General features: G+C 47.5%; 50 protein-coding genes (2 of these 50 running past the window's edge). 42 read left to right on the top strand and 8 right to left on the bottom strand.

Annotation, left to right across the window (positions count from 1 at the left end):
• The 4 genes from MHI48_RS20780 to MHI48_RS20765 form a co-directional block, all read left to right on the top strand.
• On the top strand, positions 1–768 hold the 3' portion of the coding sequence (locus MHI48_RS20780; RefSeq protein WP_405141643.1) for a hypothetical protein. The gene continues 123 nt to the left of window position 1, outside the view; only the last 768 of its 891 coding nucleotides appear in the window; its start codon lies off the left edge, out of view; its stop codon occupies positions 766–768.
• Positions 769–879: 111 nt separating this feature from the next.
• Complete coding sequence (locus MHI48_RS20775; protein ID WP_076328038.1) at positions 880–1995, top strand: aminopeptidase; 1116 nt, start codon at positions 880–882, stop codon at positions 1993–1995.
• A 96-nt stretch (positions 1996–2091) separates the two neighbouring features.
• A complete protein-coding gene (locus tag MHI48_RS20770; protein WP_036614658.1) occupies positions 2092–2337 on the top strand; it encodes an HPr family phosphocarrier protein in 246 nt (81 codons plus the stop codon).
• A gap of 225 nt (positions 2338–2562) precedes the next feature.
• Entirely contained in the window at positions 2563–2856 is a 294-nt protein-coding gene (locus MHI48_RS20765) for a YlaN family protein (protein ID WP_036614657.1), read from the top strand.
• A gap of 186 nt (positions 2857–3042) precedes the next feature.
• Here the strand turns inward: MHI48_RS20765 and cax are convergent, their stop codons facing one another.
• A complete protein-coding gene (gene cax, locus MHI48_RS20760) occupies positions 3043–4113 on the bottom strand; it encodes a calcium/proton exchanger (RefSeq protein WP_036674882.1) in 1071 nt (356 codons plus the stop codon).
• A gap of 184 nt (positions 4114–4297) precedes the next feature.
• Here cax and MHI48_RS20755 point away from each other — a divergent pair, with 184 nt between their 5' ends.
• Positions 4298–4660 (top strand): Asp23/Gls24 family envelope stress response protein, encoded by a 363-nt coding sequence (locus MHI48_RS20755; RefSeq protein ID WP_017687428.1) that lies wholly within the window; start codon positions 4298–4300, stop codon positions 4658–4660.
• Positions 4661–4788: 128 nt separating this feature from the next.
• Here the strand turns inward: MHI48_RS20755 and ftsW are convergent, their stop codons facing one another.
• Both ftsW and MHI48_RS20745 read right to left on the bottom strand, forming a co-directional pair.
• Positions 4789–6078: a putative lipid II flippase FtsW gene (gene ftsW / locus MHI48_RS20750; RefSeq protein WP_076328037.1), complete on the bottom strand. Its 1290-nt coding sequence runs from the start codon at positions 6076–6078 to the stop codon at positions 4789–4791.
• A gap of 13 nt (positions 6079–6091) precedes the next feature.
• On the bottom strand, positions 6092–6439 hold the full coding sequence (locus tag MHI48_RS20745) for a YugN family protein (RefSeq protein ID WP_017687430.1): 348 nt from the start codon (positions 6437–6439) through the stop codon (positions 6092–6094).
• A 210-nt stretch (positions 6440–6649) separates the two neighbouring features.
• Between MHI48_RS20745 and MHI48_RS20740 the strand changes: the two genes are divergently transcribed.
• The 8 genes from MHI48_RS20740 (at position 6650) to MHI48_RS20705 (ending at position 14938) form a co-directional block, all read left to right on the top strand.
• Positions 6650–7819 carry a M20 family metallopeptidase gene (locus tag MHI48_RS20740; protein ID WP_076328036.1) on the top strand — a complete coding sequence of 390 codons (1170 nt, stop codon included), beginning with the start codon at positions 6650–6652 and terminating at the stop codon, positions 7817–7819.
• Positions 7820–8009: 190 nt separating this feature from the next.
• Positions 8010–9704, top strand: coding sequence for a DNA repair helicase XPB (locus MHI48_RS20735; RefSeq protein WP_083677401.1), 1695 nt, complete (start codon positions 8010–8012; stop codon positions 9702–9704).
• A gap of 36 nt (positions 9705–9740) precedes the next feature.
• Entirely contained in the window at positions 9741–11459 is a 1719-nt protein-coding gene (locus tag MHI48_RS20730) for a helicase-associated domain-containing protein (RefSeq protein ID WP_076328035.1), read from the top strand.
• Between the two features lie 152 nt (positions 11460–11611).
• Positions 11612–12049 (top strand): YlbF family regulator, encoded by a 438-nt coding sequence (locus tag MHI48_RS20725; protein ID WP_036614642.1) that lies wholly within the window; start codon positions 11612–11614, stop codon positions 12047–12049.
• Positions 12050–12079: 30 nt separating this feature from the next.
• Complete coding sequence (locus MHI48_RS20720) at positions 12080–12343, top strand: YlbG family protein (protein WP_026080981.1); 264 nt, start codon at positions 12080–12082, stop codon at positions 12341–12343.
• 165 nt (positions 12344–12508) lie between these two features.
• Positions 12509–12946: a hypothetical protein gene (locus MHI48_RS20715; RefSeq protein WP_017687436.1), complete on the top strand. Its 438-nt coding sequence runs from the start codon at positions 12509–12511 to the stop codon at positions 12944–12946.
• Between the two features lie 131 nt (positions 12947–13077).
• On the top strand, positions 13078–14001 hold the full coding sequence (locus tag MHI48_RS20710) for a selenium metabolism-associated LysR family transcriptional regulator (protein WP_036614641.1): 924 nt from the start codon (positions 13078–13080) through the stop codon (positions 13999–14001).
• Positions 14002–14068: 67 nt separating this feature from the next.
• A complete protein-coding gene (locus tag MHI48_RS20705; RefSeq protein ID WP_076328034.1) occupies positions 14069–14938 on the top strand; it encodes a PHP domain-containing protein in 870 nt (289 codons plus the stop codon).
• A 140-nt stretch (positions 14939–15078) separates the two neighbouring features.
• Here MHI48_RS20705 and MHI48_RS20700 read toward each other — a convergent pair whose 3' ends face one another.
• Both MHI48_RS20700 and MHI48_RS20695 read right to left on the bottom strand, forming a co-directional pair.
• A complete protein-coding gene (locus MHI48_RS20700; RefSeq protein WP_076328033.1) occupies positions 15079–15525 on the bottom strand; it encodes a GNAT family N-acetyltransferase in 447 nt (148 codons plus the stop codon).
• Positions 15526–15844: 319 nt separating this feature from the next.
• Positions 15845–17617 (bottom strand): NFACT family protein, encoded by a 1773-nt coding sequence (locus tag MHI48_RS20695; protein ID WP_405141638.1) that lies wholly within the window; start codon positions 17615–17617, stop codon positions 15845–15847.
• A gap of 356 nt (positions 17618–17973) precedes the next feature.
• Between MHI48_RS20695 and MHI48_RS20690 the strand changes: the two genes are divergently transcribed.
• The 19 genes from MHI48_RS20690 to spoVM all read left to right on the top strand — a co-directional run bounded on the left by MHI48_RS20690 (position 17974) and on the right by spoVM (position 39692).
• Positions 17974–20832 (top strand): calcium-translocating P-type ATPase, SERCA-type, encoded by a 2859-nt coding sequence (locus tag MHI48_RS20690; protein ID WP_076328031.1) that lies wholly within the window; start codon positions 17974–17976, stop codon positions 20830–20832.
• 182 nt (positions 20833–21014) lie between these two features.
• Entirely contained in the window at positions 21015–21848 is an 834-nt protein-coding gene (gene dapF / locus MHI48_RS20685; RefSeq protein WP_076251213.1) for a diaminopimelate epimerase, read from the top strand.
• Between the two features lie 214 nt (positions 21849–22062).
• Positions 22063–23952 carry a bifunctional homocysteine S-methyltransferase/methylenetetrahydrofolate reductase gene (locus MHI48_RS20680; protein WP_076328030.1) on the top strand — a complete coding sequence of 630 codons (1890 nt, stop codon included), beginning with the start codon at positions 22063–22065 and terminating at the stop codon, positions 23950–23952.
• 19 nt (positions 23953–23971) lie between these two features.
• Positions 23972–24871, top strand: a complete 900-nt coding sequence (locus MHI48_RS20675; protein ID WP_036614623.1) for a YicC/YloC family endoribonuclease — start codon at positions 23972–23974, stop codon at positions 24869–24871.
• 51 nt (positions 24872–24922) lie between these two features.
• A complete protein-coding gene (gene remA, locus MHI48_RS20670; protein WP_006209218.1) occupies positions 24923–25183 on the top strand; it encodes an extracellular matrix/biofilm regulator RemA in 261 nt (86 codons plus the stop codon).
• A 13-nt stretch (positions 25184–25196) separates the two neighbouring features.
• The gene (gene gmk, locus MHI48_RS20665; RefSeq protein ID WP_017687445.1) at positions 25197–25769 is read left to right on the top strand and encodes a guanylate kinase; all 573 of its coding nucleotides are present in this window, start codon (positions 25197–25199) and stop codon (positions 25767–25769) included.
• A 157-nt stretch (positions 25770–25926) separates the two neighbouring features.
• Complete coding sequence (gene rpoZ / locus MHI48_RS20660; RefSeq protein ID WP_036614619.1) at positions 25927–26139, top strand: DNA-directed RNA polymerase subunit omega; 213 nt, start codon at positions 25927–25929, stop codon at positions 26137–26139.
• A gap of 300 nt (positions 26140–26439) precedes the next feature.
• Entirely contained in the window at positions 26440–27675 is a 1236-nt protein-coding gene (coaBC, locus tag MHI48_RS20655) for a bifunctional phosphopantothenoylcysteine decarboxylase/phosphopantothenate--cysteine ligase CoaBC (RefSeq protein ID WP_405141634.1), read from the top strand.
• A 3-nt stretch (positions 27676–27678) separates the two neighbouring features.
• On the top strand, positions 27679–30228 hold the full coding sequence (priA, locus tag MHI48_RS20650) for a primosomal protein N' (RefSeq protein ID WP_036614614.1): 2550 nt from the start codon (positions 27679–27681) through the stop codon (positions 30226–30228).
• A 116-nt stretch (positions 30229–30344) separates the two neighbouring features.
• The gene (gene def, locus MHI48_RS20645; protein ID WP_017687449.1) at positions 30345–30833 is read left to right on the top strand and encodes a peptide deformylase; all 489 of its coding nucleotides are present in this window, start codon (positions 30345–30347) and stop codon (positions 30831–30833) included.
• Positions 30834–30845: 12 nt separating this feature from the next.
• Positions 30846–31799, top strand: a complete 954-nt coding sequence (fmt, locus tag MHI48_RS20640; protein ID WP_405141632.1) for a methionyl-tRNA formyltransferase — start codon at positions 30846–30848, stop codon at positions 31797–31799.
• Entirely contained in the window at positions 31796–33274 is a 1479-nt protein-coding gene (rsmB, locus tag MHI48_RS20635; RefSeq protein ID WP_405141630.1) for a 16S rRNA (cytosine(967)-C(5))-methyltransferase RsmB, read from the top strand. Before fmt ends, rsmB begins: the two co-directional genes overlap by 4 nt.
• Before the next feature lie 252 nt (positions 33275–33526).
• On the top strand, positions 33527–34567 hold the full coding sequence (rlmN, locus tag MHI48_RS20630) for a 23S rRNA (adenine(2503)-C(2))-methyltransferase RlmN (protein ID WP_017687452.1): 1041 nt from the start codon (positions 33527–33529) through the stop codon (positions 34565–34567).
• A 7-nt stretch (positions 34568–34574) separates the two neighbouring features.
• Complete coding sequence (locus tag MHI48_RS20625) at positions 34575–35351, top strand: Stp1/IreP family PP2C-type Ser/Thr phosphatase (protein WP_017687453.1); 777 nt, start codon at positions 34575–34577, stop codon at positions 35349–35351.
• Positions 35348–37558 (top strand): Stk1 family PASTA domain-containing Ser/Thr kinase, encoded by a 2211-nt coding sequence (gene pknB / locus MHI48_RS20620; protein ID WP_036674900.1) that lies wholly within the window; start codon positions 35348–35350, stop codon positions 37556–37558. Before MHI48_RS20625 ends, pknB begins: the two co-directional genes overlap by 4 nt.
• Positions 37559–37619: 61 nt before the next feature.
• Positions 37620–38528: a ribosome small subunit-dependent GTPase A gene (gene rsgA, locus MHI48_RS20615; protein ID WP_017687455.1), complete on the top strand. Its 909-nt coding sequence runs from the start codon at positions 37620–37622 to the stop codon at positions 38526–38528.
• A gap of 1 nt (position 38529) precedes the next feature.
• Positions 38530–39189 carry a ribulose-phosphate 3-epimerase gene (gene rpe / locus MHI48_RS20610; RefSeq protein ID WP_017687456.1) on the top strand — a complete coding sequence of 220 codons (660 nt, stop codon included), beginning with the start codon at positions 38530–38532 and terminating at the stop codon, positions 39187–39189.
• Between the two features lie 3 nt (positions 39190–39192).
• Complete coding sequence (locus MHI48_RS20605) at positions 39193–39444, top strand: hypothetical protein (RefSeq protein ID WP_036674901.1); 252 nt, start codon at positions 39193–39195, stop codon at positions 39442–39444.
• Between the two features lie 167 nt (positions 39445–39611).
• A complete protein-coding gene (spoVM, locus tag MHI48_RS20600; protein WP_017687458.1) occupies positions 39612–39692 on the top strand; it encodes a stage V sporulation protein SpoVM in 81 nt (26 codons plus the stop codon).
• A 194-nt stretch (positions 39693–39886) separates the two neighbouring features.
• On the opposite strand, the gene rpmB is transcribed toward spoVM, so the two are convergent.
• Complete coding sequence (gene rpmB, locus MHI48_RS20595; protein ID WP_017687459.1) at positions 39887–40075, bottom strand: 50S ribosomal protein L28; 189 nt, start codon at positions 40073–40075, stop codon at positions 39887–39889.
• Positions 40076–40477: 402 nt separating this feature from the next.
• On the opposite strand from rpmB, the gene MHI48_RS20590 reads away from it, so the two are divergent.
• The 6 genes from MHI48_RS20590 to MHI48_RS20565 all read left to right on the top strand — a co-directional run bounded on the left by MHI48_RS20590 (position 40478) and on the right by MHI48_RS20565 (position 50945).
• Positions 40478–40651 (top strand): hypothetical protein, encoded by a 174-nt coding sequence (locus MHI48_RS20590; protein WP_155985128.1) that lies wholly within the window; start codon positions 40478–40480, stop codon positions 40649–40651.
• Positions 40652–40713: 62 nt separating this feature from the next.
• Complete coding sequence (locus tag MHI48_RS20585; RefSeq protein ID WP_036674903.1) at positions 40714–42522, top strand: DAK2 domain-containing protein; 1809 nt, start codon at positions 40714–40716, stop codon at positions 42520–42522.
• 28 nt (positions 42523–42550) lie between these two features.
• The gene (locus MHI48_RS20580) at positions 42551–43414 is read left to right on the top strand and encodes a DegV family protein (RefSeq protein WP_405141626.1); all 864 of its coding nucleotides are present in this window, start codon (positions 42551–42553) and stop codon (positions 43412–43414) included.
• 10 nt (positions 43415–43424) lie between these two features.
• Positions 43425–45470 (top strand): ATP-dependent DNA helicase RecG, encoded by a 2046-nt coding sequence (recG, locus tag MHI48_RS20575; RefSeq protein ID WP_405141624.1) that lies wholly within the window; start codon positions 43425–43427, stop codon positions 45468–45470.
• 115 nt (positions 45471–45585) lie between these two features.
• On the top strand, positions 45586–45873 hold the full coding sequence (locus MHI48_RS20570) for a stage VI sporulation protein F (protein ID WP_405141622.1): 288 nt from the start codon (positions 45586–45588) through the stop codon (positions 45871–45873).
• A gap of 614 nt (positions 45874–46487) precedes the next feature.
• Positions 46488–50945 carry a glycoside hydrolase family 3 C-terminal domain-containing protein gene (locus MHI48_RS20565; protein ID WP_405141620.1) on the top strand — a complete coding sequence of 1486 codons (4458 nt, stop codon included), beginning with the start codon at positions 46488–46490 and terminating at the stop codon, positions 50943–50945.
• A 33-nt stretch (positions 50946–50978) separates the two neighbouring features.
• Here MHI48_RS20565 and MHI48_RS20560 read toward each other — a convergent pair whose 3' ends face one another.
• Together MHI48_RS20560 and MHI48_RS20555 are read right to left on the bottom strand one after the other, a co-directional pair.
• Positions 50979–52559: a response regulator gene (locus MHI48_RS20560; RefSeq protein WP_405141618.1), complete on the bottom strand. Its 1581-nt coding sequence runs from the start codon at positions 52557–52559 to the stop codon at positions 50979–50981.
• A gap of 7 nt (positions 52560–52566) precedes the next feature.
• Complete coding sequence (locus tag MHI48_RS20555; protein ID WP_340028888.1) at positions 52567–54375, bottom strand: sensor histidine kinase; 1809 nt, start codon at positions 54373–54375, stop codon at positions 52567–52569.
• Positions 54376–54506: 131 nt separating this feature from the next.
• Here MHI48_RS20555 and MHI48_RS20550 point away from each other — a divergent pair, with 131 nt between their 5' ends.
• The 4 genes from MHI48_RS20550 to MHI48_RS20535 form a co-directional block, all read left to right on the top strand.
• Positions 54507–55838, top strand: coding sequence for an extracellular solute-binding protein (locus MHI48_RS20550; RefSeq protein ID WP_340028889.1), 1332 nt, complete (start codon positions 54507–54509; stop codon positions 55836–55838).
• Between the two features lie 84 nt (positions 55839–55922).
• Positions 55923–56801, top strand: a complete 879-nt coding sequence (locus tag MHI48_RS20545; protein WP_036614579.1) for a carbohydrate ABC transporter permease — start codon at positions 55923–55925, stop codon at positions 56799–56801.
• Positions 56798–57634, top strand: coding sequence for a carbohydrate ABC transporter permease (locus MHI48_RS20540; RefSeq protein ID WP_017687468.1), 837 nt, complete (start codon positions 56798–56800; stop codon positions 57632–57634). Before MHI48_RS20545 ends, MHI48_RS20540 begins: the two co-directional genes overlap by 4 nt.
• 13 nt (positions 57635–57647) lie before the next feature.
• A protein-coding gene (locus MHI48_RS20535; RefSeq protein WP_405141614.1) for a sugar hydrolase crosses the window boundary here: on the top strand, positions 57648–57671 show its 5' portion. 1530 nt of this gene lie beyond the right edge of the window; only the first 24 of its 1554 coding nucleotides appear in the window; its start codon is at positions 57648–57650; its stop codon lies beyond the right edge, outside the window.

Here is a 57671-nt window from a genome sequence, read left to right as displayed (position 1 = left end):
CAAACGCCTGAGGAGGTTTTTTCCTTGGCTTTATCGGGGATAGCGGGAAAAGAAACGTTGAGTTTTGAAGGAGAGGCAGGACTTCGAAGGGAGAACAGTGGGCTGTTCGAGAATCAGTTCAAGTTTGAAGGCAAGCTGGAGAATCATGATCGTCTGACCCTTCAGACCCGATTACCTGGAGAAGTAACTGCTGTGGGGACAGGCATTCAAACAACTGCCGTAAAAAATAATGGACAGCCCAGTGGGTTTAGCGCCTCTTTCGAGCGGAAACAAGGGCAATGGATGGCATTGTCAGCGCAGCATGAGCCGCTGCGTGGGTCTCTTTCTCGTTTTAACCCAATTGCCCAATTGGAGAAGATCGATGGGATGCACAAAACCATTCAATCGGAGTATGGCGCTGGTCGTCGAACCAGAACATTACGGATTGAACTTGCACCGGAAGACGCCAAATCATGGGCTGTAGCCCAGCTAAACGACGAGATGAACGCCATTCGGGCAGAATATATGCATAAGGCAGCTACGGTGAAAGGGGCGCGTAAGGAGAAGCTTGAGAAGGATCTGGAGAAAGTTTGGAAACAGGGCGAAACAACGATGCAACAGATGATGAAACAAGCGAGCGTGCAGACGGTATATCATCTCACGGTAGATCGGAAGAGCAGTCTGCCTCTTCGCTTATCCTCTGAAAGTCAGATGAGTTACACGGACAACAACCGTAAAAGTAACAAAGAAGCCCTTGTCACCGATGTGAACTTCAAGTCATATCAATAAACGAAGTGAGGGACTGCCTGCTGACGGGATGACTGTTCGCGTGCTACAATAGTATCGTAATTTACCGTTGTTCAATTCAAGTATGGCAGATGACAGGAGGATTTTACCAAGATGAAAGACCCAAGAATTCAAAAGCTTGCAGCAAACCTGGTGGGCTATTCAGTAGATGTACAGCCTGGTGAAAATGTATTGGTTGAGATGATTGGATCGGAACGTGATCTGATTAACGCCATTATTGAAGAGGTAGGCAAAAAAGGTGGTAACGTCTTTGTACAGTTGACTGATAAAACCGTACAGCGTGCGATGCTGAAAAATGCCACAGAAGAAATGATGAAAACATGGGCAGAGATTGATCTGAACCGTATGAAACAGATGGATTGTTATATCGGTATTCGTGCGGGAGAAAATGTGAATGATCTGTCCGATGTGCCGGAAGAAAAAATGAAAATGTACAATTCATTGTACTCCCACCCGGTACATAGTGAACAACGTGTCAAACATACGAAATGGGTTGTACTGCGTTACCCTAACGCAAGTATGGCGCAACTCGCCAATACAAGTACAGAAGCGTTCGAAGATTTCTACTTCGACGTATGTAACCTGGATTACGCCAAAATGGACAAAGCGCAGGACTCGCTTGCTAACCTGATGAAGCGGACGGACAAAGTTCGTATCACCGGACCAGGAACAGAGCTGAGCTTCTCCATTAAAGATATCGGTGCAGAGAAATGTTCTGGCCAAAAAAATATCCCGGATGGCGAAGTGTACAGCGCCCCTGTGCGTAATTCCGTGAACGGAACGATTAGTTATAACTCGCCAACCTTGTACAATGGAGTGACTTTTGAAAATATCAAGTTCACGTTCAAGGATGGCAAAATTGTTGAAGCGACAAGTAACGATACAGAGCGTTTGAATGAAATCCTGAATTCGGATGAGGGTGCTCGTCATATTGGTGAATTCGCGATTGGATTTAACCCGCATATTCTTCATCCGATGAAAGATATCCTGTTCGATGAAAAAATCGCAGGCAGCTTGCACTTTACGCCAGGTCAGGCGTATGAAGAAACCGACAATGGCAACCGCTCGTCCATCCACTGGGATCTCGTATTGATCCAGCGTCCGGATTATGGCGGCGGGGAGATTTATTTTGACGATGTGCTGATTCGTAAAGACGGTATCTTTGTCATTCCTGAGCTGGAATGCCTGAATCCGGACCGTTTGAAGTAGGAACAGGATTTTGCTGTTGCTAGGAAAGCGGATTCACGGTATCATGTAGTGGTAATTAATAGATGATACCAATAGTAAAAAGACGGAGGGATTCCTATGTCGAGTAATAACGCGGCTGTAGTAGAAATTGCTCAAACAGCAGGCAAGTTTACTTCTTCAATCGTGCTTCATTCGGAGAACAAGTATATCGATGTGAAAAGTATTCTCGGATTGTTTACAACGCTGATCAGCACGCACAGCTATGAACTGCATGTTCATGGTCCAGATGCAGTTGAAGCGAAAGCAGCCATGTCAGAAGTATTTGCCAAGCATGGACTGAATGTAAGCATCGCATCTGAGTAATAGCTCTCAAGAAGCACCTTTGCCTTTTTTGGCAGGGGTGTTTTTTGGCATGGAATGCGCTGAATGCACATTTGGAGGTGACTGGAACAGGAGGATTAAGCTTCAACAAAAGGCTTAACTTTGCGGGCTTATTTTGGTCAGGTTCTTGTATTAGCTCTTCATTTCGTCTAATATTAGAGGTAGAACGTCTTTACGCGATTTTTGGGACATAGGGGGGAAAAATGCATGACTTCATCTGATCTGCAGGACCAGCTGAGTTTGAAAGCGATCAGTCTTCTTCAAGAAGATGCAGATAAAATACAGAAGCTTATTGAAGTACAGATGGAGAATCTGGCTACCCGCTACTGCCCTCTCTATGAGGAAGTATTGGATACACAGATGTATGGGTTCTCCAAAGAAGTTGATTTTGCTGTTCGTGCAGGGCTCCTTCCAGAAGGTGCAGGTAAGCAGCTGGTTAGCGCGCTTGAGCGGAATTTGGCAATTTTATATGAAGCCTTGAACAAGAAGAATGAGCAATAGCCTGCAAATGCGCGGGTCAGAATAGAAGGCATGCAGGCGTTTATGCATGCTTTTTTTGTGCGTCTGAACGGGGTGGGGATGCAAGCCAGCCGGAAGGCGTATACAAACAAAGAGACAGCACCGAATGTAAATTCGGGCTGCCTCTTGTGGCTTGTATATTTTAATCATGGCTACGTGAGGGCCTAGTTACACCAGGAAGAAGGATACACCGAGTATGATATATACCACGAGCAGGAGTAAACCTTCGTACCAATTCGTTGAACCATCTTGGGTAATGGACTTTGCAATAAATACGGATACGCCGATGGCGACCAGTTCAATCGTTGTAAATACGATATCCATGGTTCTGCCTGTGAAGTAGCTGACAAAAATCAGTACAGGAGCAACGAAGAGTGCGATCTGCAAGCTGCTGCCAACCGCAATTTCAACGGCGGCTCCAATTTTATTTTTCATGGCAAGCATGATGGCTGCACTGTGTTCGGCCGCATTACCGATGATGGCCACAAGGAATGCACCGACAAACAGTTCGCTAAGTCCAAATTCCGAAGTGAAGACTTCAAGCGTGCCCACCAGCCATTCACTGACGAAAGCAACCATGACTGTTGCGAGCACCAGGTAGAGAATAGATTTTTTCTTGGACCATGCTGGAGCATGCTCATGAGGTAGCTCTTCATCGCGATCCTCAGTGACGTCTGCGAGGTAGTTCTTATGTGTCACCATGGAGAATAGCAACCACGCAATATACGCGAGGATGAGCAATCCGGCCACGATGAGACTAAGTGTATTGGTGTCTTTCTGTGTAATGGAATGTGTATTGAGAAAGACTGCCGGAATAAACAGGGCAATAATGGCAACAATCATCAGGGAACCATTCAGACCTGCAAGTGAAACATTATAATTCTGAATTTTGAACTTGAGTCCTCCGGCAAAAATACTTAACCCGAGCACTAATAGCAGATTTCCGATGATAGAACCTGTCAGACTAGCTTTGACCATGTCGAAGAGTCCCTCTTTGACGAGGAAAATGGCGATGATCAATTCGGCAGCATTGCCGAAGGTGGCATTCAAGAATCCACCCAGTCGCTGTCCGGCGTAGTGGGCTACATTTTCGGTGGCTTTGCCTAAAAAACCGGCCACAAAAATAACCGAAATGGCTGATATCACGAACTGTAGAATCGAATCCCATTTCAAGTAGTGGGCGATGGCACTGAGTGCAAAGAACGCAATCAGCAAAATGGATGAAATCCGGTTTCTCACAACAAACACCTCGGTTATAAATTATTTTGTTTTTGAATTACACTGTAAATCGCTTATGAGATTATTTTCATATTTCAATATAACCAAATGGTGGTAGGTTGTAAACGCATCTTTTTGAGTTTAATTTGCTTTTTGGGGTGGAAAGGATTTAAAATACGAGTAACGAAGTGAAGGAGGATGTGGCATGGCAGAACAACTTCAACTGGAGAGCGGAAACATCCGGATTGCCGATGACGTGGTTGCAAAAATTGCCGGAATGGCTGCAATGGAAACACCCGGAATTGCCGCAATGTCTGGAGGATTGTCAGAGGGCTGGGCGAAGCGACTCAGCGGTAAAAACGTACAGAAAGGCGTGAGCGTTGAGGTCGGCCAGCTGGAAGCAGCCATTGACCTGCGCATCATCGTCCTGTACGAAACTCCGATTCATGAAGTTTCCCGTATGCTTCAGCAGAATGTAAGAGAAGCGGTAGAGACCATGACCGGATTACGCGTGGTTGAAGTCAATGTAAAGGTAGAAGGCGTATCTTTCAAAGGCGACGATCTGTAGAAATCGCAATCCGCAATGGAGGACAGAACGATATTGACCTGTTCTTCATCTTGATAGACAGAATTGTACCGAGTACACAGAAAAAGGCTGCGCATCCATTAGGTGCACAGCCTTTTTTGTGTTGTTTTTTATCGAATCCGACGGATGGACTCCCGTGAACGAAGAGCAGGAGAGGTACGAGTCTGTGTCTGTACAGTTACGGACTTCGTTTTCTCTTCCTTGATCACGTCCAGATTGTTGGTGCGTGAGATACTGAGCAGAATGCCCATGGCAACCATCATCACAAAGAGTGAGGTACCCCCATAACTGATAAACGGAAGCGTGACCCCCGTCACCGGAATGGTCTGAGTTACACCACCGATGTTGATAAATGCCTGAATCGCGATTAGTCCCATGATACCTATGCCGACCAATGTTCCGAATGGATCGGGACAGCGGAGAGAGACAATAATTCCTCGCCAGATGAAGTACAGGTAAACCAGCAGGAATAATGCACTTCCGATGAATCCGAGTTCTTCCCCAATTACGGAGAAAATAAAGTCATTATACGCGTTTGGCAAATAATGCAACTTCATCGTACCTTGTCCAATCCCGGAACCTGTTATGCCGCCATCACCAATGGCAACAAGAGAACGGTAGAGGTTAAGACTTCCGCCATTAATATCGGACATTGGATCAAGGAAAGCCTGAATACGTCCGATCTTGTAGTTCTGCTCCGCAGTGACTGCTGTTGTAGCAGTCGTTGTGTCGGAAGGAGACATGGAAGAAAACAGGGAATTCGCTCCGAACGCCAGTGCCCCACCGAGTACAACCAGGAGAATCGAACCCAGGATATGTTTCATACTGGCTCCACCGGCATAGATCAAGAGACCACAGGTGGACACCAGAATGAAGGTGGTACCGAAGTCTGGTTGCAGCATAATCAGCCCTGCGATGAATCCAACGATGAACAAGACGGGAACGTACCCTGTCTTGAAAACCCTGAATTTCTCACCTTTTTTGGTAATAAGAGCAGAGAGATAGAGAATGATAGCAATTTTCGCGAACTCTGCAGGCTGAAGACTGAAACCAAAAATGTGAATCCAGCTTCGTGCACCGTTCAATACTGCACCTGAGATCAAAACAATCACCAGCATGACCGTAGTGAGCAGGAAAAAGGGTGCATAGAGCTTTTTGTACTTGTTGAAGCGGATATTCATGGCAAAAAACATGCCAAATAGACCGATAATCGCCCACATAAGTTGTTTTTTCGTGAAGTAAAGGGCATCATTGTTAAATTTATCGCTTGCGATTGCAATGCTGGAACTGGAGCTGAATACCATCACCAGTCCAAAGCCCACCAACAATAAAGTGAGGATTAGCAGTTGAAAATCCGGCGTGCCTCTCTTCGTTTTCGTTTGGGCCGTTTGTTGATTCATCGTTTGGCCCAGCCTATGCTTCCAGCAGTTCTTTAAGCTGCTGTAATTTTTGGGCTGCCAGCTTCACGACTGGTTGCGGAACGGAAGAGTCATAATCCAGGCCGTGAGGGAAAGTGGCTTTGCCAAGGTATACTGCTTCAACAGCAAGAACGGTATCCGGTTTTTCCAATTTGCCTTCCACAGCGCGGGTATTAATGCGTACAAAGTATTCTGAGTTGGTTTGTTCATCTTCAATTTTGTAGTCATATGTAGCACGGTAATATTCCCATTGCCACCGGACAAATCCGACTTTCTCGGCGCTCTCATCCAGGTATGCCAAGTCGCTCTTCAAGCCATCCAAGCCTGTATTCTCAAAAATCATAAGCGTTTGATCCTCCTCATAAGCTTCCGAGTATAATTTCTCGAGTATTTCTCTAGTTCATGATAGTATGTTTCCCCTTCCCGTGCAAGCTTTCCAAAGGCGTTTCGTATCGGTTTTCTTCCAATTCTGCTACAATATACAGCAATAGGTTTGAAGAGGAAGGTTCGGGCTTGATATAAGTCCCGTTTAAGATTGAAAGGGTGGAGAGACATGACTAATAATATATGGTGGGAAGATCTGCAGATCCACATGGTGGAATGGCGGCGTCACCTTCATCGCAATCCAGAGGTTTCCTTTCATGAGGAGAAGACATCCTCTTTTGTAGCGGATATGTTGGAGAGTTTTGGCGTGGACGTGAGGCGTCATGTTGGTGGTCACGGGGTCATCGGTACCATTCGTGGGGACAAGCCGGGTCCTGTCGTCATGCTGCGAGCTGATATGGACGCACTGCCGATTCAGGATGAGAAGAATATCGAGTATGCGTCACAACAAGCAGGAGCGATGCATGCATGCGGCCACGATGGTCATATCTCGATCTTGCTCGGTACGGCATTGTATTTCAGCCGTCACAAGCAGGAGATCCAAGGCGAGATTCGCTTTTTGTTCCAGCCAGCAGAAGAACTGCTTCCGGGTGGTGCAGTTCAGGTCATTGCGGATGGTGCGCTTGAAGGCGTGGATGTCATATATGGCATTCATCTGTGGACCCCGCTGCCTGTAGGTATTGTTGCCAGTAAAGCAGGACCGATGATGGCGGCGGCGGACGATTTTTACATTGAGATCAAAGGCAAAGGTGGACATGGCGGGATGCCACAATCCACGATAGATAGTCTTATCGCCGGTTCTGCGCTTGTGATGCAGCTTCAGACCGTTGTCAGTCGTTCGGTTGATCCATTGCAACCCGCAGTGCTGACCATTGGTACAATGCAGGCGGGCTCGGCTCAGAACGTAATTGCAGAGCAATGCAAAATGAGCGGTACGGTAAGAACATTTGATGAAGAGACCCGAAACGGGATGAAAGAGCGTGTGCTTACCATGGTAGCCCAGACAGGGGCAGCTTATGGCGCAGAGACGCAAGTGAAATATATTATGGGATATCCGCCTGTGGTGAACGATGAACAGGAGACAGAACGTTTCTTCAGAGAAGCTACAGAATTATTTGGGGCAGAACGAGTGCAAGCTTCCCCGATGCTGATGCCAGCGGAAGATTTTGCGTATTATCTGCAGAAGGTTCCAGGGTGCTTTATGTTTGTTGGAGCAGGCAACCCGGATAAAAATGCGATCTATCCGCATCATCATCCGATGTTTGATTTTGATGAAGACGCAATGCAGACGGCCGTTAGATTGTTCATAGCTATGGCTAAGGGTTACACAGCCGAATGACTTTAGATGCAGTTGGGCATCCTGTTCATACCGAGGTATGGGCAGGATGTTTTTTTGTGGATTTTATAGATGTTGTCCAAAAGTCCACTTTTCGGTACTGAAAACTAGACTTTTGGAACGTGCACTTAAAGTGGTTCATTTTCGGAAGCTGCCGGAACTGGACTTTTTTGTGATAGGAGGAAGGCACCAAATGGAAGGAACAGAACATATGGTAAGCACAGATGCTTGTATAGTTCAGCGAGATTTTACAGTTTTGCTGGAAGTTGGCCACCCCGGATTCGAAAGAGCAAGAGAGCAGCTTGGGATGTATTCAGAACTAGTTAAGACACCGGCAGCGTTCCATACTTACCGAATCACTCCGTTATCGCTCTGGAATGCGGCTGCGCTGGGATGGAATGCAGATCAGGTCATCGCAAGTTTGGAGCTGGTATCCCGCTGGAACGTGCCTGCTGCACTTATACAGGATGTTCGGAGAATCATGGATCAGTATGGCAAATTAAAACTGCATTCCGAAGCAGATCACACTAGAATGCGTCTTTACAGTGAGGATGAGCGGTTGCTGGATGAATTAAGTGGATTGAAATCGATAGCTGCCTTTCGCATGGAACGTAAGGACGCTCATGAACTTCTGCTCCCAGGAGAACAGCGAGGGTTATTAAAAAGGGAATTAACACGATTGGGTTACCCCGTACTTGATTACGTAGGATATCGGGAGGGAACCAAGCTTTCATTTGATTGGCGGTCTAATGATCCGGGGGACCACTCTGAGCGGTTTGCGCTGCGTTCTTACCAGAGAGAGGCTGTGGATGCATTCGAAGGCAGTGAGGGCATGGGAGGAAGCGGTTTACTCGTACTTCCTTGCGGGGCAGGAAAAACGGTCATTGGCATGGCCGTGCTGGAGCGGCTTCAATGTGAATGCCTTATTTTGACGTCCAATACAACGTCTGTGCGACAGTGGATTCAGGAAATTCAAGACAAAACCACGATTACCAGCGAACAGATCGGTGAGTATTCCGGTCAGAAAAAACAGGTGAAGCCTGTGACTGTAGCTACATATCAGATTCTTACACACCGGAAATCAAAGGATGCTGATTTTACCCACATCAAACTGCTCAGTGAGCGGCAATGGGGGCTGATCATATATGATGAAGTACATTTGCTGCCAGCACCAGTGTTTCGTGCAACTGCGGATATTCAAGCTACGCGAAGGCTGGGATTGACGGCCACCTTGGTTCGAGAGGATGGCTGTGAACAGGATGTGTTTTCGTTGATTGGTCCAAAGCTCTATGATATGCCGTGGAAACAACTGGAGCAGCAAGGGTGGATTGCTGATGTACAATGTCAGGAGATACGTATCCCGTTTTCCCCGGAACTAAGATCAAATTATCTGCAAGCCGAGGTTAAACATCAATTTCGATTGGCTGCCGAGAATCCGGCGAAGGTACATGTAGTTAAGCGTTTGCTGGAACGTCATCGGGATTTGCCTGCGCTAGTGATTGGACAATATCTGGATCAACTTGAGTTGATTGCCCGGGAAATTGAAGCACCTTTGATCTCGGGTACCATGTCACAACAAGAGCGAATCAAGTGGTTTGCCGCTTTTCGACGTGGAGATATTAAAACAATTGTGGTATCCAAGGTTGCCAATTTTGCTGTGGATTTGCCTGATGCTGCTGTTGCGCTTGAGATATCGGGGAGCTTCGGGTCAAGGCAGGAAGAGGCACAGCGTTTGGGGAGAATTCTGAGACCAAAAGCTGGAGAAAACAAAGCATATTTCTATGCGTTGGTATCAGAGGATAGTAAGGAACAGGAGTTTGCATTAAACCGTCAGATGTTCTTGGTGGAGCAGGGATATGAATATGCCATTGTGCACGAGAACGAATAGTCCATTTATACTCGCGAAAAGAGGAGGGATTGGGATATGTCTTCATTTGAACCAATAGATGAGCCTGTGGTACTGAACCTTAATTCATGGTCAAAGCTTGCTTTGGTGGAACAAAAAGTGCTTGGTGCAATTTTTCACAAACATGCCGGTCAGCCTTTTTCCTCCCTCCTGCCGCGAGAACAGTGGGCCATCGAAGGACTAAGTGTCGCAGAAGCCAATTCTTCATTCGCCAGCCTTAGGCAGCAAAAATGGATTGAATCTGTATATAAGAGTTGGGGGGAGCGATTATTCTATATTCCTGCTTCGCTGATGGAGACATTGACGATTGCTTACGCACAAAGAGTGGGCATAACCGTTGAACAGATGGCACAGCATGCTCAAGTACTACAGGAGGGAAAGCCGGATATTGCTGCAGAGCTGCTTCATCTGATCGCGTGGATCGAAAGAGAAGGACTTCCTTTGACAGGGAAGGGCACTATACATAAGAAAAGTGTTCAAAAATTAAGTGCGATCACGGTATTATCTTCGACAGACTTTGAAGGTCTGGGTATCCGATATGAACATTCGGATTTGTATCCGACCCACGTAGCGATCCTTCTCGATCTACTGCTCAGTCTGAATCTGGCTCAGAAGTCAGATGGACGAATTCAGATTGTAGATCATCGATTACAAACATGGTTGAAGCTCTCGTGGAGACAGATGCATCGGGAAATATATCAAGCGTGTATGGAAAGATACGGAGAAGCTGAACCCGCGTTGCAGCATTTCCGTTATCAATTGGCATTGTTTGCTCCAGAAAAAAACATATGGTGCCATATAGAGAATTCGGAATTGAAACCACGGATCAGGGGCTGGCTATACGCACTGGCTGGCTGGGGTTATGGTGAAGTAGGAGAAGATCAGTCGGGAGCGCTGGCATTCCGTTGGCTGATCGAACCGCATAGCCTGTTATATCGAGAACAAGAGATGGTAAGTGAGGCGGAGCCGTGTGGATTTTACATGCAGCCTGATTTCGAAGTGTTGGTACCGCCGGAAGCAGGGCCTGATGTAATCTGGATGCTGGAGCAATACGCAGAACGGGTGACGCGTGATCGAATGTCCATCTACCGTTTGACAAGAGAACGATTCATTTCGGCCATAGCCAGAGGGTATGCATTACATGAAGTGATAGAGCTTCTGGATCAATATGCGCTGACAGGCATACCAGAGAATGTACGTATTGCGTTAGCAGATTGGGGCAAGGAGACGGATGTTGCACCATTGACTGTAGATAGAAGTATGGAGGTAATGGAGGAAAGTACAGGCTCCGCAGATGATCCGAAGTTATTAGAAAAAGATGTGTTGAGCGGTGTATATTCTTCTTTCTACACACCCGATAATCAAGGTCTGGTTGATGTCCCTGCATCTCTGCATGGGTTGGAGCGTGATCATTCTGTCATTGAGAAGAAGTTCTCTCTGTTGGGATTTGAGGAGATACCGGAGACCTGGTACAAGGAGTGGCGTCGATATCATAGTTCAACCGCCCGACAGATTGCTGCCAAAGCCATTGAGTGGCAGACCAAGCTGGGGATACAACAGGAAAATCGTACGCAATACCTCATTCCACATCAGGTAGAGGGTCATGAACAATGGACTTTAAGCGGTTGGTGCATGTTGGATTCAAGTGAAAATACATCAGAGACGGAATGGCGTACATTCTCCCCGTCAGAGTGGGATACAATGCGTCTTATCCTGCCAGATGATGTCATAACCTGACTATTTCACGTGAATATCAGGTTGAAAGGCGAATTTTCGAGTTCCCCCTATTTCTAATTGCAGGAAAAACTCTTCTTAACTATTCATGGATATGCTATGATGAGGTAGTCTACGTTAAGTAGAACTTTATATATAGATAGGATGAATATTTCATGAGCGTAGCGGAAATGAACACGGTCGATATGGCCCAAGTGTTAACGGGCGCATATGAACTGGGCGACATGATTAACCAATCTGCCGAAGTATCGGATTATTTATATTGGAAGCAGCAAGTCGAGACTACCCCTGAGATTCAGATGGGGATTCGGAAGCTGAATGCCAAGAAGGAATTGTTTGAAGAAACACAGCGTTTCGGTCATTTTCACCCGGATTATCATGCAGCAAAAGACCAGGTGAAGGCTCTGGAACAGGAGTTGGAAAATTTCGAGGCGGTAATCCGCTTCAAACAGGCAGAGAAGTCCCTGGATGATATGTTATTCCAGATGTCAGAGACCATTGCATTTGCAGTGTCAACGACCATTAAGGTACCGAGCAATGATCCGAATCCGAAGGGCGGCTGCGGTAGTGGCGGCAAGTGTGGTTGCAGTTAAGTAATCATTATAGAAGGGCGGGGAACGATGATGTTTGCGGAAAGGACAGGATTCATTATTTGGGTCAGTGATTTGAAAGCTGCCCGTAATCTCGAAAAATATGGCACCGTGCATTATATCTCCCGCCGTATGCATTATGTAGTCATGTATGTTAATGCAGAACGGGCAGATGATACGATGAAAAATGTGAAGCGACTTTCCTATGTGCGCAAGATCGAACGCTCGTATCGTAATGAGATCAAAACCGAGTATGCCAGCAAAACGATGGACAAAACGAGCTTTTACGGAATATAGACGAGAAACTGGAGGGACCCTTTGGGGTCGCTCTTTTCTTGAATTATACACAAATTGGCTATTGTGAAAAAAAGTTAAACTTACGCCTTGAGGTTGCGGGACTAATGTTGTAATATATTTGGTAATAAATAGATAGAAAGTCCTATCTGGTGGAGAGTGATTCCCATGCGTGATAAGGTGATGCAACGTTGGAGCACCTACGAGCCGTTTTTCGTGGCTCTTGGAGACAAGAAAGTGGCCGACATCGTCATTACCCATCATGCCAAGATGCGGTATGCAGACCGTATTGAGCCTGCACGTAGTGATGATGACCATATTGCGGCGTGGTTATGGGAGTGTCTGAAGCAGGACCGTATAACACCATACTACCGTAATGAACAGGACGTCTACCTGATTGATGAGGATCTGGTGGTGGTCGCCGAATTTTCCGAACTTGAAGGAGAATATGATATTGCGGGCAACCCGCTGCACAAAATGATTGTAGTTACGTTTCTGGGACGTATGTCGGAGACCATTGAATTAAGGGACCTGAAGTCATATTATTCATGGTTAAGACATTCAAGAAGAATGACGCTGGTCAAAAATAGCCGCAAGCATAAGTAGGTTGAGTAGATTCAATATGTTGAAATCATAGATTCAAAGATTATCGCATGCAGACAAGCTGCATGCTTTTTTTGTTGCCAAGCGGGAAATCGGCTACAATGTAGAGAGTGTAATCGAAGAGGGGCGAAGATATGAATTTTCACCAATTGCATATTTTTTATACGGTAGCAGAGAAGGGGAGTTTCTCGGCGGCTGCACAAGCATTACATATGACTCAACCGGCAGTAACGATGCAGATTCAATCATTGGAGGACTATTTTGGCACCAAGTTATTGCATCGTTCCACCAAAAAAATAGAATTATCCGAGGCTGGCCGAACTTTATTACCTCATGCAAAACGGAGTGTAGAGTTGGTCAGACAGACGGACGAAGCGATGTCGGCGTTTACTCAGATGTTACAGGGCAGACTCCAGCTGGGAGCCAGCTTAACGATCGGGGAATATGTGCTTCCACGCATGCTCGGACCATTTGCACTTCAATATCCGGATATTTCAATTGTCATGAAAGTGATGAATACAACGCAAATTATGGATGATATATTGAAGCACCAGCTTAATTTTGGTCTGATTGAAGCGCCAGTGCACCACCCGGACATGATTGTGGAGCCTGTCATGCAGGACGAGCTGAAACTGATTGTACCTGCCGGACATGATTTGGCTAAGCGTAGCAAAGTGAATATTGAGGATGTAATGAATTATCCTTTTGTGCTGCGTGAGAAGGGCTCGGGTACTCGTCAGGTGATGGAAGACCAATTGCAAAAGAAAAAGATTGATCCACAGGATATGAATGTAGTGATGGAACTTGGCAGTACAGGAGCGGTAAAATCGGCCGTGGAGGCAGGGGTAGGTATTACGATGTTATCTCCTTCTTCGGTGCAGCATGAACTGGCTCTGGGACTTGTTCATATTGTGGATATCCGCGGACTCGAATTCAAAAGGCAGTTCTATGCCATCCATCTAAAATCGTCCTTGTTGCCCCTGTCAGCAGTCGCTTTCCTGAATTATCTGCGTCAGCAGGAGCAGCCTAAGTCGGTACATAAGACGGGGAAGGCATAATCGTTGGCAACATCAATGGTAGATAAGATTGAATCATAATCAATTTTAAACAAAGGAGCTGTTGATCATGGATCAGCGCCAAGGACGCTGTGATCTTCATACGCATAGTCAGGCTTCCGATGGAATGCAGCCACCTGCTGATAATGTGAAGCTTGCCAAACAAAAAGGGCTATCTGCGGTTGCCCTGACGGACCATGATACAGTAGCTGGTGTAGCGGAAGCACAGCAAGCGGGAAAAGAGTACGATATTGATGTTGTTGCCGGAGTGGAGATCAGCACCCGGGCTGGTGGGAAAGATATTCATGTGCTTGGGTATTATGTGAATACAGAGGATGAGCAGTTCCTGCAACGGTTGCGCGGATTACGAGAAGCGCGAGATGAGCGGAATCTTCTGATTATCGCCAAGCTGCAAGAACTCGGGCTTGATATAAGCTGGCAGGAGGTACTGGATGAGCTAGGACGACCGTTAGAGCCGGATGAGAGTATTGGAAGACCTCATATGGCCGATGTGCTGGTGAAGAAGGGATATGCTGTCGACATGCGGGATGCATTCGATCGATATCTTGCTGAAGGCAAGCCTGGCTTCGTGTCTGTACCCCGCGTTGCACCAGAGGATGCTTGCGAGTGGATCAGAGCCGCAGGTGGAGCCGCTGTGATTGCCCATCCGGGTCTCTATAACGATGATGAATTGGTGCGACGTATCATCGAAGACTCTCATCCAGATGGCATTGAGGTGTTTCATTCGGACCATGGCCCGGAAGAGGAACGCAGGTATGCTGAGATGGCCAGGGAGTATGATCTTATTGAGACTGGTGGATCGGATTATCATGGCAAACGGCAAGGTGTTGTTTTCCACGGGGATCTTGGTAGCAAGACCGTAACGGTTGATGTGTTGGAAAGGCTGAAGGCAGCTGCTTCACAGCAAAAGGGAGAGTAAGCGAGACGTCGCAACGCTCTATCTGACTATAATAAATTCTGTATTACTGGATACATTTAAGATCGAAGGAGTAAAGGACATGCAAGCATGATAGGGCTGAACCTTCATGTTTCCATGTCCTTTTTTGTGTTAAAAAGAGTCTATGTAATGGAATAGTTTACCCAAGCGCCACGTGTAGCCCCGAGACGTTCGAATAATTGCTGGGCTCGCTCATTGGTCACTGCTGTGATCCAAGACATATATGCACATCCATGGTCACGCGTATATTGCTGACAGTGTGCGAATAATTTAGCTTCTGCTTCGCCCTCTCTAAATGTTTCCGTAACAAATAGGTCGTTCATAATGGCGACACGCTCTGCTTTCATCGTGCTGTAGGTAAAGAACAGGGTGGAAAATCCGATAAGCTTCCCGTCCTCTACTGCCACAAATTGAGCACCGATCTTCTGATTAAGCAGGTTGTTGATCAAAAGCTGGATGGATTGATCACCAGGCCAGGGGTTGTTGTAGAATCCCACCACATAGTCATGCATTAATGCCATCAGGGGTTTCAGATCATCAGGTTGAGTTTCTCTGATATGTATGGTCACGGTACACTTCCTTTAACTACAAATTTTATTAATCACAATTGAATTATTATACTTATAAGTGAATTAATATTCAAAGAAAAATCCCCTGAACCGATAATGGTCAGGGGATTTTTCTAATGTTACTGTTACATCTATATAAGTTGAACTAATCATTTACACGATAACGGAGAGGACAGAAAAAACCTGAAAAAGCGAAGCGTGCGCCTTTATCACCGGATTTTCCCTTGAGAAAAGGGATCGAAAAAATCTGGGGATAACAGCGATTGGAAGGTTGTTCTGTCATCGTAGTGTCAGTGTAAATAATCTTTAGTTCAACTTACTATCCATTTTTAATGGTGGATGGCAGACTTTTGATCAATTCATCATTTGGCGTGACAAACAACGTCTTCTGATGATCATAGATCACAAAACCAGGCTTCGCACCACTTGGTTTGCGCACATGACGGATAAACGTGTAATCCACAGGTACACTGCTGGACTCCTTGGCTTGGCTGAAGTAGGCAGCAAGCTGTGCTGCTTCTTCCAATGTAGCTTCACCAAAGTCCGTACTGCGAATAACGACATGTGAACCTGGAATGTCTTTGGTATGCAACCAGGTGTCGTTGGAAGAAGCGAGACGGTTGGTCACGTACTCATTCTGCAGGTTGTTTTTGCCCACAAGAATATCAATTCCCTCCGAGGAGGTGAACTGGTGTACGGTTGGACGGTCACTTTTCTTCTTCTTTTTACCCTTTTTATTACGGTCACGAAGGTATCCTTGCTGTACAAGCTCGTCCCGTATTTCCTCAATATCGTTCATCGATGCAATGGAGAGCTGCTGTAACAGGTTATCGAGGTAGTCAATCTCGTCTTTGGTTTTGCCAAGCTGCTCATGAATGACAGCCAGACTGTTCTTGTATTTGTTATACCGCTTGAAATAACGTTGTGCGTTGTCAGATGGTGTAAGCAGTGGATCAAGCTGAATGGTAATGTTGGCTTGGTCTTCATCGTAGAAGTTCACAAGCTCCACGCTCTTGTCCCCTTTGTGGACCTGATGCAGGGAGGCAAACAGCAACTCACCCCATAGTCTGAACTTGTCCGCATCGTCCGCTTCCAGCAGATCCTTGTTCAGGTTGTCCAGCTTTTTGATGTTTTTGCTTCGCTCATTCTGCAGAAAACGGAGCAGATCACTTACTCTCTGTTTAACCGTGTCTCGTTCAGCCTTATCTCCGTAATAATCTTCCATGCACTTGCTCATCGTGTCATAGGTTTTCTCCAAATCCTGAATGCTCTGAAGATGAACGGCTGAGAAAATCATTTTGCCTTTGGCGTTCATTCCGGTTACAGGTGTGTAGATATGATCTCTGACAGGTCCCATCACGGCTTCAAAAGCGTTCCAGAGTGCACCAGCCTCAACTCGGCTTTCACCCTCAACCACAGCTGGAGTGCTCAGGGTGCCTTCAGCAGCAATTCCACGAGTAGCAATCTCTCCCGCAATTAACGGGCTAAGACCGCTAAAGGAGTTCACAAGCCAGCGTGATGCATCTTCTTCAGCGGCATGATAGCTGTCCTCGAATGCTGTACGACTCACTTCGAGCGGATTACTTTTATGTTGCTCGGGTGGGGCAGTATACGCGAATCCAGGCATGATTACCCGGTAGCTACTGATGGACGGAGTCACATGATGAATGCCATCCAGAATCGTTCCTGTAACGGGATCAAGCAAAATAATATTACTGTGACGCCCCATCAATTCAATGATGATCCGTTTAACCGAAACATCCCCCAGTTCGTCGCGCTGGCGCACATTGATGTGGATAATACGCTCCATGCCAATCTGACGGATCTCCTCAATGATTGCACCTTCACAGTGCTTACGGAGCAACATGCAGAACATGGGTGCTTCCGTAGGGTTAAGAAATGTCTTTTCCGTATAATGCACACGAGGATAGGTTGGGCTTGCCGAAACAAGCAATTTACTATTTCCGCGCTGAGCACGCAGGGTGAGAACTACGTCATGGCCATTCGGCTGATGGATTTTGCTGATACGTCCACCAATGCAGCCTTGCATTTCATGAACAATGGCCCGTGTTACGATGCCGTCCAATGCCATTTTTTCCACTTCCTCTCTCTATCGAGCATCTGCATTTATCATGCCAAATGCTTCATCTATATAACTGAAACGTGCAACCAGGTATGTAAAAAAACAAGGACTGGCTACAGATTCTTCGTTGCTTGCCTGTTTAACGCTGGAATTGGTACTGCGCAGAACATCGCAGACTTTTATTTTAGCCTATTCTGTCCATCAGGGAAAGGATTCACCTTCCGGGTGCTAATCACAGACCTGTCCGAATACATATAGAGCAGGTAGTTTGTCCGGCATAGTGTACAGCCTGTCGACCAGCGCGCCGGTGAGTCATGTGAGCTTATTTTGCAGATGAAATACAGACTGGGAGGGAAACTTGAAGCATGGAACATACCAAGTGGCATCAACTTAGTGATGAAGAGCTTCGTAACACTCTTGGCGTCAGCCCGCAGGAAGGATTGACGGATGAAGCTGTAGCAGAGAAGAGGAAAGTGGTCGGTTCGAATGAGCTGAGCGAGGGGAAACGCATTTCTCCAATTACATTGCTCTTGAATCAGTTCAAGGATTTTATGGTGCTGGTGTTGATGGGAGCAACGTTGGTATCCGGATTACTGGGTGAGTATCTGGATGCGGTAACGATTGTGGCTATTATCGTACTGAATGCAATTCTGGGGTTTGTACAGGAATTCCGGGCTGAACGATCTCTTCGTGCATTGAAACAGTTGTCTGCACCTCTTGCCAAAGTGCTTCGTTCAGGCCAGGAAGTACACCTTGCCGCCAAACAACTTGTCCCCGGGGATATTATTATGGTGGAGAGTGGGGACCGCATACCCGCTGATGTGCGCTGGCTGCAAACGAACAGTCTGGATGTCGAGGAGTCGGCACTTACCGGGGAATCGGTTCCTGTAAGCAAACATTGCCTTCCGATTGCGGACGAGGACGTTCCGCTGGGTGATCAGAAGAATATTGGTTTTATGGGTACCATGGTCACTCGTGGTACAGCCAAAGGTGTGGTTATCCGTACGGGGATGGAGACGGAGATGGGCAAAATCGCCGATCTGATCCAGAATACGGAGGAGCAGGAAACACCGTTACAGCACAGGCTGGAACAACTGGGCAAAATTCTGATTTTTGTCGCATTGGGATTAACTGTTATGGTTGTCGTCGCAGGTATATTGCACGGACAACCAGCCGTTGGCATGTTTCTGGCAGGGGTCAGCCTCGCGGTGGCTGCCATACCGGAGGGCCTGCCGGCCATTGTAACCATTGCACTCGCACTAGGCGTGCAGCGTATGATCAAACGTAAAGCCATTGTACGCAAACTGCCTTCTGTCGAAACTCTGGGCTGTGCATCCGTAATCTGTTCGGATAAGACTGGCACGCTCACCCAGAACAAGATGACGGTAACGGATGTGTGGTTGGAGGGACGTAACATCAAGGTTACCGGGGATGGTTATGCACCTGAAGGGCAGATGCTGGAGAACGGTCGTACGGTGGAACTGAAGAGCGACCAGTCCCTGCGCAGAATGCTTCAGATCAGCGCGCTTTGCAACAATGCGAGTATTGTGGAAAGTGCTGCAAGCGAGGTGGGGAGCAAGAAAAAGGGCAAGGATACCAAAAAGGAAAGCAAGAAAAACACAAAAAAAGGTGACCTCCAAGAAGAAACCGTTCAACGAGATAATGTATTCTGGGAGCTGAAAGGCGATCCGACGGAAGGGGCACTCGTCACACTGGCCTCCAAAATGGGGCTTACTCCTGCCGGACTCAAAGAGTTGTATGCCCGCCAGCAGGAATTCCCGTTTGATTCGGAGCGAAAACGCATGTCGGTCCTGGTTCATCATCAGGGGGGCCGAATGATCTATACCAAAGGTGCACCGGATGTGTTGATCGGACACTGTAGTTATATTTTGTGGGAAGGCAAGGTTGTACCTTTCACTGGAACACTGCGACAGAAAGTAATGGCAGCAAATGAGAGCATGGCCGGAGCAGCACTACGTGTCCTCGGAATGGCCTACCGTGAAGTGCGGCCGGAAGAAAAAGTGGCTGACGAACACGCCGCCGAAAGTCAGCTAGTTTTCGTAGGACTTGCAGGTATGATTGATCCGCCGCGTCGTGAAGTGCGAGATGCGATTGCCACATGCCGCAAGGCGGGGATACGAACTGTCATGATCACAGGTGATCATGGAACAACGGCAGAAGCCATTGCTCATCAACTCGGGATTCTTCCTCGTGGAGGTGCCTCCTTAAGTGGTCAGCAGCTGGCAGGCATGACAGACGATCAACTGGATAAACAGGTAGAGGGCATATATGTTTTCTCAAGGGTAAGTCCTGAACACAAGCTTCGGATCGTAAAATCGTTACAGCGCAAAGGGCATGTCGTCGCCATGACGGGTGATGGAGTCAATGATGCTCCAGCTATTAAAGCGGCAGACATCGGGATCGCGATGGGCATTACGGGTACAGATGTCACGAAGGAAGCTTCGGCGCTGATTCTGAGTGATGATAACTTTTCAACCATTGTGGCTGCCATTGAAGAAGGCCGTAATATTTATGAGAACATTCGCAAGTTTATCCGTTATTTGCTGGCATCAAACGTGGGCGAAATATTGACAATGTTCTTTGCAATGATGATGGGCCTGCCGCTGCCACTCGTGCCTATTCAGATTCTGTGGGTTAACCTCGTTACGGATGGTTTGCCTGCAATGGCACTGGGGGTAGATCAGCCTGAGAAAGATTTGATGGAACACAAACCCCGTGGCGCCAAGGAAAACATTTTTGCCCGCAGACTGGGTTGGAAAATCGTCAGTCGTGGTGTTTTGATTGGATTATGCACACTCGGAGCGTTCTGGCTTACCCTTCAGGCTGCGCCGGATAATCCGGGTCAACTGATCAAGGCACAGTCTGTGGCTTTTGCTACACTCGTTTTGGCGCAGCTTATTCATGTCTTTGATTGCCGTAGTTCGCGGTCCATCTTCCATCGGAATCCTTTACAGAACAAATATCTGGTTCTTGCGGTGATTTCATCGGTTGTACTGATGCTGGTTGTCATGTACGTTGAACCATTGCAGCCGATCTTCAAAACCGTACCTCTGGGATTGCGTGAATGGGCGCTCTGTATCGTTGCTGCAGGCATTCCAACGTTCCTTATGGGCGCAGGCAGCGTCTGGGGTGGTCGTCGTAACCGCCGCCGTATGGGTGGTACTGGCCGCTTCGTACCGAAAAGTACAAAGTTTTCAGCATAAAATCAATACCTTTTTCTTACCTATTTCGGTATGCTATCCTCAAAATGATTCAAAGCGGAAGCTTTGGCATTTTGCAGGATAGCTTTTTTCTGTAAATGTTGAATATGAATTTCTATGGTAATCCTGTAGAAGAGCAAGAATATAGCTTTGGCAGCAGACTGCCAAAAGGAGTGGGCAAGATTATGGAATTTACGAAAATGCATGGACTTGGTAACGATTTTATCGTTGTATTTGGTGAAAAGGAGCTTCCGGCAGATGCGGCAGAGTTGGCTGTGAAATGGTGCAACCGTTTCTTTGGCATCGGTGCGGACGGTCTGGTTTATATACTGCCTTCGGAGAAGGCGGACTTTCAGATGCGTATCATGAATTCGGACGGTTCGGAAGCAGAACAGTGCGGTAATGCCATTCGCTGTGTATCCAAATACGTATACGATCATGGTCACGTGAGCCAGGAGCAGATCACCATTGAAACGATTGGTGCAGGGGTACAACCTGTGAGTCTCAACATTCGTGATGGTAAAGTGGAAACGGTACGTGTCGACATGGGTGAGCCGATCCTGAACGGTCTTCAAGTGCCTACAACGGTGGATGCCAACCCAGTGGTTGATCACTACATTGAAGCGAATGGACATGCGTTCAAATTCACTGCCGTATCCATGGGTAACCCGCATGCGGTTATCTATGTAGATGACGCTGTGAATTTTGACCTCACGACTTGGGGACCACTTCTTGAAGTGCATCCGATGTTCCCAAAAAAAATCAATGTGGAATTCGCCACAGTTCGTGACCGTGGATATGTGGACATGCGTGTATGGGAACGCGGAGCGGGTCCAACACTAGCTTGTGGAACCGGAGCTTGTGCGACACTGGTATCCTCTGTCCTGAATGGACATACAGATCGTACAGCAGTCATCAGCCTCAAGGGTGGGGATCTCCACATTGAGTGGAATGAAGCTGACAATCATGTGTACATGACTGGACCTGCTGAAGTTGTTTTTAAAGGAATCACTTCATAAAAAGTGAAAGGTTTAACCAAAGGGGCCTGCGGGCCTCTTTTTTTGTCAAAAAGGATAGGTCGTGTCTCCTGTACAGAGACATATTGGGGGCTGTATGGCAAGAAAGTCCATATGAGCTGGATACTCATCAAAAACCTGTGTTTTTCTTCGTTTTTTAGCGTTTTTTGTGTTACATTAGTATGTAAATGATCACAGCTAGGCGGGGGGAAATGGGATGAAGGCGGATTTGCGCAAAGTTATGCAGGAACGGGTTCTCGTTGGAGATGGGGCCATGGGAACATTTCTGTACCAAATGGGGTTCCCGGTGGGGATTTCATATGAAGAATTAAACTTGATTTCACCTGAAGTAGTGGCGGATGTACATCGCCGTTATCGGGATGCAGGTACAGAAATATTTGAAACAAATACGTATTCTGCCAATTACGACAAGTTGTCCAAGTTCGGTCTGGAGTCCAAGGTGGAGGACGTGAACCGTGCCGGCGTACGCATCGCCAAAGAGGTAGCTGGAGATACCGGTTATGTGCTTGGTGCAGTTGGTTCCATTCGAGGTGGCAAGCGGACGAACGTGTCAACGAGTGAACTGAAACGCTTTTATCAACAACAGATCTCTGCACTGCTAGATGAAGGCGTGGATGGCATTTTGCTTGAGACCTTCTATGATATCGAGGAAATGGATATTGCCCTTTTGCAAGCGCGCAAGCTAAGTGATCTGCCCGTAATTGGACAGTTCGCGGTAGAGGATGTAGGACACACACTGGACGGATATACAATGCCTGAAGCCTTCCGGATTATGCGGGAGCAGGGCGCGGATGTCATTGGTTTTAACTGTCGCTCAGGTCCAAACGGGATTATGCGTGCCATGGAAACCGTCTCGGGACGAATTGGTATTCCAATGTCCGTCTACCCGAACGCGGGTGCAGCAGATTATGTAGATGGTGAGTTCCGTTATGGTGCGACTCCGGAGTACTTTGGTCAGACGGCAGTGCAATTTGCTGAACTGGGCGCTCGTATTATCGGTGGTTGCTGTGGTACGACACCTGATCATATCACCGCTATGAAAGAGGCGCTTGCTGACTATGTGCCTTCGCCTATTCTGGAGCCTGATCCGTCAGAATCCAAACCGCGTATTGTGTTGCATGAAAATGTGGATGAGCGTTCCGGACGTGGCGGACAGCCTACGATCGTTGACCTGGTCAAGCATCGTCACACCGTTATTGTTGAACTTGACCCGCCGCGGGACTTGGACATTGCCAAGTTCATGAAAGGTGCCGAGACATTAAAAGCAGCCGGAGCCGATGCCCTGACACTGGCCGATAATTCACTCGCGGTTACACGCATGAGCAACATGGCGCTGGGTCACCTCGTTCAGGATCGCACGGGCCTTCGTCCACTTGTGCACATTGCCTGCCGTGACCGGAACCTAATTGGAACACAGTCCCACATGATGGGTTTTGATGCTCTGGGCATTAATCATGTATTGGCTGTTACAGGAGATCCTGCAAGATTTGGTGATCTGCCGGGTTCAAGCTCGGTATACGATCTGACTTCTTTTGAAATCATACGCATGATCAAACAGTTGAACGATGGAGTGGCTTTCTCAGGTAAACCGCTGAAGCAAAGAGCTGGTTTTGTAATTGGAGCGGCATTTAATCCTAATGTGAAATATTTGGAGAAAGCTGTACAACGTCTGGAGAAGAAAATTGCCTCTGGCGCTGATTACATCATGACACAACCGATCTATGATCCTGAGTTGATTGTAGCGATGCACGAAGCGACCAAACATCTGGATGTGCCCATTTTTGTAGGTGTAATGCCGCTGGCGAGTGGACGGAATGCAGAGTATCTGCACAACGAGGTTCCCGGAATTCAGCTCTCGGATGAAGTGCGTTCCCGTATGGCCGGTCTGGAAGGCGAAGAAGGCCGTGCGATGGGAGTAAAAATTGCCAAAGAACTGCTGGACGTAGCAACAGCGCATTTCAAAGGCATCTATCTCATGACACCGTTTATGTTCTACGGCATGACGGCCGAACTGACTCAATACGTATGGGAGAAGTCGGAGCATCAATGTCCTACTTGTTTCAACCCTAATAATCAATTACAATAGTAAAACGGATGTGATGCCGATGTCATTCAGTATGACCGGATACGGTCAATCCGCCTTTCATTTTGGCGGCTATAAGGTACAATTAGAGATCAAATCTGTTAATCATCGTTATTGCGAAGTGATGATGCGTCTGCCAAGAGAGTGGACGTATTATGAAGACGGTTTGAGGAAGATCGTACAGAGTCGTTTGAAACGTGGGCGGATTGATGTTTATGTAATGAAAGAAAAAGAGGAAGACCAGGCTCTTCCCGCTGTTCTGAATGAACAGACGGTCAGGGCCTATCTGCAGGCTGCAGAGCAACTGGAGACCCAATATGGATTGCAGGGCAAACCAAGTATTGTGGATATGCTTGGGCTGCCGGACGTCATGGTTCATTCGGATGGGACAAGTTCCATTCCCGAAGAGCAGAAGGACGAATGGGAGCGAGTTCTGCAGGAAGGATTGAAAGAGGCTCTGTCCAGCCTTGAACAGATGCGCGCTCGCGAGGGTCTTCATCTGGCCAGTGATCTGGAACGGCGGATTACCCGTCTGGAGTCACTGCATACCGAAATGCTTGATCTTGCACCGACTGTGGTAAGTGATTATCGCAACAAGCTAAGACAAAGGCTTACGGAAATGCAGGAAGAAGGCTCTTTCCCTTTTGATGAGCATAAATTGGGTATGGAAATTGCAATGTTTGCCGATCGTTCTAACATAGAAGAGGAGCTTACGCGTCTACAGAGTCACTTTGGACAGAGCAGGGAACTGCTGAAGAGTGATGAGCCCGTAGGTCGTAAGTTGGACTTTCTAATTCAAGAGATGAATCGGGAAGTCAATACGATTGGATCAAAAGCCAACCATTTGGCTCTGGTGAATCGTGTTGTCGAGATGAAGGCGGAGCTGGAGAAGATTCGTGAGCAAGCTGCGAATATCGAATGAACGGCCACATTTCGGCAAAAGAGTCGCATGTATAGGGGGAAGAACCTGATTATGGCAATCAAACTCATTAACATTGGATTCGGTAACATCGTATCGGCGAACCGGATTATATCCATCGTGAGTCCGGAATCGGCGCCGATCAAGAGAATTATACAAGAGGCAAGAGATCGTCACATGCTGATTGATGCAACGTACGGAAGACGTACTCGTGCCGTAATTATTACGGATAGCGATCATGTCATTTTGTCTGCAGTTCAGCCTGAGACGGTCGCCCATCGTCTTTCTTCGAAAGATGATGATAACGACGAATAAAATGGAGTGTAATATGTCTAAGGGATTACTGGTAGTGTTGTCCGGCCCATCTGGGGTCGGGAAGGGTACTGTATGCAGCGCTTTGCGCAAACGGGTGCCGGAATTGATCTATTCCGTATCGGCAACAACCCGTCAGCCTCGTCTTGGTGAAGAACATGGTGTGAACTATTTCTTCAGAAGTCATGAAGAGTTCCAGAACATGATTGCTGAAGATCAATTGTTGGAACATGCGGAGTATGTTGGTAATTATTACGGAACACCGCGTGATTTTGTGGAGAAAACGATTAACGAAGGCCGCGACATCATTCTGGAGATTGAGGTTCAAGGCGCGTTAAAAGTGAAAGAGAAATTCCCGGAAGGCATCTTTGTTTTCCTGCTTCCTCCTTCATTGGACGAGCTGAAAGATCGCATTCAGGGCCGTGGTACCGAAAGCCAAGCGACCATTGATCACCGGATGTCCGTGGCGGTTGATGAGATCAGTCTGCTGGAGCAGTATGATTACGCTGTTGTTAATGATGAAATTGATTTGGCGTGCAAGAGAATAGAAAGCATCATAATCGCCGAACATTGTAAGATCAATAAATAATCCCTTTTGCCGCTGCAGAATGCGATATAAGTGGGGCAGTTGTCATATCATATACTGAAGCACTCCTTCTCGGAATGCCCGGGTGTGAAGACATGCCACATCAGTTCTGTCAGGCGGCAACTTGCGATTATACTAATGCGAAGAGGTGTTTGTTAATATGCTGTATCCTTCTATTGATGAAATGATGAACAAAGTCGACAGCAAGTATTCCCTTGTTGTTGCTGCTTCCCGCCGGGCTAGACAGCTACGTGAAGGTGAAAAAACGGATTTAAGAGGTGCGAGATCCCATAAACAAGTTGGCGTTGCACTGGAAGAAATCTATGGAGACCTGCTCGTTGTCATCAAAGGACAGGACGAAGAAGAAGAGTAAGCCGCCTGCGGCTGCTCTTCAACTGCATACGGCGTAAGCCGGATTAATTGACAACCGCGAGGTTGTTATTTTTTTACGAATAAGCATATTTTAACGGAATCTTACTTAGGACGTGTCTCAAAACTCGCTGAAGTGCATCTTTTACCGCCTTTTCGCCCCCTGCTGCGTCACTTTCCCTTGACGTGCCCCGGCACGCCTGCGGAAAACTTCCTTGCTTGGAACGAAAATTCGGGAAAATCTGCTTCCTTCGGAGTTTTCAGACGCGCCCTAGACGTCGTATAAATATCGGGGGAAATAAACATGTTGAACGGTAAAAAAATCGTGCTTGGTGTGACTGGCGGCATAGCCGCTTACAAAGCGGCAACATTATGCAGCAGACTGGTGCAAAAGGGAGCGGATGTTCATGTGATTATGACAGCTTCCGCTACACAGTTTATTACCGAATTGACGCTGCAAACGTTGACCCGAAACACCGTATATACCGATACATTTGATGAGCGTGAGCCAGCAGTCGTATCTCATATTCATCTGGCCGATCTGGCTGATCTTGTTCTGGTTGCTCCGGCTACAGCGAATGTGATTGCCAAGATGGCGCATGGCATGGCAGATGATATGCTCTCAACGACGTTGCTTGCCACGACAGCCCCTGTCATGATTGCACCAGCGATGAATGTACATATGTATGATCATCCAGCTGTAAAGCATAATATGAACCTGCTTGTTGAACGGGGCGCCATGATGATTGAACCGGGTGAAGGTTTGCTTGCGTGTGGATATGTGGGCAAGGGACGTCTGGAAGAACCGGAGAGCATTGTGGATGTGGTAGAACGTTTCTTTGAACAGCAAGAATCTGCAGACATTAGTCGGCAGGGACAAGCTTCATTGTTACAAGGCAAGAAGGTTGTCGTTACGGCTGGAGGTACGATTGAGCGCATTGACCCAGTACGATACATTACGAACGATTCATCTGGCAAAATGGGATTTGCCATAGCCGCAGCTGCGCGTGATCTGGGGGCAGATGTGAAATTGGTTATGGGCAGTACCCAATCCAAGCCACCGGAGAACGTGGAGTTGATCCCTGTACAGTCTGCACAGGATATGTATGAAGCGGTAACACGCGAGTGGGACGATGCTGATATCGTGGTTAAGGCGGCGGCAGTTGCCGATTATCGTCCAAAGGAAGTTTACACCGAGAAGATCAAGAAGAAAGGCGACACGTTGTCGCTCGAACTTGTTAAAAATATAGATATTCTTGAAACACTGGGCAAACAGAAAACCCATCAGTTTTTGATTGGTTTTGCTGCGGAGACTCAGTCAGTTGAGATGTATGCACGTGAGAAATTGGAACGGAAAAACTGTGATCTGATCGTAGCCAATGATGTAACCCGCACGGGTGCAGGATTTGGAACAGACACCAACGCGGTACATATCTATGACCGGGAAGGTTTGGTGGAGGAGCTTCCAGTGATAGCCAAGGACGATGTGGCTCATCGGTTGCTCCGGATTGCGGCGGAGCGCATTGCCGGGAGGAATTAGGATATGGAGATTGCCAAGGTCATAGTCGATGTTCCCGTGAAGGAAACAGACCGGCCGTTTGATTACCTGGTACCTGAATCGATGAGAGAATGGATCGAGATTGGCAGCCGGGTGGGTGTGCCTTTTGGTCATCGGACGGTGCAGGGATTCGTGATTGATCTTGTGCCGCGTACCGGAGAGGAAACATTCAAACTTAAGCAGATTCAGGAGTTACTGGACATTGTTCCCCCGTTGTCAAAGGATTTGGTTGAGTTGGCCGAATGGATGAGTGGACGTTATGCCAGTAACCGGATTTTGTCATTGCAGGTCATGGTGCCGACGGCATTGAAAGGGAAAGCAGAGCGATACATCTCGCTGGGAGATGCACTTGATGGACAGATGGCGGGTGCACAACCGGATGATGAGGTGTTATTTGTTTGGGGAGAAGAGTCTACGACCGAGAAAGTACAGCAGGATATCATCCGTTTTGTCAAAAGTCGGGGTCAGGTACCGCTGCAACAACTGAGTCGAAAATATCCCAATCATGCTGCACTAATTAAGAAATTATTGCTTGGTGGCGTGCTGCTGGAAAGTCAGGCCATCAAGGACAAGTTAAATAAAAAAACGATGAAGTCCGTTGATCTGGCTGTAGATATTGCTGCTGCTCAGGAAGCACTTGCTTCATTCCCGGCGAAAGCACAGCGGCAGAAGGAGATTCTGACTTTTTTGCTGGAAATGAAAGAACTGCTGCCCATGCCGATGAAAGAAGTGTTATCTACACTACAGGTATCGGCCGCAACGATTAAAGGGCTTGAGGAAAAGGGATTGATTGTCACCGAGGACGTTGAGGTCTTCCGTGACCCTTATCAGGGCAGGACGTTCAAAGCGACTGAACCGCTGGTTCTGACCGATGAGCAAAAACTTGTCTACGACAATATCAATGGCCGATTGCAGGAACAACGCCATGGGGTGTTTTTGTTACATGGTGTTACGGGAAGTGGCAAGACGGAAGTCTATCTTCAAACCATTCAACAATGCATCGAACAGGATCGGCAGGCTATCGTACTGGTGCCCGAGATTGCGCTCACACCACAGATGGTAGAACGTTTTAAAGGGCGATTTGGAGACCAAGTTGCTGTTATGCACAGTCGTCTGTCTGGCGGTGAACGTTATGATGAATGGCGCAAGATTCGTGAGGGTCAGGTGAAGGTTGCAATTGGAGCACGTTCAGCTGTATTTGCTCCATTCAGTCGGCTTGGGTTGATCATTATGGATGAAGAACACGAGACTTCCTACAAACAGGAGGAAACTCCGAAATATCATGCTCGTGATGTAGCGGTAAAAAGAGCACAGCAGCATCAGGCGGTGGTTGTTCTTGGTTCAGCGACACCTTCGCTGGAAAGTTATTATGCAGCACGCTCGCAGAGTAATGATGATTTTGCACCACTCTTGCTGGAGATGCCAACGCGGGCACTGGGTAACAAGCTGCCTGAAGTGCGGATCGTTGATATGCGTGAAGAGTTGAAGGATGGAAACCGCTCCATGTTCAGCAGGGCTTTGCACAAAGGGCTGGAGGAACGCTTGGAACGTGGTGAACAGACGGTGCTTCTGCTGAATCGCCGTGGTTATTCGACCTTTGTTATGTGCCGAAGTTGTGGATATGTGGCAGGTTGTCCTGAATGTGATATTTCATTGACGTATCATCAGCGCTCGAATAATCTCCGTTGTCATTACTGCGGGTATGCGGAAGCGGCTCCGGAAGTGTGTCCGGACTGTGGAAGTGAGCATATTCGATACTTTGGTACAGGTACACAGCGAGTCGAGGAAGAGCTTGCCAAGCTCTTCCCGGGTATTCGGGTCATTCGGATGGATGTGGATACAACAACGGAAAAAGGGGCTCACGAGAAGCTACTGAAGCAGTTTCGTGAGAAAAAGGCGGATGTATTGCTGGGCACCCAGATGGTTGCGAAGGGTCTTGATTTCCCGGATGTAACCCTGGTTGGCGTGATAACAGCGGACTCAGCGTTGAATTTACCTGATTTCCGTGCTGCGGAAAAAACGTTTCAGTTATTAACACAGGTAGCTGGCCGAGCGGGCCGGCACCAATTGCCTGGTGAAGTGTTTGTTCAGTCCTATACGCCGGAACACTACTCAATCGGGCATGCGAGTCAGCATGACTATGTGTCGTTTGTACGTGAGGAATTGCTGCATCGTCGCAATTTGCAATATCCGCCATACTGTCGCCTGATTCTGGTGACCTTTTCGCATGAGCAGCTTCCGGTATTGATTCGTCTTGCCGAGAACTACACGCGGATACTGAAAGAGAAGGCTAATGCAGCCGGATGGCTCGGCAGTCTGGATCGATTCAGCAATGATGCCTTTGATGTACTAGGGCCGGTAGCGTCTCCGATTCCTCGTATCAAGAATAGATACAGATTCCAATGTATGATAAAATGGCGGGGGGATGTAGACGCCATAGGACTTGCTCTGGCTACGGCCCGGCGCATGGACGATGATGTTCAGGCGCAAAAATTGCTTATTAGTCTGGATGTAGACCCGCAAATGTTAATGTAAGCATTTTGCAGCAATGCGGATGTAAACAAGCGGTATAAACATAGATTAAAATGAATACCCCAAAAATACAGATATCGTCCTGAAATTATGATGAGGATTAGGAAGGTGCTTACAACATGTCGATTCGCATTATTGTGCAAGAACCAGATGAGGTGCTCCACAAGAGAGCCAAAGAAGTAACCAAAATTACACCAAATGTACAAAAATTGCTGGATGATATGGCTGATACCATGTACGATGCGGAAGGTGTGGGTCTTGCTGCGCCACAGGTTGGTATTTTGAAACGTCTGATTGTTATCGACGCAGGTGATGAGCAAGGGCTGATCAAGATGATTAACCCGGAGATCATTGCAAGTGAGGGAGAACAATTTGGACCGGAAGGTTGTCTGAGTATCCCTGGAATTAATGGTGATGTTCGCCGTTTCGAGACCGTTACAGTTAAAGGTCTGGATCGTGAAGGTAAAGAGCTGATTATTACGGGTAGTGGCTTGCTGTCCCGTGCATTCCAGCATGAGATTGATCATCTGGATGGCGTACTCTTTACGGATGTCGCCGAGAAAGTGTACGAAATTGCAGCCGACCAAACGGGACCGCGTCGTAATTAAGGAGTGATCGATTTGAATATTGTTTTTATGGGAACACCTGAATTTGCAGTTCCTTCTCTCGATATGCTGATTGCAGAGGGGTACAATGTGGTGGGTGTGGTGACTCAGCCTGATAAACCACAGGGACGCAAAAAAGTACTTACGCCAACACCGGTTAAGGCCGCGGCAGAACGCCACGGTCTGCCGGTGTTTCAACCTGTTAAATTGCGTGATCCGGAAGCGGTAGCCCGCTTGGCTGAATGGAAGCCGGATCTGATCGTAACCGCGGCCTTTGGACAGATTCTGCCCAAAGCCGTGCTGGATATGCCTGTTCGCGGTTGTGTGAACGTGCATGGCTCTCTTTTACCGAAATATCGGGGAGGAGCACCGATTCAACGTTCCATTATTAACGGGGAATCCGTGACAGGAGTCACATTGATGTATATGGCTGAAGGCCTGGACACCGGAGATATGATCTCGCGTGTGGAACTGCCAATTACGGATGAAGATACATCAGGATCGATGTTTGATAAATTAAGTGAGGCTGGTTCCAAACTGCTTCAGGCAGAAATGCCACGATTGATTGCAGGCGAGACAACAGCGGTCCCTCAGGATGATGCCGAGGCTTCATATGCTCGCAATCTGACTCGGGATGACGAGAAAATGGACTGGAGTCGTACTTCACGTGAACTGTTCAATCAGATTCGTGGTCTTGTGCCGTTCTCCGGTGCATTTACGATGTGGGATGATCAGGTCTTCAAAGTCTGGGCTGCGGCTAATCCCGATCAGGTGGACCTGGCAACTTCTTCGGATGCTGGACAAGCAGTGCCGGGAACGGTGCTGCAATTGAACAAGGCAGGGATTGAAGTCCGCACAGGCAATGGGTCTCTCTGGTTGACTGAAGTGCAGCCAGCAGGTAAAAAGGTGATGCAGGCCGCTGACTTTGCTCGCGGTGGTACACTGAAAACTGGAACGGTGCTGCGATGAGCGGGAACATACCAGGTCGTTCGTCAGGAAAAGGCCAGAAAGCTAATGGGAATTCATCCGGACGTGAAGGAAACCGTCGTCCGAATTCGGGTAAATCGGGTGGTGCATCGCGCTCCCAGCAACCCAAAACATCTGCTCGTACATTGGCAGTCAAGGTTCTGAGTGCTGTTGAGCAAGATGGAGCATACAGTAATCTGGAGTTGAACCGCCGTCTGAAAGAGGCGGATTTAAGCCCCGCAGATGCTGGACTAGCTACCGAATTGGTGTATGGAACAATCGCCAGATTGAATACACTTGATTATTTTCTGGAACGTTACGTCGCCAAAGGAGTATCCAAACTGCAACCATGGGTTCGTAGCCTGCTGCGAATCAGCGTCTATCAGATGATATACCTGGATCGTATTCCGGAGCATGCCGTGGTGAGCGAAGCGGTTAATCTGGCGAAGAAACTGGGCCATCAGGGAATCTCGGGTATGGTGAATGGAGTGCTCCGCAATATGATCCGCAATCGGGATGAACTTCGTATTCCAGAACATCTGCCCGCTGCAGAACGTATTTCACTGGAGCATTCCCACCCGTTATGGATGGTTGAACGCTGGATTGCCCAGTACGGCGAAGAGACAGCGGAAGCGATCTGTCGTGCGAATAATGAGCCGCCAGCGGTGAGTGTCCGGGTCAACACAACAATGACCACACGGGAGAAACTGATGCATGAGATGACCAGTACAGGTGCAGTCGTTGAAGCTTCTCAGCTGAGTTCCGATGGAATTCTTGTACGTAGTGGCGGAACCATGGCTCTAACGTCCTGGTATCGGGACGGGTTGTTCTCTGTACAGGACGAAAGTTCCATGCTTGTCGCTGAAGCAGTTGCGCCAGAAGTAGACCAACTTGTATTGGATTGCTGCGCAGCTCCAGGTGGTAAAACAGCTCACATGGCGGAGAAAATGCAGGATCGCGGTCGTATTGTCGCGAATGATGTACATGCTCACAAGCGCCAGCTGATCCTGGATCAGGCGGAGCGTCTCGGTCTGACTTGTATCGATGCTGTAACTGGAGATGCGCTAGACCTGAATGAACGGTACCCGGAAGCGTCGTTTGACCGCATTTTGCTGGATGCACCATGTTCAGGTCTGGGTGTTATTCGCCGCAAGCCTGATGTGAAATGGACCAAAACCGTAAAAGATATCGAAGATATCGCAGGCTTGCAACGTGAATTGCTTGATCAGGTTGCGCCGTTGTTAAAACCAGGTGGTATTCTGGTGTATAGCACGTGTACGATTGAGCCTGCTGAGAATGAGGATATGGTTGCAGACTTCTTGAATCGACATCCGGAATACAGCCCAGCAGAAGCATTCGTCTGGTCTGAATCGGAGATAGCGAACTTGAAGGTTGTGAACGGTGGTATTCAGATTTTGCCACAATACGCTCACAGCGACGGATTTTTCATCGCACGGTTGACAAAAACAGCGGAATAACAGTTTAATAGAGCACGGAAGTATGACCGCCGAGGGGAACTTCGGCGGATTTCTTTGTGATGAGACTTCGATATAATTGTCAGAGAATGTGGTGACAGGGTGCGATGGCGGCATTGAGATGTTATAATGCATGAAGTACCGATATCAAGGGTATACATGGATGTAACGTGGTCTTTGTGATAGAATAGGACGAATGGAACGAAAAGAAGGAAGCCAACGAAAAGAAAAGAAGGAATAGGTGTTGACAACAAAATGAAACCTTTTATATATGATTATTCTCTGGAACAACTGCAGCAATGGGCTGTTGAGAATGGGGAGCCGGCGTTTCGCGGTGGCCAAATCTTTGACTGGATTTATGTAAAACGCGTGAATGATTTCAGTGAAATGACCAATCTGTCCAAGCCATTGCGTGAAAAACTGACAGAGCAATTTGAATTTGTAACGCTTAAGGAAATTACCAAGTTTGAATCCAAAGATGGAACGGTTAAATTCCTCTTTGGTCTTCATGATGATCATGCCATTGAGACAGTAATCATGAAGCATAACTACGGGAACAGCATCTGTGTAACCACACAGGTTGGTTGTCGTATTGGTTGTACGTTCTGTGCATCCACATTGGGTGGTCTCAAGCGTAACCTTACGGCTGGGGAGATTGTTGCCCAGGTTGTGCAGGCTCAGAAAATTCTGGATGAACGCAACGAGCGTGTCAGCAGCATCGTAATCATGGGTTCGGGTGAACCTTTTGAAAACTATGAAGCTACGATGACTTTCCTGCGCATTATGATTCATGAAAAAGGGCTGAACATCGGTCAGCGTCACATCACGGTATCCACGAGCGGAATCGTTCCGAACATCTACAAGTTTGCAGATGAAGATACACAGATTAACCTCGCCATTTCGATCCATGCACCAAATGATGCACTGCGTTCGAAATTGATGCCGGTTAACCGTCGTTTTCCTTTTGAAGACGTGATGGAGTCCCTTCGTTATTATCTGGCCAAAACAGGTCGGAGAATTACGTTCGAGTATGCACTTATTGGTGGGGTAAACGACCAGCCAGAGCATGCAGCAGAACTGGCAAGTGTGCTTAAGAACATGTTGTGCCACGTGAATCTGATTCCGGTTAACCATGTACCTGAACGCAAATACGTAAGAACATCGAGAAGCGACATTTTCAATTTTCAGAAGATTCTCTCGGAACAGGGTGTTAATGTAACCATTCGTCGTGAACAGGGACATGATATTGCTGCCGCTTGCGGTCAGCTTCGTGCAAAGCATATGGAGTTGAGGTGAGAACGTTTTGATCAAAACAGTTCATGTGAGCCATATCGGACGAGTGCGTTCGGTGAATGAAGATTCAGCCTGGATTCGTAATCTCGATACAGGATATATTCTGGGTATTGTTGCCGATGGCATGGGTGGACATCTTGCAGGGGATACGGCAAGCCGCTTGGCAGTAGAGACGTTGGTGAAAGATCTGGGAACACTGGAACCAGGTCTGTCACATGCGTCTCTGTCTGCGGCTCTCAGCGATGCTATTTTGCATGCCAACGAAGTTATCTTCCGCACGGCATCAACAGATGACAAGTATCACAACATGGGAACAACGGTGGTTGCGGCTTTATTGAACGATACGGAAGGTGTTATTGGACACATCGGTGATAGCAGAGCCTACAAAATTGCGAACAAAGCTGTGATCCAGCTAACCGAGGACCATACACTGGTGAATGAATTGTTCAAAAATGGTCAGATTAGCAAAGAGGATGTGTCCCATCATCCACGTCGCAACGTACTAACTCGTGCGCTTGGAACAGATGCCGAGGTGAAGGTAGATCTGGATACCGTCAAGCTGGAGGAAGGCGAAGTTCTTCTCCTGTGCAGTGATGGTCTCAGTAACCTGGTCAGCAATGAGCAGATTATTCAGGTTGCCGGCAATCTGGAACTGGCATTGGAAGATCGTGCAGACCGACTGCTTCAGTTGGCTTTACTTGCTGGGGGAGACGACAACATCACGCTTGCTTTGTTCGAGTTGCAGAGGGAAGGTTCCGTGGATACGGAAACGGGGTGTGAGTCATGATTGGGCACCAACTAGGGGGACGCTATGAAGTGATTGAGCGTGTCGGCGGTGGCGGCATGGCTCTTGTGTACAAAGCCCAGGATCTTCTCTTGAACCGGAATGTAGCGATCAAAGTCCTTAGACAACAGTTTGTGCATGACGAAGAGTTTATTCGCCGTTTCCGCAGGGAAGCACAGTCGGCAGCATCGCTGTCTCATCCGAATGTAGTTAGCATTTATGACGTGGGGCAGGAAGATGACGTTCATTATATTGTCATGGAGTACGTGGAAGGCAAAAACTTGAATGAAATTATTAAAGAACGTGCCCCTCTGCAGGTGGACGAATCGGTGCGAATCGCTTCCCAGATTGCAGATGCTCTTGATCATGCACATCATAATCAAATCATTCATCGGGATATCAAACCCCACAATATATTAATTGGCCGGAATGGCCGCGTGAAAGTAACGGATTTCGGGATTGCCCGTGCGGTTACATCTACAACGATTACGCAGACGGGTTCTGTAGTTGGTTCTGTACATTATTTCTCACCGGAGCATGCCAAAGGCATCGTTACTGGTGAAAAATCGGACTTATATTCTCTTGGGATCGTACTTTACCAGATGCTTACCGGGCAACTTCCGTTTCTGGGTGAAAGTCCAATCAGTGTGGCATTGAAGCATTTGCAGGAAGAGTTCGATGAACCACGCAAATTCAATCCATTGATTCCGCAAAGTGTAGAAAATGTCATCTTAAAATCCATGCGTAAAAATCCGCAGGAACGTTATCAGTCGGCCAAAGAAATGCAGACCGATCTGGAAACTTGCCTGATGCCGGAGAGACGTAATGAAACGAAGATTGATTTTCCGGATGAGGATGATATAGATCAGACTCGCGTTATGCCAGCCATCAAGCCTGAACCGCGCGGAGTTACATCGACGGGTGCGGTGCCAGTGATGGAGTCTAACGAAGAAACTGGCAAGGGTAAGGCAAAATCGAAGAGTTGGAAGAAGCCAGCTCTACTCATCTCATTAACCGTTCTTATTCTAATCGCCATGGTGGGCGTTGTATGGTATGTCAAGGGTATGCTGGTTGTACCTGAAGTAACCGTGCCTAACGTGATCACCCAGACGGAAGAAAAAGCTCGGGAAATGCTTGAGGAGAAAGGACTCGTCGTCAGTGATGAGGTCATCCGTCTGTATCAGGAAGGTGTCGAACCCGGTATCGTCTATGAACAGAGCAGAAAAGAAGGCGATGTTGTCAAAGAAGGTTCCGAGGTCCAGATCAGTGTTGGTGCAGAAAAAGAACTTTTAAAGATGATTGATGTCAAACAAGTAACTTATGATGAGGCTGTCAAGAAGTTGACTGCGCTTGGCATTAAGGAAGATCAGATTCAGCGGAAAGACGAGTTCTCCAATGATGTGGCTTCAGGTTCTGTTATTTCCCAGACACCGGGTGTCAATGAGGAATTTGATCCAGAGACAGTTCAGATTGAGTTAACCGTAAGTAAAGGCACTGAAACGGTCAAAATGCCTGATCTGAAAAATCTTACCCGCAGTGAAGCCGAGGAAAAACTTAAATCTGCTGGACTTGAGCTTGCTCAGGTACAGGAAGAACAAAGTTATACGGTAGAAAAGGGCAAAGTGACGCAGCAATGGCCTGTGGAAGCGGGCGCAGATGTGAGTCCTGGCGATAAGATTACGATCTTTATCAGCACGGGGTATCCACCTGAAGCGCTGCAATATCCTTTTGATATCAATGTATCACCCAAAGAAGAGGGCAAAAACAGTAAAATCCGTATCACATATGAAGATGCACGTGGCAAGAATCAGGAATGGGGAACTCGCACCGTGAACTCAACCCAGATCTTGACCATTCCACTTGTACTCGCTCCAAATGAAAATGGGGCTGTGTCCGTCTATCGTGATGGACAGTTCCTGGATACGTATCTTGTCTCCTACAGTGAAGCCAAAAACGGAACAGTTAACGTACCTTCCATTGACCCGGAACAAAGCACTGAGACGCCGCCAGAAAATGAGCCTGATCCAGGTGAAGGTAGCGTTGATGAGGGAAGCGTTGATTCCAATCAGGAAGGTGAACCTGAGTCCACACCGGCAGACGGTGAGGGTGAAAGCGTAGATGAGGACACTTCTGCCATGAATAATGGTAAGGGGCACGGCAAGGAAAAAGAGAAGAAAAAGGAAGTCATTAACGCATCAAGCCGTCCATAAGGGCGGCTTATGCTGGCGTCTGGAGTAAATGTACCACCATCTAAAGGAGGGCGTCGGAGCTATGCCAGAAGGTATCATCGTTAAAGCGCTAAGCGGTTACTATTATGTCATGCCAGTGGAAGACAACGGGGTTCCTTCGGTTGAAGGTTCCGCCGTTCAATGTCGAGCCAGAGGTATCTTCAGAAAGCGGGGAACATCACCGCTTGTAGGTGACCGCGTCAGCTACATGTTGACTGAGAACGGAGAAGGAACGGTTGATGAAATTCGGAAGCGTGAGACGGAACTTATCCGTCCTCCTGTAGCCAATGTAAGTTTGGCTGTTCTCGTGTTCTCTGTGAAGGAACCGGATATGAACCTGAACCTGTTGGACAAGTTCCTTGTTCACATCGAGCAGGCGGGGCTGGATGCACTCATTGTGTTGACCAAACTGGATTTGGCTGATCCAGCCAAAGACACTGTTGCTGAAGTGAAAGCATTGTATGAGCAGGTTGGTTATGAAGTGATCTCCACAAGTTCACGTACCGGTGAAGGCAGTGAATTGCTCAGAGACCGACTGGCTGGTAAGATCAGCGTATTCTCCGGACAATCCGGTGTAGGCAAGTCTTCGATGTTAAATGCATTGATGCCGGGCCTGACGCTGGAGACAAATGCGATCAGCATGCGTCTAGGACGAGGGAAACACACCACCAGGCACGTGGAGCTTATTCCGTTGGATAATGGTGGATTTGTTGCGGATACGCCGGGATTCAGCCAACTGGACTTTCTGGAGATCGGTGTGGAGGAACTCTCCACTTGTTTCCGGGAATTCGCCCAGTTTGCAGATCAGTGCAAATTCCGAGGTTGTACCCATACACATGAACCAGGCTGTCGTGTGCTTGCGGCCAAGGAAGAAGGTCTGATCTCCGAAAGCCGATATCAGCACTATGTGCTGTTCCTGACCGAAATGAAAGATAAGAAGCGGAGGTATTAACATGATTAAAATTGCCCCATCGATATTATCAGCTGATTTTGCCCGCCTTGGTGCGGAAGTTGCAGAAGCTCAAGCTGCAGGAGGAGACTGGATTCATGTTGACGTTATGGACGGTCATTTCGTCCCTAATATTACGCTTGGACCTGCGATTGTGAAGGCAATCGCTCCACATACAAGCTTGCCGCTCGATGTGCATTTGATGATTGAGAATCCGGAGCGTTATGTTGAGGAATTTGCCAAAGCGGGTGCAGCGGTAATTACCGTTCATGCTGAGGCTTGTGTGCATTTGCACCGCGTTATTCATTTAATTAAGGAGCAAGGAGTGAAGGCAGGAGTTGCCCTTAATCCGGGAACGCCAGCGTCTGCCATTCTCGAAGTTCTGGATGATGTGGACATGGTTCTTGTCATGACGGTCAATCCTGGCTTTGGCGGACAGGCATTCATCTCGGGTACGATGAACAAAATCAAGCAGATTCGTACTTGGTTAAACGAAAAGGGACGCCATGATGTACATATCGAAGTAGATGGCGGAATTGCTGCCGATACAGCCCCGCTTGTGGTGGAAGCTGGAGCAGATGTGCTCGTTGCCGGGAGTGCCGTATTTGGCCGTGAGGATCGTGCTGCCGCGATTACTGAAATACGCCGTAGCTACGGAGGCTGATCTATGAACCTCAAGGAGACACTGTGGACGATGGCTGCGAGTCTCGTGACGGGACTTGTGCTTGCTTTGTTTGCGGTTATTCAATCCCCGTTTAATGCCATCACGTCATTAATCGGGGTAGGCGTTGTTATTATGTATTTCCGCAAATTTGATCGTACGGGACATCGGGTTACTTTTGTCATTTTCGGCATACTGTATTATTTACTGAGTGTTTTCATGATCGCTGCCTATCAATATATTCCTGTCCAAACGTAAATGACCTGATCTTCGGGCTTGTCATTGTGGAATAGGGATCGAAGGTTCCGCATAAATATGGTTACATGAGCAGGTTTCTCATGTAGCCTTTTTTGTCGTGTTTGAGGTAAAGAAGGCCTGAAGCATAGGATACGGCGGACGCATGAGCATGATGGGGAGGGTGAATTATGAAATTTTACACATTCAAACTGCCGAAGTTTTTGGGAGGGTTTGTAAAGGCGATTCTTAATACGTTTCAAAAGCACTGATCCGATTGATAAGGTAACAGGGAATACCGCCGCTTTGGCTCAGGCTTATCTGGAATTCGTACCTGCGAAGCGCCATGCGGCGGCCATTCACATGTTAATGAGCGTATTCAAGAATCCCTTTTTTGAATACCAAAAAAGCACCTGCAAGGAACAAGGTGCTTTTTGCTTACCCGATTTATAGTAGCTTTGCGTGATTATACGCGAGTCACTTTACCGGCTTTCAGTGCACGGGTGCTTACGTATACACGTTTTGGTTTGCCGTCAACGAGAATGCGGACCTTCTGAACGTTTACGCCCCAAGTACGACGGTTACGGTTGTTAGCGTGGGATACGTGGTTACCGGTGCCCGGTTTCTTACCTGTCACATAACATTTGCGAGACATAGATTACACCTCCTATCCTAAAATAACCAGTTGCCTTCAGAAACGAAAAGTCATTCCATAAGGACTAAATTGTTCTTCCTGATCATAAAGATCAGGTTTCAGTAGCTAATGGCGTTGTTTAAGCCGGCATGAACCGGATCATTTCCATTACTTAACCTGCATAAAACAATACTTGAATATAATATCATAATTAAAAAAGCTTCGTCAACTGATCCAAAAACTTTATTTATTTCTCCTGTCTAATATAGTACAATGTTGAGTAGTCCATAATACAGTGGTGAACAGGCTGTTGCCGCGAGGAAGTCGGAGAATAAACCGTACTTAGAGGTCGGTGGTCTGCTTTTTTGGCAACGCTGTGAGCTGCGGCATTCCATCATTGGCACCAGTCTCCATGCGGCATTCATGCCGGCTCTTGATACCGGTGCATATCCGTATGCCCCGAAGTTAGGGGTGCAGAGAGTGCAGGATATTGGTAGCCCGGCCGCCCAGACCGTTAATCCGGCTGACATGTTGTATTGTATGCCTGTGCCGGACAAGGTATGGACGAAGAATAACGCAGTCCGCGTTAGCGCATGAACAGACCAGACACATCTTGGTGCAAGGTGTTCGTGTATCAAGCTAGGAAGGGGAATTCTCACTTGAGTATACGTTCTTTAAATGGAACAGATTTCACCGCAATGGTACTTGCCGGAGCGGAACAACTTGGACAGCATGCAGAGCACGTCAATTCCCTGAATGTTTTCCCTGTGCCGGATGGTGACACGGGAACGAACATGAATTTGACAATGAGTGCAGGAGTCGCAGAGATTAAAAGAAAAAGTTCTGCCTCCATCGGCGAAGCTGCCGGTATTCTATCGAAAGGCCTGCTTATGGGCGCACGGGGGAATTCAGGAGTTATTCTGTCGCAATTGTTCCGTGGTTTTAGTCGTTCAGCTGCTCCCTATGAGGAACTGAATACGCTCCAATTTGCAGCAGCCCTGCAGAACGGTGTTGACGCAGCTTACAAAGCAGTCGTAAAGCCCGTTGAAGGGACCATTCTTACCGTAGCCAAGGAAGCGGCGAAACATGCCAACTACTACGCAAGACGGACGAATGATATTACTGAATTAATGAATGAAGTTTTGTTAAAAGCAAAAGAAGCACTGGCAATGACTCCGGAATTACTGCCTGTACTGAAACAGGTTGGTGTTGTGGATTCAGGTGGTCAGGGGCTTGTATATATCTACGAGGGCTTTATGGAAGTATTGCTGCAAAGTGACGGAGGGAGTCGTACTTCACTGAACAAAGAAGTAACCCCATCCGTGGCAGCATCTGCTTTGAAACCGGCTGCACCGACAGCAGTGGATATCAAGAAGCCTGCACAGCAGGTGATTGCACCGGAGATGCCATTGTCTGCTCAGGCGAGACTGGAAACGGAAGATATTGAATTCCTGTATGATATGGAATTCTTCATTAATCGTGAGCTTGGAGAGAACGCAGGAGTGGCATTTGATGACGAAGCATTCCGGAAAGCGTTGTCAGTTAATGGGGATTCGATCATCATCATTGCCGATGATGAAGTCATCAAAGTTCATGTCCATTCCAAGACACCAGGCGATGTATTAAACTTGGCGCTGCATTATGGTGAGATTACACAGATTCATATTCTCAATATGCGTGAACAGCATCGGGATCTCCTGACAGCAGGCATGGACATTGCTCCATCACCTGAATTGTTTGCAGAGATTCCACCTGAGGCAGCGCGCAGTATGGAAGAGGCTGTGCTTCCTGCAGATGAGATGGCACCGTATGGTTTTATTGCGGTATCCTCCGGTGACGGTATTGCAGAGATTTTCCAAAGTCTTGGTGTTGATGTTGTTCTGTCCGGTGGACAGACGATGAATCCGAGTACTGAGGATTTTGTAAAAGCCGTTCGTTCCATTGCTGCGGAGCAGGTATTTATACTCCCGAATAACTCGAATATTGTACTGGCTGCCGAGCAGGCTCGTGAATTGCTTGAAGATGAGCGCCGGATTACGGTTATTCCAAGCAAGACCATTCCACAGGGAATGGCTGCTGCTTTTGCTTTCCAAGAAGATGAGTCTGCGGAAACAAACCGTGACCAAATGTTGGAGGCCATCAGCCGGGTACAGTCCGGTCAAGTGACTCATGCGGTTCGTGATACGCAATATGATGAATTAGATATTAAGGCGGGGCACTATATCGGTATTCATAACTCCAAAATTGTAGCGACGGATGAAACCATGCTTCAAGCATGTGAAGGTCTGCTCAAACAGATGATGGAGAGTGGAGATGAAGTGGTGACGATCCTTGAAGGGGAAGAAGCTGACCCTGAGGTTACTGCTGCCCTCGCTGCATGGCTTGAAGTACAGTATCCTGATGCTGAGGTAGAGGTACATCTTGGAGGACAGCCTGTGTATTATTATTTGTTCTCCGTAGAGTCCTAATAGCACTCTAGCGAAGAGGAGGAGAGTCATGAGCCACAAGGTTACGATAGTAACAGACAGTACGGCAGATATTCCCGAAGAACTCATTCGCAAATACGGGATTCATATTGTTCCGCTACGTGTTCTATTCGGTGAAGAGACCTATGCAGATGGCGTTGATCTGACTTCGGAACAGTTCTACGAAAAGTTGAAGAAGGTATCTGTGTTGCCTACAACCTCACAGCCATCTCCAACCGATTTCATGGATGTGTACCAAGCATTGCTTGATGAGAACCCGGAACGCCCGATTGTATCGATCCACCTGTCATCCGGCATGAGTGGTACCTATCAATCGGCCATGCTTGGCAAGTCTTTGCTGGAGCGTGAGGGTGACATCACCGTGCTGGATTCGAAGTCAGCTTCGTATGGATACGGTCTAATGGTAGTACAGGCTGCTGAACTTGCCGAACAGGGCAAGTCAGCAGTCGAAATCGCTGCTGCCATTGAAGGGATGCAACAATCTCGCAAGTTGTTCTTTCTTGTAGATACTTTGGAGTATCTGCAAAAGGGCGGTCGGATTGGCAAAGCTTCAGCCATCTTGGGAACGTTGCTTAACATTAAGCCGATCCTGTCTATTGATGAAGAAGGCGTTATCTACGCAGTTGAGAAAGTCAGAGGTCATAAAAAAGCAATGGCACGCATTATTGAGCTGTTCCAGAAGGATCTTGCAGGCAAACGGGTGAACCTGGCGGTAGGTCATACCGCTGACCCGGGATCAGCGATCGCTTGTGCAGAGCAGCTGCGGGGTCATTTTACACTGAATGAAGTGATCTATACCAATATTGGAGCCGTAATAGGCAGTCATGTTGGACCTGGTGTCATTGCGATCTTTATGTGGCCTGTTCCGGAATGAGGGATTAGACATGAAATTGGAAGAAATATCAGTTAAGCAAATTAACGGCGTGAGTGCTCTCAAAGAGGGAGAGCTTCACGCCTTTGGCATCTCTACTGTTAAAGACCTGCTTGAATATTATCCGTTCCGTTACGAGGATTATCGTCTGCGTTCACTTAGTGAAGTGAAGGATGGGGACAAGATTACGGTCCAGGGGCAGGTAATGGGTATTCCTGTATTACAACGATACGGTAAAAAGTCCCGTCTTACCTGTAAGATCATGACGGAAGAGTGGATGATTACAGCCACCTGGTTCAACCGCCATTTCCTCAAAGAACAACTTACCCCCAATCGGGAGATTGTGATTACGGGAAAATGGGAACAAAAACGCATGCAGATGACCGTGACTGACTCGGAGTTCCCCGATAAAGGCGATGGGCGTTCAGGTACACTCCAACCTGTATATTCGGTAACTGGCAAGCTGACGCAACAATGGATGCGGAAAACGATCAATCAGGGGTTAATCCAATTCGGAGATATGATTCCTGAGATTCTGCCTCAGTCCTTGATGAAGAAATACAGCTTGATGCCTCGTAAACAAGCGATTGCGGGAATTCATCGTCCACAGGACAACCGGGAAGGTCAGCAGGCCAGACAGCGGATGGTGTATGAAGAGCTGTTTCTGTTCCAGTTGAAAATGCAGGCGTATCGCGCGCTCAACCGAAATCGCATGGATGGTGTAGTGCATACCACGGACAATACGACGATTCGTGAGTTTGTACGCAGTTTACCTTTTGAACTGACAGATGCTCAGAAAAAGGTGGAGCTTGAAATTCTGCATGATATGCGTTCGCCCTATGCAATGAATCGGTTATTGCAGGGTGATGTAGGCTCGGGTAAAACGGTTATTGCGGCAATTGCACTATACACGACTGTTCGATCTGGGTTCCAAGGGGCTCTGATGGTGCCTACAGAGATTCTGGCGGAGCAGCATATGCGCTCACTGCAAAAGCTGTTTGAACCGTTTGGGGTAACCGTAGGGCTGTTAACGGGCAGTGTAAATGGACGCAAACGCAAAGATCTGATCGCCTCGTTGCAAATGGGCATGATTGATATCGTGGTGGGTACACACGCCCTGATTCAGGAAGATGTTTTCTTCCGTGATCTGGGTCTTGTGGTGACGGACGAGCAGCATCGCTTCGGGGTGAATCAGCGCAGCGTTTTACGACGCAAAGGATATAATCCGGATGTGTTAACGATGACGGCTACGCCAATTCCGCGGACACTTGCGATTACGGCTTTTGGGGATATTGAAGTATCCACGATCTCGGAACGTCCGAAGGGACGGATTCCCATCTCTACGTATTGGGTTAAACACGATATGATGGAGCGGGTGCTCGGTTTTATCTCCAGAGAAGTGGATCAGGGCCGTCAGGCCTATCTGATCTGTCCGCTCATTGAAGAGTCGGAGAAGCTGGATGTGCAGAATGCCATTGATTTACATGTGCAGATGCAGCAGAACTTTCCGGAATATCGTGTAGGTCTGCTGCATGGCCGGATGACGGCTGCGGAGAAAGAAGAGATGATGCGGGACTTCTACAGCAATGATATTCAGTTGCTTGTCTCCACCACCGTTGTCGAGGTTGGGGTCGATGTGCCAAATGCCACGTTGATGGTCATTATGGACGCGGACCGCTTCGGTCTCTCCCAGCTGCATCAGCTTCGTGGTCGGGTCGGTCGTGGTGCGCATGCTTCCTATTGTGTACTCATTGCTGATCCCAAGACGGAGGTTGGACAGGAACGCATGAAGGTCATGACGGAAACGGAGGATGGATTCGAGGTATCCCGGCGGGATCTGGATCTCCGGGGTCCGGGGGATTTCTTTGGTACCAAACAGAGCGGATTACCCGAGTTCCGTCTTGCCGATATGGTTGCCGATTTTGCTGTGCTCGAACAAGCCAGAGATGACGTGACCCACTTAATTGAGGATGCGACCTTCTGGACCTCCATGGACTATGCACCTCTGCGTGATTTCCTACAGCAACAGCAAGTATTCAAGGGTGATTTGATTGACTAGAGCTTGCCATAATAGCGAGTTTTTCGTATTACCTTTGTAAAAAAAGACAAGTGTACAAGCCCTCCCGACATATGAATAAGAAGTGAGTTCATTCTTTTGGGAGGTGCTATGTGTTTTGGGTTATCAACAATATGGAATTAGTCCGCAGCTGGTGGAGCGGATCAAATTAAAGATGAAAAATCCCGCTGTCAAAGAGCGTATCAAAAAGTTGATTGATGGCGTGACCAAGTCTGATTTGCAAGATAAGGGCAAGGTCAGAAGGTTGGTCAAGTCTTCGGCAGTTATTATGAATGAGAATTTCTCTCCGGCGCAGGAGGAGCAGTTTGTTGCTTTTGTGCTCGCGCAGAAGATTGATCCGAACAATACGTTTCATTTGATTAAGCTGTGGGGGATGTTTAGGTAGGGATTCGATGTAATGTTGGGTGGGATAAAACATTCGTTTACACGAGAGCACTACGATGACAGAATAACCTTCCGAGCGCTGTTATCCCCGGATTTTCTGATTGACCCTTTCCAAGGGTAAAATCCGGTGATAAAGGCGCACGCTTCGCTTCTTTAGGTTATTTCTGTCCTCTCCGTTATTGTGTAAATTGATTTATTTTACAAAACCAAATTACATCGAATGTTTATGAAGTAATTTTAGATGGGGTGTTCCATAAGTCAGGAAGATGACTTATGGAACGCCCTTTTGATTGTTATAACTAGAGACAAGCCTTGTGGCATTACTTGGTTGAACATTCGTTGTAGTTATCGAAATGACCCATGACCTGGCTTGTGTTACCGCAAAAACAAAATTTTTCATTGAGTAGTTTTGTTGGTTAAATCAAGCATCTTAGTACAGTGATGGGTGGAGTATGAGGCTTATATTTAATATGAATCCAAATTTATCCTTTAACAATACATAACCGTAATATCTAAAAATACTGTACCTCAACCCATAAACAAAATGTACCATTCCTCCAACTATAATGAGTGAGTACCGAATTGTAAGCGATTACAAATAGGGGAGGGTTAACATTGACTTTGACTAGAGGTTTCAAGCAGAAGATTAGCGGTAAAGTGATTGCCGTCATCACCGTGGTCAGTCTGACATGGGGGTCCTGGGGAGCGACGCCACTATCAGCATCTACGACAAGTACTTTAAAGTTCCAAACTCAGCAGGGAGGTGTCTTTGACGGGATGCCATTATTTGATGGCGTGCCAGAGCATCTGGATGCATACGTAGACACCTATTTCGAATACACTGGCCTCGAAGGCCCAGCCGTTTATGTGACGGGTTCGCGAAACCATTACACATTGAAGCAGGGGAAACATGCGGGCAAGGTCATTCCCGGTGCGTTATCTGCTGCAGATAATGTTCAGGGTGTCTCGACCGATTTCCCTGCTCTGATCGGCATGGGACAGAGCTGGAACAAAGAGCTTTTGTCCGATATCGGTGAAGTGATGGGGAATGAGAAAATCAGCAAATTAAAGGTCAAGCAGGGCGAATCCAACATTCATGGGGGCAATGATCCTTCCCTCAGCGTGGCGTTCAGTGTGGTCAGTGATATGCGTATCAATCCACTTAGCGGTCGCTTCGATGAAGGGTTCTCTGAAGATCCCAATATGGCCGGAGTCTTGATCGACAAGATGGCTTCGGGTCTTAGCGGAATTGATCAGTCCACCAGCGAAGATGGATTCTGGATGAGGGCAGCGGTGGGGACAAAGCATTACTCCGTATATAACGCTCAGTGGTTCAGGCAGACAGCGAATAACAGTGCAAGCGCGCGTTCATTGTTTGAGTACCAAACCAGAGCCGCGCTCCCTGGATTTGAATCAGGTGCGCTGGCGGGCACAATGACATCTTATGGCCGGACTAACGGCATTCCAAACATCCTTTCCCCGCTACAATTATTAGCCAATTTGGACGCCAAATATGGCGTATACAGCTCGCCCGATTTCAATGGAGATGCAATTGTATCCAACGCGAACCAACTCGGAAATGGATATGACGACCGCTATGCCGTGGACCGCGGTCATGCAACCGTTCTCATGGCGCTTGCTCAGGCGAATGCGGGTCGGCCGTCAGGGACGACACCTGCGGATGTGACCGATCTGGTGGCGCTCGTAGAGCAAGGGGAATATGGAATCACCGAGGAAGAACTTATAGAAGCAGCCAGACCACATGTAAACCAGCTGGTACGTTTGGGGATTTTTAATGAAACTGATGAGCAGGGCATACCGAAAAACTATCCTTTTGCCCAGGAAGCAAGGGATGTCAGGACGTCTCCGCCTTCCGATTATAACCAAGTGAACCATCAGGAAATAGCACTTCAAGCGGCACAGGAGAGCGTTGTTTTGTTGAAAAATGATGGCACACTTCCGCTGGAAAAAGGAAATGACGCTGCTGTTTCTGGGGTGTATGCCGACGCACGCTTCAAGACGACGTATTCAGTTGGCGCGACACCTGCGCTGGAAAACGCCGGTGAATCTCCACTGCTCTCAATCATTAAAATGAATGGCAGCAATAACGTAAACTATGCCCCAGGAAATGAAGTCATTGCACTAACCTCTAAAGCGAATCAACAAACGGTCACAGCGGACGTGTATAGTCCAAATGCAGGCACGGAGGGAGCTCAGCTCATCACAACGTCGGATGCCCCAGATGAGACCAGTTTCTCCCACTTGTTCCGAGTGTACGATTGGGGTCAGGCGGGTTCAAGTTTATTGTCGCTGTATAACCAGCGTTGGGTGACTTCCCCTGCGACAAATCATGCAGCAGTTGGCAATACGGATCGTACCAGCCTCAATCTGACGAACAATGATTGGAACCTTCCTGAGATGATGGGTGATACGAGTGCCATACCCCCAACATTACGAATGGAAACGAACGAGGATGGCTCAATGTCTATTGTTACCAATGGGTACCGTACAGGATTCTCTGGTGACTTTACCAACTGGTATTATGCCAACGGACGTTTTATCAAGGTAGATGATACTGGTAAGCTCGTGACTACATCATCTCCACTGGGAAGCAAGGATAATGCTGCGAATCGCCCGGACGAGGTGAAGTTTGAGAAGGCCGTGGTGAAGAACGTGGGCGAAGAGGCGGTAGCAAGAGCCACGGAAGACGATTACGCCATCGTCTTTGTCGGAGCAATTCCACGACATAGCGCAGGAGAAGGTAACGACCGGTCTACCCTCGATATGGGCGAGGCAGATTATGAACTGGTCGACAAAGTATCTGCTGCCTTTGCAACCCAGGGTAAGAAAACCGTTGTCGTGGTTAAATCGAGCTTCCCTGTAAACATGGAGCGCATTCAGAACAACCCTAACGTCTCGGCGATCGTTTACCAGCCATATGGCGGTCAATACGATTCGTATGCTCTGGCCCAGGTATTGTACGGAGATTACGCGCCGACAGGCCGCCTGACGTCCACATGGTATGCAGGCATGGATGCTTTTCCATCTATTAGTTCTTATGTCGTACCAGAAGGGAATTCTACTGGTCTTGACGACATCGACCCCCGATTTACGGTTGATATGACGAATGCAGACCCCATTGAATCTGAGTTGACTTATATGTATACAGATGCCAAGGTGACCTATCCGTTTGGTTACGGGTTATCATATGCTGATTTTACGTACGATTCCCTGACCGTACCGTCTTCTGTAACGGGAGATGAACCATTCACGGTGTCGGTCCGCGTAACCAATACAGGAGACGTAGCCACTTCCGAGGTTGTGCAGCTGTACACCCGTAACAGCAACTCTGCATACGGCGCACATGCACCTAAAAAGAAGCTGGTTTCATTTGAGAAGATTCATCTCACTCCGGGTGAAACAAAAGAAGTCCTGTTGCAAGTTGATCCACAAACGTTGGCATTATGGGATGTGAATCGGAGTGAATGGATTGTTGAACAGGGCAGTTATGAATTCATGATTGGGACCTCGGCAGCGGATGCAGACGTGCAAGTATCGAAGGCATTAAGCATTGGTGATAAGTCGATTGCGACCTTACCTCTTACCCAACCCATAAATGTATTTGACCATGCGTTTGCTTCAAATGAAGTCGTTTACCACGAAGTGTCCAAGGAACGCACGGCAGCTCAATTAAAAGCCAAAGCGATTGTTGGAGGTTATTACGCAGTTCGGTCCAAACAAAATGGATCGTGGATCGCGTTGCCTAAGGCTGACCTGACAGGTGCACAGAAGGTTAAGGCAACTGTCGCATCTAATGTGCAAGGTGGCACGATCTCGTTGCATGCGGATGCACTCGATACCGCACCGCTTGCTGTATGGAACGTACCGGTGACAGAACCTATCTCCTACAAGATTAGCAATGCTAACGTAACGGTCAAGGAATTAGGGTACGTTGACGTAGATGCGGATATTTCTGCTGCCGTGAGCGGCGTACATGATCTGTATCTGGTGTTTCATGAATCGGATCTTCGGATTGACAGTTTGTCATTTACGTTGAAAGAGCCGGGAACAAATCCAGGAAATCCAGGAACAAATCCAGGAACAAATCCTGATTCGCCAAGCACGCCTGGATCAGGTAGTGTTGGAACTCCTGTTAAGCCACCAGCATCCGGGTCCGAGACTGAAGGCGAAACGGATTCGGAGGGCAATGTTTCTGCTGTCGTGACCGTGCAAACGGGGGATGTTGCTGATCAAGCTAAGGCAGCAAGTATCCGTTCATCTGGCATCCGGGTTATCGGCGATCCATGGAATGTATCCATCAAAGATAAGCAGAACACGTATGTCATTGCAGCGCTGCCTGTTAACGATGTCGTAGCTGCAAACTCCACAACAATCGCATACGTTGGGGAAGGAGGACAACTTACGCCGGTGCCTGGCGTGTTGACCAAAGACACAAACGGAAACAAGGTATGGAAAGTACTGCTAAACCAAGGAGGAACGTACGTTGCGATTCACTCGCTCCGCGAATTTGTTGATGTTAAGCCTTCAGCCTGGTATGCCAAAGATATAGCCAAAGCCAACAGCTTGCTGTTGATCAATGGCGTATCGGAACGCCGCATGCAACCCCAAGGAACGACAACATCAGCCCAAACGTTGATGGCTGCATTGAATGCGTTAGGAATTGAGCCGGGGGGAGCGGCAGCAAACAAGAAATGGTTTGATCCGATTTTGCGAGCCTCCAAGGAATATGGCCTGATGGAAGAAGGGCAGTACCTGCCAAATGCCCCAATGTCACGTGAGGACATGGCAATGGTGCTCGTTCGTGCGTTGAACTTGTCTGGAGTGGATACGAAACTGCCGGAAGCAGAGGTTGAATCATGGCTGGAAGATTTTAAGGATCAGGTCCAGCTGACACCAAATAACCGGGCAGTCATGGCAACGGCCATTCAGCTTGGTATATTCCAAGGTACGCCGGATAAACTGTTACAACCACAGAGCACCCTTACACGGGCACAACTTGCAACTGTTATTGTCCGTGTGCATGACCGGATAATAGAACGGCTGGATCACTAAGAACCAGAACAACGAAAACAAGGAACTGGGCCATCATACATGGCCTGGTTCCTTGTTGTTTGCGGTGAAGGATTTGTGTTGCTTTCGGTATTCCTCTGGAGTCCAACCGGTCAATTTTTTAAACACCCGAAAAAAATATTTTGGATTGTCGTAACCCAACTGTTTGGCAACCCGGTAGATTTTATCGTCTGTGCTCGTTAAGAGCTGCTTGGCTTGCCTGATCCGTAGTCTGTTTACGTAATCAGTAAAGTTCTCGGATGTCTTTTCTTTAAATAAATGACTGAGGTAACTCGGGTTCAGGTAGAACAGGGACGATACCCATTCCAGCGTTAAATCCTTGGTATAGTGATTATCGATATATGTCCTGACGTTGTCGATCACTTGATCTGATGCATAGGGGTTGTCTTCCTTAAGCAGAAGAGCTGTTCCCGTCAGCACCTTTACCATGTAATGCCTAATGCACTCCATATCGAACGAGACGTTCAGGACGGCCTCCAAGCTGGAAGAGGCGCTACTGTTACCTCCGTTCTGGATATAGTTACTCAGCAGCCGTTTGGTTTCCGTGATAATGTCTCTGCACTGCTCTTTCAGGTGGGCAAGCAAAGCGTCAGGCTGGCGTATGTAGAAAGCAAAGAAATCGGTGATGAGCTCTTCCACCTTCGGCACATTCCCGCTCTCTATAAAAAATAACAGTTCATATGTTCGAGCCCACTTCAGTTGATGTAAAGGAAATTGCTCCCGTGAAAATACGTAACATTTGCCAAAATCGGTAATGGCTCGTTCGTCCAACGCAAGGATCGTTTGATGATGAGCTTCTCGGACCCCACCAATGCCTGTATGAGGCAAGCTGATCCCCACACAACAATCCGTAGTTTCAGATTTGGTCAAAATGATACTCGCAGTTTGTTCCGCCATTTTCTGCAAATCAAGCTGGCCTGAGCAATCCAGATCATGCATCAGGAAAAACAGTACTTGATCCGTTTGTGGATGAGGAATGTACAGGCCATTCGAAAAGGTAGGTAGTTGCTGTGCTGTAAGCGGTTGAGGACCATAAATCGTCAATAAAATGAACTGGTCAGATGCCATGATGGCGGCAAATTCCGCAGAGCGGAACACAGGTGTTTTGATGGAAGAATGGGGAGCCAGCACATAATTCAGGAAGGCTTGCATGTCTGCATCCCTTTTCATCTGCTCCGTTTCTACTTCTCTTAGAACGACTTCCCGCTGAAGAGAGCGCTCCTGTTCGATGGCATGGATGGCTTGGTGAAGCGTACCGTGGATCTCATCCCGGCTAAAAGGCTTCAGCAGGTAATTTACAACTTTCGCAGAGATGGCCTCCTGCATATAATCAAAATCGGCATGTCCGCTAATGACAATTAACTTGATACGCGGATATTGCTGGCATACTGTCCTGATCAACAGCTTGCCGTCGACCTCAGGCATGCGCATGTCCGTAAAGATAATGTCCGGCTTGAACGATTCAATCAAAGCCAAGGCATCTGCCCCGTTATCTGCTTCGCCTAAGAGTTCAAGCGAGTGCTCAAAAGTCCCGATTTTTTTCAACAAACCTTTGCGGATCAAGGGTTCATCGTCCACAACGATATACGTGTACATCTCTTGGTCACCTCTTTTCCCAATTGGCCGGAATTTCGAGTGTAATTCGAGTTCCTGTATTCAAATCGGTATGAAACGAAAGGCCGTAACCCTCTCCGTAATACAAAGCAATTCGTGAATGCACGTTTTTGATGCCGATGCTTTGTTTATGCCTTTGACCAACGGCGACGAATTCAGGTGGCTGCTGGAGCAATTGTCGAAGTTCTTCCGCTTGTGTTGAGGACATGCCCACGCCATCGTCCCAGATCTCGAACACGATGCTGTCCCCCTGAAACAAACCGGTAATGGTAACGGAACCCTTCCCACGTTTGTTCTCCAACCCGTGATAGATGGCATTTTCCACGAGTGGTTGCAACAGAAGTTTCAGCATGCGACGACTCCGAATTTCCGGGTCTACATTAAGGTTGAACGCGAACTTGTCACCATACCGAATCTGCTGGATGGCCATGTAGTTTTCTACATGTTGAAGTTCTTCGCTGACCGCGACCAGCTCGCTGTCCGTTTTGATGCTGTAGCGGAACATGTCCCCGAGTGACTTGGTCATCACCACAATACTCTCAACTTCTTCGATCTCGGCAATGCTATTAATCGACTCCAGCGTATTGTAGAGGAAATGGGAGTTGATTTGTGCTTCCAATGCCTTCATCTGGGAGTCCAGCATGAGGATTTTATTCTGGTAACTCTCTCGGATATGTGTATCGATATCTTTCATCATTTTGTTGAACTCATGGTAAAGGATGCCTATTTCATCGACTTGCCTCGTTACTTGAGGCTTGATGGTCACAAAACGATGAGATTTGGTTTTGCGCATCAGCTTGGTCAATTCGATGATGGGTTTGGTGATCAGGTTGGACAAGAAAAAGGAAAGTAGAAGGAAAATGACTGCACAGCTTACGGCCACGTATAACAGCAACTTTTGTGAGATGTTGTACTCCTCATACAGCCGATCCATAGAGATGTTGGCAATCACGTTCCAATTGCGGCCGGGAACTTTCTGGATTACCGTCATCATGTTATCTTGGATTGATTTGTACTGTGAACTGTTTCCGACTTGATGCGTTGCCGCAGCCAGAGTATCGGAGAGAGGAGTGCCAACTCTACTTCCGTCGCTGGAGTACAGGATCTCGCCAGCGTCGTTCGCCAGATATAGATTGGACAAGCTTGGTGCCGGATTACGTTTTAGACCGTCAAAAATGTTCATACTGCAATCCAGCATAAACACGCCTAGGAACTCGTTGTTGTTGGGATCGTAGAGGGCTCTGGAGAAGCCAATGGATTCCTTGGCGTTAATGATGTAAGGTTTGACGCCAACTTCACCAATATACAAATCGCCTTTGCGCTGGATCGTATCCAGATACCATTCATCGCGAAGTGCGACATAATCGAGGCGTAGGTCTGTGCCGCTACTGCCATAGCTTATCCATTTGCCATCAGGTGTGAAAAGGTACAAACCATTGATGTAATTGTAACCAAGCAGAATGTTTTCAAAGATCAATTTCAATTTGCTGCGAATCATGAAGATTTCATATTGATCGTTGGTACCGTTCAACTTGATTAGTTCATCACTCACAGTGCTGTAAGCGGTTGCATTGGAAGACTGCTGAAGGAGTGTGACAGAGATCCGGTCGATGTTCTGCAAAATTTCCTCCATGCTCTTGACCGAATTGCCTATAGTTGTCGACGTCACGAGAGAGGTCTGCTCATTCACCAGCTTCGTGTAACTGCGATAGGAACTGACAGAAACAACGATAATTGGCACGATTGATACGAGGACGAGGACCAGAAAAAGTTTAGTTTTGATGTTGAACAGAATCATACGTGCTCCTCCCGCCATTTGTCAATTCTAAAAATAGTGCACCATACGAGCCAAAGCAAATGCACTTTTGCCCACCGTATGATGAGAATGTGCACAAAGCAAGAATAAACATGAATTGGGGGAATGACAAGATGAAAAATAGAAAACGATTGTTGCCTTTAACTTTGGTACTCCTCATGATGTTTCTGAGCGCATGCAGCTCCGGTAGTCAGGAGGGGAGCGGTACGGATACCAATAACGGGAGTTCAGATGAGTCAGGAAAGCCAATTACGTTGACGATGATGCTTTCGGGAAACAAGGCATCCGAGGGAGAGGATTTCGAACTGGAGACCTTGCCGCGTCTAGTCAAAGAGAAGTTCCCGAACATTAACTTGGAAGTACAAAAGTTACCTGATGATCAATACAATACATCTGTTCGAACCAAGCTTGCGGCTGGACAGGGACCGGACATTTTCTGGATTTTCCCGAAAAATGCGGCTGGCGGTGTCATTGATTTTGCAAAGGCTGGTTTCGCTGCAGATCTGTCAGATCTGAAGTTCTGGGACAACATCAGCCAAGGAGCGAAGGAAGATATGTCCTATGAGGGTAAACCTTACGGGGTGGCCGAAGGACTGGACTTCCTCGGCGTTTACTACAACAAGGAGTTGTTACAGCAGGCAGGATATTCCGAGTTTCCGAAGGATTGGCCTTCGTTTCTGGATTTGTGTCAAAAGTTGCAGGCAGCGGGCGTAACACCAATTGCGATGGGTGACAAGGACCCTTGGATGATCCAATTCGGTATGTATCCGATTGCAGCCAATGTCGTGTATCCGAATGAGCTGGATTTTGATGTCAAACTGCAGAACGGCGAAAAATCGCTGACTGATCCAAAGTGGGTTCAAACGATATCGAAATACAAAGAGCTCTATGATAACAACTACGTCGTTAATAACTCGCTTGGTATTGGTAGTGCCCAATCTGCGCAGTTGTTTATCGACGGGAAAGCAGCCATGACCTTTACGGGAACATGGGATTATGCCTCCATGACGTCCAAAGGCGCTACCGATTTTACTCGCGGATTCGCTTCATTGCCAGGTAACGAGCCGGAACAGCCGGTGTTTGTATCTGCTGCAACATCTGCCGGATACGCTTTGAACGCCAAATCGACAAACCTGGATGCAGCCAAGGAAGTACTGAACTACCTGTTTGATGGTGAATCCGATCTGTTCAAAGCATTTGTGGAAGCCAACAGTTCCATCAGCGTCTATAAGGACGTAGAACTTGAAAACGAATTGTTTAAGGAAGTGAATGACAACTATCAACAAACTGGTAATTCCGTCTACTTCAGCAACCAGATGTGGCCAGCCGGAGTATCGGACGTCATGCAGGCAAAGTTTGCCGAAATTATTGCTGGACAGAAAACAACACCAGAAGATGTGGCAAACGCCATGGAAACCAAGTTCAGAGAGCTGTGGAAAAACTAGAACAAAACGATGCTGTCTGCTGTAAAGGGGAGAATGATTGTCCTTCTTCCCTTGCCGCAGGCCCCTTGGAAAGGATGGAGCAGGATGAGCTCTACTGTAATGAAAAAGTCCATGTACTGGTTTGCTTTGCCGGCATTGATCTTCTACCTGACCTTCTGGATCTTCCCGATCCTGCGGTTGTTCCAGTACAGTATAACGGACTATAACGGGTACGCCCAAGCCTATAACTATATCGGTTTCGACAACTATAAGGAATTGTTTCGGAGCGACATCCTAGGCATTTCTTTAAAAAATACACTGATCTATACGTTTGTCACCGTCATAGCTGGCAATATCATCGGTTTGGCAATGGCTTTGCTGTTAAACATGAAAATAAGAGGAACCGGGATTTACCGTTCCCTGGCGTATATTCCCACATTGTTCAGTGCGATCGTCGTCGGATTTTTGTGGAGTTACGTCTATATGCCGGATTACGGGCTGATTTCTTCCTTTCTCGATAAACTAGGTATCGCAAATGAACTGAATTTCCTGGGTGATTACTCGACCGCACTGTATTCTATTATCTTCGTGGAAATCTGGAAGACGATCGGAACGACAATGATTATCTTCCTTGCAGGACTACAGACTGTTCCTAGTGACCTTTTGGAAGCCGGACGGATTGATGGTTGCGGCTCCTGGAGATTGCTGCGACATGTGAAGATTCCATTACTGGCAACAGCGATTACAATCAACGTGACGTTAAGTTTGATCAATGGACTCAAAGCGTTCGACTTCCCGTTTATCATGACGAATGGCGGTCCCGGCACGGCTACCAACACGCTGATTTATACCATCTACAAGATGGCATTTACCGAACAGCTCTTTGGTAAAGCTTCGGCTCTAGGCGTTATTTCCTTTGCCGTGATTATCGTCATTACCGCTGTTTTTGTCCTGAAAATGAACAAACGGGAGGTGTCGGCATGACGCTTCGTAAAGTTTTGGGGAAAGGATCCGTTCAGGTCGTTGTGCTGTTGGTGATGGCGTTAAACCTGATTCCGTTAATTATTGCCTTTTCGACATCACTCCGAGATCCAAGCAACAACACAAATCCGCTGGTCCTGTTCCGGGAGATGTCCTTTGCAAGTTACAAGGCTGCCTTCGACCGCATGCACTTTCCGGAAGCGCTATGGAACAGCGTGGTGTTAACCGGCGTATCGGTCGTGTTCGTTGTCCTGTTTGCGGCAATGGCGTCCTACCCGATGGCCCGTTTGAAAACAAAGCTAAGTAAGTTCATGTATTTGTTTTTTTTGTCCGGACTTGTGGTACCTGCGCAAATGGTATTGATACCGATCGTGCAAATGATTAATGCGCTTCATATCCCAACGAATCAATATACGCCTATTTTCATGTTCATTACGTGCAGTCTGCCGTTTTCAACTTTCCTGTACACGGGCTTCATTCGAAGCGGTGTGCCTGAGGAGGTAGAAGAAGCGGCGCACATCGACGGGGCGGGATTATTCCAACGGTTCTGGACCGTCGTGTTCCCCTTACTCATTCCGGTAACGGTATCGGTCATTATTACACAAGGTGTCTGGATCTGGAACGATTATTTCTTCAATATGATCTTTATTTCCAGCGCAGGAGATTCACCGTTACCGCTGGCCATGCTTGGATTTTTGGGCGATCAGCAAAATCCCACGCAGTGGAATGTCCTGTTTGCAGCGTGCTTTCTGTGCGCGCTACCGTTGCTGCTGGCGTTTCTGTTCCTGCAAAAATATTTTATCGGTGGTATGACCGTTGGGGCGGTCAAAGGATAAGGAGGGCACTGCAATGAGTGAAAAAGTGATAAACACA

The sequence above is a fragment of the Paenibacillus sp. FSL H7-0942 genome, from assembly GCF_045040715.1.
GTDB lineage: Bacteria > Bacillota > Bacilli > Paenibacillales > Paenibacillaceae > Paenibacillus > Paenibacillus amylolyticus.
Note: the sequence above shows the minus strand (reverse complement) of the source record. Positions and strands in the feature narration are given on the sequence as shown.

Excerpts from the sequence above, each read along its gene's own strand:
- MHI48_RS20775 (WP_076328038.1), top strand. The coding sequence starts at position 880 with ATGAAAGACCCAAGAATTCAAAAGCTTGCAGCAAACCTGGTGGGCTAT.
- MHI48_RS20770 (WP_036614658.1), top strand. The coding sequence starts at position 2,092 with ATGTCGAGTAATAACGCGGCTGTAGTAGAAATTGCTCAAACAGCAGGC.
- MHI48_RS20765 (WP_036614657.1), top strand. The coding sequence starts at position 2,563 with ATGACTTCATCTGATCTGCAGGACCAGCTGAGTTTGAAAGCGATCAGT.
- MHI48_RS20755 (WP_017687428.1), top strand. The coding sequence starts at position 4,298 with ATGGCAGAACAACTTCAACTGGAGAGCGGAAACATCCGGATTGCCGAT.
- ftsW (WP_076328037.1), bottom strand. The coding sequence starts at position 6,078 with ATGAATCAACAAACGGCCCAAACGAAAACGAAGAGAGGCACGCCGGAT.
- MHI48_RS20745 (WP_017687430.1), bottom strand. The coding sequence starts at position 6,439 with ATGATTTTTGAGAATACAGGCTTGGATGGCTTGAAGAGCGACTTGGCA.
- MHI48_RS20740 (WP_076328036.1), top strand. The coding sequence starts at position 6,650 with ATGACTAATAATATATGGTGGGAAGATCTGCAGATCCACATGGTGGAA.
- MHI48_RS20735 (WP_083677401.1), top strand. The coding sequence starts at position 8,010 with ATGGAAGGAACAGAACATATGGTAAGCACAGATGCTTGTATAGTTCAG.
- MHI48_RS20730 (WP_076328035.1), top strand. The coding sequence starts at position 9,741 with ATGTCTTCATTTGAACCAATAGATGAGCCTGTGGTACTGAACCTTAAT.
- MHI48_RS20725 (WP_036614642.1), top strand. The coding sequence starts at position 11,612 with ATGAGCGTAGCGGAAATGAACACGGTCGATATGGCCCAAGTGTTAACG.
- MHI48_RS20720 (WP_026080981.1), top strand. The coding sequence starts at position 12,080 with ATGTTTGCGGAAAGGACAGGATTCATTATTTGGGTCAGTGATTTGAAA.
- MHI48_RS20715 (WP_017687436.1), top strand. The coding sequence starts at position 12,509 with ATGCGTGATAAGGTGATGCAACGTTGGAGCACCTACGAGCCGTTTTTC.
- MHI48_RS20710 (WP_036614641.1), top strand. The coding sequence starts at position 13,078 with ATGAATTTTCACCAATTGCATATTTTTTATACGGTAGCAGAGAAGGGG.
- MHI48_RS20705 (WP_076328034.1), top strand. The coding sequence starts at position 14,069 with ATGGATCAGCGCCAAGGACGCTGTGATCTTCATACGCATAGTCAGGCT.
- MHI48_RS20695 (WP_405141638.1), bottom strand. The coding sequence starts at position 17,617 with ATGGCATTGGACGGCATCGTAACACGGGCCATTGTTCATGAAATGCAA.
- MHI48_RS20690 (WP_076328031.1), top strand. The coding sequence starts at position 17,974 with ATGGAACATACCAAGTGGCATCAACTTAGTGATGAAGAGCTTCGTAAC.
- dapF (WP_076251213.1), top strand. The coding sequence starts at position 21,015 with ATGGAATTTACGAAAATGCATGGACTTGGTAACGATTTTATCGTTGTA.
- MHI48_RS20680 (WP_076328030.1), top strand. The coding sequence starts at position 22,063 with ATGAAGGCGGATTTGCGCAAAGTTATGCAGGAACGGGTTCTCGTTGGA.
- MHI48_RS20675 (WP_036614623.1), top strand. The coding sequence starts at position 23,972 with ATGTCATTCAGTATGACCGGATACGGTCAATCCGCCTTTCATTTTGGC.
- remA (WP_006209218.1), top strand. The coding sequence starts at position 24,923 with ATGGCAATCAAACTCATTAACATTGGATTCGGTAACATCGTATCGGCG.
- gmk (WP_017687445.1), top strand. The coding sequence starts at position 25,197 with ATGTCTAAGGGATTACTGGTAGTGTTGTCCGGCCCATCTGGGGTCGGG.
- rpoZ (WP_036614619.1), top strand. The coding sequence starts at position 25,927 with ATGCTGTATCCTTCTATTGATGAAATGATGAACAAAGTCGACAGCAAG.
- coaBC (WP_405141634.1), top strand. The coding sequence starts at position 26,440 with ATGTTGAACGGTAAAAAAATCGTGCTTGGTGTGACTGGCGGCATAGCC.
- priA (WP_036614614.1), top strand. The coding sequence starts at position 27,679 with ATGGAGATTGCCAAGGTCATAGTCGATGTTCCCGTGAAGGAAACAGAC.
- def (WP_017687449.1), top strand. The coding sequence starts at position 30,345 with ATGTCGATTCGCATTATTGTGCAAGAACCAGATGAGGTGCTCCACAAG.
- rsmB (WP_405141630.1), top strand. The coding sequence starts at position 31,796 with ATGAGCGGGAACATACCAGGTCGTTCGTCAGGAAAAGGCCAGAAAGCT.
- rlmN (WP_017687452.1), top strand. The coding sequence starts at position 33,527 with ATGAAACCTTTTATATATGATTATTCTCTGGAACAACTGCAGCAATGG.
- pknB (WP_036674900.1), top strand. The coding sequence starts at position 35,348 with ATGATTGGGCACCAACTAGGGGGACGCTATGAAGTGATTGAGCGTGTC.
- rsgA (WP_017687455.1), top strand. The coding sequence starts at position 37,620 with ATGCCAGAAGGTATCATCGTTAAAGCGCTAAGCGGTTACTATTATGTC.
- rpe (WP_017687456.1), top strand. The coding sequence starts at position 38,530 with ATGATTAAAATTGCCCCATCGATATTATCAGCTGATTTTGCCCGCCTT.
- MHI48_RS20605 (WP_036674901.1), top strand. The coding sequence starts at position 39,193 with ATGAACCTCAAGGAGACACTGTGGACGATGGCTGCGAGTCTCGTGACG.
- spoVM (WP_017687458.1), top strand. The coding sequence starts at position 39,612 with ATGAAATTTTACACATTCAAACTGCCGAAGTTTTTGGGAGGGTTTGTA.
- rpmB (WP_017687459.1), bottom strand. The coding sequence starts at position 40,075 with ATGTCTCGCAAATGTTATGTGACAGGTAAGAAACCGGGCACCGGTAAC.
- MHI48_RS20590 (WP_155985128.1), top strand. The coding sequence starts at position 40,478 with ATGCCGGCTCTTGATACCGGTGCATATCCGTATGCCCCGAAGTTAGGG.
- MHI48_RS20580 (WP_405141626.1), top strand. The coding sequence starts at position 42,551 with ATGAGCCACAAGGTTACGATAGTAACAGACAGTACGGCAGATATTCCC.
- recG (WP_405141624.1), top strand. The coding sequence starts at position 43,425 with ATGAAATTGGAAGAAATATCAGTTAAGCAAATTAACGGCGTGAGTGCT.
- MHI48_RS20560 (WP_405141618.1), bottom strand. The coding sequence starts at position 52,559 with ATGTACACGTATATCGTTGTGGACGATGAACCCTTGATCCGCAAAGGT.
- MHI48_RS20555 (WP_340028888.1), bottom strand. The coding sequence starts at position 54,375 with ATGATTCTGTTCAACATCAAAACTAAACTTTTTCTGGTCCTCGTCCTC.
- MHI48_RS20550 (WP_340028889.1), top strand. The coding sequence starts at position 54,507 with ATGAAAAATAGAAAACGATTGTTGCCTTTAACTTTGGTACTCCTCATG.
- MHI48_RS20545 (WP_036614579.1), top strand. The coding sequence starts at position 55,923 with ATGAGCTCTACTGTAATGAAAAAGTCCATGTACTGGTTTGCTTTGCCG.
- MHI48_RS20540 (WP_017687468.1), top strand. The coding sequence starts at position 56,798 with ATGACGCTTCGTAAAGTTTTGGGGAAAGGATCCGTTCAGGTCGTTGTG.